The organism is Gordonia sp. NPDC058843 (genome assembly GCF_042743165.1).
Taxonomy (GTDB): Bacteria; Actinomycetota; Actinomycetes; order Mycobacteriales; family Mycobacteriaceae; genus Gordonia.
The window spans coordinates 113,637-170,418 of sequence record NZ_JBHYNC010000001.1 but is presented as its reverse complement, the minus strand read 5'-3'; the positions used below and the strand labels follow the sequence as shown (position 1 = coordinate 170,418).

The following is a 56,782-nucleotide window of genomic DNA, read 5'->3' as shown; positions in this document are numbered from 1 at the left end:
GCACGTCGTCCGTGGCGACGGCGAGGCGACGTTCGCCCCGGTCGTCACCGATCTGCCGCACGACTACCTCAGTGATCGGTACGCCATCCTGCGGCACGGCGGTGACGGACCCGACCGCTCGGTCCTGATCTGCGCGGTGGTGCGGTTCGACCATCCCTCGGCGCGGTCGTTGACCTCGATGCTGCCGCCGATCCTCGCCATCCGCGGCACCGAGTCACGATCGGGCGCGAACACGTCGTGGCTGCGGGACCTCATGCGGATCGTGATCGACGAAGCCGGCGAACTCCGACCCGGCGGGGAGGCGGTCATCACCCGGTTGTCCGACATCATCGTCATCCACGCGATCAGGTCGTGGTTGCAGGATGCGGAGGGCACCCGCACCGGTTGGCTGGGAGCCCTCGCCGATCCGCACCTCGGCCGTGCGGTCGCCGCGGTTCATCGCGATCCGGCCGCGTCCTGGAGCGTCGAACGGCTGGCCCGGGAGTGCGCCATGTCGCGGTCGACGTTCGCGGCGCGGTTCACCGCCGTCGTCGGCGAGCCGGCGATGCAGTACGTCACCCGCTGGCGGATGTACGTGGCGGCGGATCGTCTCCGTGACGCCGACGCATCCGTCGCGTCGGTGGCCGCCGGACTCGGCTACTCCTCCGAAGCGGCCTTCAGCCGGGCCTTCAAGAGGGTCAACGGGTCGTTGCCCGGCCGGGTTCGCCGGGAGGCGCGGGCCGGGTGATCAGTCCGCCTGGTCAACTGGGTCGGCGAGCGCTCTGCTGACCTCGAATTGCCGGACCAGGAACGCCTTCTCGTCGAGCTTCTTGCGCCGCATCCATGTCGTGACCTCGGAATTGCACTTGCTGGCGTTGCACGAGCCGCAGCAGGGCACGACATTGGCGACGGTGTACCGGCCGCCCCGCGATATGGCGAGCATGCAGTCGCGCTGCAGCGCGACGCCGACCGCGCCGCAGTACGCGCACCCACCCCACGCCTCCTGCAGCGCCAGCCATTGGGTGTCGGTGAGGTCGTTGTCGCGCGAGGCGACCCGCTTGCGGCGTCTCTTCGCGTAGCGATTGGCACGGGTGGTGCTGCGTGGGGCCACGGGAGGAGAGTACCGCCCAGATCACACGAGTCACAGCAGTCACACCGACGGGGCGTCGTGTCGTGCGCCCGGCGCGCTGCCGACGGCTTTGCCTAGACTGGCTCCCGTGAGCACGGCTACCCGCGACATCTCATCGACCGGGACCATCCCGACACCGTACGAGGACCTGTTGCACCTCGTCATGGAGACGGGCACGCCGAAGGCCGACCGCACCGGAACCGGGACGCGCAGCCTCTTCGGCCGACAACTGCGCTTCGACCTCGCCGAGGGCTTCCCGCTGATCACCACCAAGAAGGTGCATCTGAAGTCGATCGTCTACGAGTTGCTGTGGTTCCTGCGCGGCGATTCCAACGTGCGATGGCTGCAGGAGCGCGGGGTGAGCATCTGGGACGAGTGGGCCGACGAGAACGGCGAGCTCGGACCCGTCTACGGCGTGCAGTGGCGGAGCTGGCCGACCCCATCGGGTGAGCACATCGACCAGATCGCGGCCGCCCTCGAGTTGTTGAAGACCAACCCGGATTCGCGCCGAAACATCGTGTCCGCATGGAATGTGGGGGAGATCCCACAGATGGCGCTGCCGCCCTGCCACGCGTTCTTCCAGTTCTACGTCGCCGACGGCAAACTGTCGTGCCAGCTGTATCAGCGCAGCGCCGACCTGTTCCTCGGCGTGCCGTTCAACATCGCGTCGTATGCGCTGCTGACCCACATGATGGCCCAGCAGGCGGGCCTCGAGGTGGGTGAGTTCGTGTGGACAGGCGGTGACTGCCACATCTATGACAACCACGTCGACCAGGTGACGCTGCAGTTGTCGCGCGAGCCGTACCCGTATCCGAAACTCGAGCTGCGCAAGCGGGATTCGATCTTCGATTACGACTACGACGACATCGCCATCGTCGACTACCAGTCCCATCCCGGGATCAAGGCCCCGGTGGCGGTGTGACGTCCGACCGCTCTCGGGTCGTCATCCCGCCGGTCGTCCGGCTGGTCTGGGCGCAGGGACGCGGAGGGGCGATCGGCCGGGACAACACGATCCCGTGGCGGGTCCCCGAAGATGTGGCGCGGTTCAAGGAACTGACGGTCGGGCACCCCGTCGTCATGGGCCGCCGGACCTGGGATTCGCTGCCGCCGCGCTTTCGGCCGCTGCCCGGCCGCACCAACGTCGTCGTGACCCGCAACGCGGAATGGTCGGCCGACGGCGCGACCGTCGCGCGATCGGTGGACGAGGCGGTGGACCTGGCCGGCGGTGAGCGGATCGGGGTCATCGGCGGTGGCGAGATCTACCGGCTGGCAATGGACTTCGCCACCGAGCTGTGTGTCACGGAGATCGATGTCGAGGTCGACGATGCGGACGCGTTCGCGCCGGAGATCACCGACGAGTGGGCAGTGGCGCAGCGCGGTGAGTGGCAGACCTCGACGAGCGGTATCGAGTATCGCTTCGTCGACTACCGGCGCGCCCGGCAGGCCTGATGGCGCGCGATCGCCTCTCGGTCGCGCAGGCGCGTCGAACTGCGTTGGCCGCGCAGGGTTTCGCCGACCGACGACCGGCCGCAGCACCCTCCATGACACATCTGAAGCGGGTGATCGGCCGGACGAGGCTGCTGCAGATGGACTCGGTGAACATCGCCGCGCGAGCCCACTTCATGCCCCTCTACTCCCGACTCGGTCCCTACGACCCAGACCTGCTGCACCGCGCTGCCTGGCAACCCGGACGTGGTCGTCGGCTGCTCGTCGAGTACTGGGCGCACGAAGCCGCGCTGATCCCGGTGTCGGACTGGCCGCTCTTCCGTTGGCGGATGGACGAGTTCGCCGAAGGTCGGTATCGGCACACGCGAGAGGTGCTGCGTCGCAACCGGTCTCTGGTCGATGACGTCCGGTCGGTGATCGAGACGGTCGGCGCCACCACGCCCCGCGCCATCGAAGCCGAGCTGGGCATCGAACGCGAACCCGGGGCGGCGGGCAGCTGGTGGCAGCGTGGCGAGGTCAAGCACCTGTGCGAGGCCATGTTCGCCGCCGGTGACTTGTCCGCCGTGCGCAACGGCAACTTCGTGCGCCACTACGACCTCACCGAACGGGTCGTGGGTCGCGACACCGTCGCGCTGCGACCCGGCCGTGCCGAGGCACACCGCGAGCTCGTCAGCCGGGCCGCGCAGGCGCTCGGTGTCGCGACCGTTGCCGATCTTGCGGACTACTACCGGATCCGCCCGGCCGATGCGCGGCCGGCGGTGGCCGAACTCGTCGAGAGCGGTGTACTGCACGAGATCTCCGTGGACGGTTGGCGTGATCCCGCCTACCTGGCAGCGGATGCACCGATGCCGCGCCGCATCGACGCCGCGGCGATCCTGTCACCGTTCGATCCGCTGGTCTTCTTCCGGCCGCGCGCCGAGCGGCTCTTCGGCTTCCACTACCGCATCGAGATCTATGTGCCCGAACACAAACGCGTGCACGGTTATTACGTGCTGCCGTACCTGCTGGGCACCGACATCGTCGCGCGTGTCGACCTGAAGGCCGATCGCAAGAACGCGACGCTGCTGGTGCTCGGGGCGTACTGCGAGCCGGGCCATTCCCGAGACGTCGTCGCCGGCCGGTTGTCCGCCGATCTGCGGACCTTCGCCGGCTGGCTCGGCCTCGACGGCGTCGAGGTGGCCGGGCGCGGTGACCTCGCGCCCGACCTGCAACGGATGATGCACGGCGGGTGAGGCGCGCCGGTTGATGCAATGCTGAAGATCGAGAGTTCACGACAGCGATGGGAGACGAAGCGATGACCGTGTCGTATGAGGGCAACGACTACCGATTGGTGATGTTCGATCTCGATGACACGTTGGCGGCGTCGAAGAGCCCGCTCGACGACACGATGGTCGAGCTCCTACGACGCATGCTCGACGTGAGCCTGGGCTGCATCATCTCCGGCGGCAACTTCACCCAGTTCGAAAAGCAGGTGCTCGCGCGACTCGGCACCTTCGACAGTGTCGAGAACCTCCACCTGATGCCGACGTGCGGGACGCAATACGTGCGATGGTCCGGAGGCGAGTGGGAGACGGTCTACGCCGAGTTCCTCACCGACGACGAGAAACGGCGCACCCTCGACGTGCTGGAGACCGGTGCTCGAGAACTCGGTCTGTGGGAGAGCGAGACGTGGGGTGACATCCTCGAGGACCGCGGCAGTCAGATCACCTTCAGCGCGCTGGGGCAGAAGGCGCCCGTCGATGCTAAGGCGGCCTGGGATCCCGACGGAGCCAAGAAGGAGTCGCTGCGTGCGTACGCCGCCGAGCGACTGCCGGATCTCGAGGTGCGTAGTGGAGGCTCGACGTCGGTGGACGTCACCAAGAAGGGCATCGACAAGGCGTACGGCGCGCTGAGGCTGATGGACATCCTCGGACTCAGCACCGACGACATCTTGTTCTTCGGCGACCGCCTCGACGAGGGCGGCAACGACTACCCGGTCAAGGCCCTCGGCATCACCTCGATCGCGGTCCACGGCTGGCCCGACACCCACGCCAAGCTGTCGGAGCTGCTCGACGGATCTCCCGCGTCGGACTCCTAGTCGACCGGCCCGCCCGCCGGGACGGCCCGCTGGGTGCCGTTCGCGACCCGGAAGGACTTCGCGTAGTACTGGCCCGATCGCGGATTGGTCTTGTCGTGCACGAAGTACCAGTCCATCTGCGTCGCCGCCGGCGTGACGGTCAGGACCGAGTAGCCGTGCGCGTCGAACTCGCTCCACCGCACATGGTGGTTGGTGGCGGCGAAGGCCGACGACACCGCGACCCCGGCGGTGTTGGCGGGTACGTCGAGCATGTCGTCGATGTTGGTCGATGTGACCGAGGTGCCGACCAGCTCGGTGGCCACGCTGCCGCCACCGGGATAGTTCGCGGGGTCGGCCGGGATGTCACACGCCCACGACGAGTGGATGTCACCGGTGATGAAGACGACGTTGTCGACGCGATTGCGCCGGAGCGTCTCCAGGAGGCGTCGACGCTCGGCCGCGTAACCGTCCCACTGGTCGGCGTTGTACGGGATTCCCTCGCGCGGGATTCCGAGCAGCGCGGTGACCGCCCCGGTCGTCCGCGGGTCCAGCGGAGGGATCAACACCGGGGCGATCATCACCGGGTTTCCGACGATCTTCCAGCGGGTCTCCGACGAGGTGAGGCCGTTGGTCAGCCACGACATCTGCGCCCGGCCGAGGATGGAGCGGGCCGGATCGTCGATCGCTGCCGACCGCGCGCTGACCTGGAGGTCACGGTACGAGCGCAGATCGAGCATGGACAGCTCGAGGAGACGGCCGAAGCGGAGCCTGCGGAAGAGGTGGCGGCCCGCGGTGTCGACGGCGGGGCGGATGGGCATCCACTCGGCGTAGGCGCGCAACGCCGCAGTGCGACGCGCGGTCCAGGACCCCTCGCCCGGTTGGTGGTTCTCCGCGCCGCCCTGCCACGAGTCGTTCGACGACTCGTGGTCGTCCCAGATGCAGATGAACGGCAGGTCTCGGTGCAGCGCGGCCAGATCGGGGTCGGTCTTGTACTGCGCGTGGCGCGTGCGGTAGTCGCGCAGCGTGATGATCTCGTGGCGGGGGTCGTGAGCCCGGACCGTTCCGGTCTTGCCGGTGTACCGGCCGGTTTCGTACTCGTAGAAGTAGTCGCCGAGGTGGACCACCGCGTCGAGTGCGGGCTGCGCGGCCAGATGGCGGTAGGCCGAGAAGTACCCGGCCTCCCAGTTGGCGCACGACACGACACCGAAACGGATCTTCGCGACGTCGGCGCCCGTCGCGGGGGCGGTGCACGTGCGCCCGACGGGTGACACCGCGCCGGCCGCCGGACCGGATACCACGGTGAATCGGTAGTGATATCGGGTCCGCGGGCTCAGACCGGTCGCGTCGACCTTCACCGTGTGGTCGGAGTCGGCCGAGGTGCGGGTCTCGCCCGACGCCGCGACCGAGGAGAAACCGGCGTCACGGGCGATCTCCCACCGGACCAGACTCTCGGGGCCGATCCCGGACCCGGGCCCTGCCGCCGGGATCGGGGTGATGCGGGTCCAGAGGATGACGGCGTTCGGAAGTGGATCGCCCGATGCGACGCCGTGGCGGAAAACATGAGCGGGCCCGGACCGTGGGGGTCCGGATCCCGGCGACCGCGGGGCGCCATGGGCGACGGCCGCGGGAGCGGCGAGCGTCGTCCCGGTCACGACCGCGCCGGTACGCAGGAAATCGCGTCGCGTCGTCATCGTATCCAACCCCCGGTACTCGCCCACGCCTGCAGGGACTGTACCGCGGGGGCGGCCCGGGGCGCGCGGTACTGCACGCCGGGCGGAGCCCGGAGGTGCGGTATCGAAGCGGTGGGGGAGAATCGGAGACCGCAGGGCACGCGGACGTGTGGCCGGGACGTGAGGGACGACAGGAGACATGCGTGTCCGAATTGGTGCCGCTGAAGGTGCAGATGGTGGCGATGACCCAGTTCACCCCGCCGGAGGACGTGCCGTGGAGCACCGACGCCGAGGGCGGTGAGGCGCTGGTCGAGTTCGCCGGGCGGGCGTGCTATCAGAGCTGGGACAAGCCCAACCCCCGAACCGCCTCCAACGCCGGCTACCTGCGGCACATCCTCGAGGTCGGCCACCTGTCGCTGCTCGAGCACGCGTCGGTGACCTTCTACATCAGCGGCATCTCGCGCTCGTGCACTCACGAACTGATCCGGCACCGGCATTTCTCGTACTCACAACTGTCGCAGCGGTTCGTGCCCGAGCACGACTCCAATGTCGTCGCACCGCCGGCGATCGTGGGGGATCCCGAGCTCGAGGACCTGTTCACCGCGGCGACCGACGCGAGCCGGGCGGCCTACACCGAACTCCTCGCGGCGCTCGAGGCGAAGTTCGCCGATGTGCCCAACGCCATCCTGCGTCGGAAACAAGCACGTCAGGCTGCTCGTTCCGTTCTGCCGAACGCCACCGAGACCAAGATCGTCGTCACCGGGAACCACCGGGCCTGGCGACACTTCGTCGGCATGCGTGCCACGGAGCACGCCGATGTCGAGATCCGGCAGTTGGCGGTGGAATGCCTACGCCAGTTGATGCGAGTGGCGCCCACCGTCTTCGGAGATTTCGAGATCGGCACACTGGCCGACGGGACCGAGGTCGCGACCTCACCATTCGTGCTGGAAGGGTGAGGATCGTCACGGACAGGGAGGCGGTAGCCTTGAGCACCATGAACGCAGTCCAGGAACCGCTGCACGAGCATCCCTTCGGGACGAACGTGGTTGCGATGGTCACCCCCTTCCACCCGGACGGAAGCCTCGATCTGGACAAGGCCGCCGTCCTCGCCGACCACCTGGTGTCGAAAGGCTGTGACGGGCTGGTCGTGTCCGGTACCACCGGCGAGTCGCCGACCACCACCGTGCCCGAGAAGCTCGAGCTGCTGCGGGTCGTCCTCGACGCGGTCGGCGACCGGGCCCGGATCACCCAGGGCGCAGGCAGTTACGACACCGCCGAGAGCGTCCGGTTCGCGATCGAGTCCGAGAAGATCGGCGCGCACGCACTCCTCGTCGTGACCCCGTACTACTCGAAGCCGCCGCAGGCGGGCCTGCTCGCGCACTTCCGGACCGTCGCCGACGCCACCGCGTTGCCGGTCCTGCTCTACGACATCCCACCGCGATCGGTGGTCCCGATCGCCAACGAGACCATGCTGGCCCTCGCCGAGCACCCGAACATCCGCGGCGTCAAGGACGCGAAGGGTGATCTGCACTCGGCGGCCGGTCTGATAGCGACCACCAGTCTGGAATACCTGTCCGGCGAGGACGCACTCAACCTGCCCTGGCTGTCGATCGGTGCCACCGGGTACGTCAGCGTCATCGGGCACCTGGTCCCGGATCGTCTGCGGGACATGCAGATCGCCGTCGAGAAGGGTGACCTCCATGCGGCTCGGGCGATCAACACCTCCATGCTCCCGCTCGTGAACGCCATGGGGCGGCTCGGCGGGGTCACGATGGTCAAGGCCGCACTGCGCATCCTCGGGCTGGAGGTCGGCGATCCCCGCCTGCCGCAGGTCCCCGCGAATCCGGTGCAGATCGAACAACTGATCGTGGATCTCCGGGCGGCAGGTGTGCTGGTCTGATGACGGACAACGACAACACCGGCCCCGACGCCGGCAACGCCCGCCCCCGAACCCGACGCCGGGCGGCCGGCCGCAAGGCAGGCCCACCCAGTCCACCGCCCGTCGAGCCCACCCCGACCGCCGAGCCCACCCCGACCGCCGAGCCTGTCGAGGCGCAACCGGTCGCCCGGGAACGCCGCCGGGAGCGAGCCGAGCGGACCGGATCGGAGCAGAAGTCCGACGCGGCGTCGCCGAAGCACGCGGCCAAGCGTCCGGCGAACCCCGCGTCGAACACCCGCCGCCCTCGTCACGAGCGCGGGGATGCGCGCGGTGGCCGTCGCCCCGAGCCGGCGACCCCGGCGCCCGTCGATCGACTGGGCACGCCGCGACGATTGCCCAAGGGCGGTCTGCGTGTGGTGGCGCTCGGCGGCATCGGCGAGATCGGCCGCAACATGACCGTCTTCGAGTACAACGGTCGTCTGCTGATCGTCGACTGCGGTGTGCTGTTCCCGGAGGACGCCCAACCAGGCGTCGATCTGATCCTCCCGGACTTCCGCTACATCGAAGATCGCATGGACGACGTCGACGCGGTGATCCTGACCCACGGTCACGAAGACCACATCGGCGCCCTGCCGTTCCTGCTCCGGTTGCGCAGCGACATCCCGGTGATCGGCGCGAAGTTCACGCTCGCCCTCGTCGAGGCGAAATGTCGTGAGCACCGGCTGCGGCCGAACCTCGTCGAGGTGATCGAGGGCCAGAAGACCTCGCACGGACCGTTCGAGTGCGAGTACTTCGCGGTCAACCATTCGATCCCCGATGCGCTCGCCGTCGCGATCCGCACTCCGGCCGGCGTCGTGCTGCACACCGGCGACATCAAGCTCGATCAGCTCCCGCTCGACGGCCGTCTGACCGATCTCGCCGGTTTCAGCCGCCTCGGCGACGAGGGCGTCGACCTGTTCTTGGTGGACTCGACCAACGCCGAGGTGCCCGGCTTCGTGACCCCGGAGCGTCAGATCGGCGGGGTGCTCGATCAGGTCATCGGCAAGGCCAAGCAGCGGGTCATCGTGGCCTCGTTCGCCAGTCACGTGCACCGCATCCAGCAGATCATCGACGTCGCGCACACCCACAATCGTCGGGTCACCTTCGTCGGCCGTTCGATGGTGCGCAACATGCAGATCGCGCAGGACCTCGGCTACCTGTCGGTGCCCGACGGCGTCGTCGTCGATCTCGACACCGCGGCGAGCCTGCCGGACCATCGCGTCGTGCTGATCTCGACCGGGTCGCAGGGCGAGCCGCTGTCGGCGCTCTCGCGGATGGCCCGCGGGGAGCACCGGCAGATCAACATCCGGGCCGACGATCTCGTCGTGCTCGCATCGTCACTCATCCCCGGCAACGAGAACTCGGTGTTCGCCGTTGTCAACGGTCTGGCCAAGCGCGGCGCGACCGTCATCACCCAGCAGAGCGCGAAGGTGCACGTCTCGGGGCACGCCTCGGCCGGCGAGTTGCTCTACCTCTACAACGCGGTGCGCCCGTCGAATGCGATGCCGGTGCACGGCGAATGGCGGCACCTGCGCGCCAACGCGGCGCTCGCGGTCGCGACCGGCGTGCCCGAGGATCGGGTCGTCCTCGCCGAGGACGGCGTCGTCGTCGACCTCGTCGACGGTCGCGCCGACATCGTCGGGCGGGTTCCGGTGGGTCACGTCTACGTCGACGGCCTCTCGGTCGGCGACGTCGGAGAGTCGACCCTCTCCGAACGTCTGGTACTCGGTGAGGGCGGCTTCATCGCCATCACGGTGGCGGTCGACGTGACGACCGGCCGTGCGGTGAGCACTCCCGAGATCTCGGGTCGCGGATTCTCCGACGATCCCGACGCGCTCAAGGAGGCGGCGAACATCGTCAACCAGACGCTCGATTCGCTGGCTGCCGAGGGCGTCACCGACACGCACCGGATCGCTCAGGGGATCCGCCGTGCCGTGGGGCGCTGGGTCTCGGCCGCCTACCGCCGTCGTCCGATGATCGTGCCGACCGTGATGGCAGTGGGGGACTGACCGGTCTCAAGGAACGGATTCCCGGCGATGTCGCTACGGTGGTCGGGTGACCGGTGCGCAGAACGAACGAGCAGCTCTCGTCGAGACCCTGACGAAGGTGGGCCCCGACGCCCCCACCCTGTGTGAGGGCTGGACCACCCGAGATCTGCTGGCCCATCTCGTCGTCCGAGAGCGGCGACCCGACACGGGGCCGGGCATCCTCATCCCCGCCTTCGCCGGCCACACCGAGAAGGTGCGAGCCCAGGCGACGTCGAAGGACTGGGATTCCCAGCTCGCCCTGCTCGCCTCGGGACCGCCCGTCTTCTCACCGTTCAAGCTGGTCGACCGGTTCGCCAATCTGGCCGAGATGTTCGTCCACCACGAAGACGTGCTGCGTGGCGGCGCCGATCCCGACGGTCCATGGACCCCGCGGGCGCTCACCCCGGAACTCGAGGCAGAGCTCCGGACTCCGGCGAAGTCGATGGGCAGGATGACGCTCAAGAAGGTCCCGGCACGGGTGACCCTGCGTACCCCGGACGGCGAGGATCTCGTGACCGCGGGATCGGGTGAGGAGGTCGTCGTCACCGGTCGGGTCGGCGAGCTGGTCCTGTTCGCCTTCGGTCGGTCGCCCGTCGACGTCACGTTCTCCGGCGACGCGGCGGCCATCACCGGTGTCCGAGAGAGCTCGCGGGGCCTGTAGAGCGGTCACAACTTCGACACGCACCCCGTTGTCGGTGTTGCCCGTGTGACTGATGTGACCCCTGCCCACTAGTCTGTCGGTATGGCTTCGAAGGCAAGCACGGGTACACGCGCGTCCGCCTCGCGCGGCGCCGCTGGTTCCACACGCGGTGGTTCGGCGCGCAAAGGCTCCACCCAGGGGAATTCGGCCGGGAGCCGGCGCTCGACAAGCAGTGGTGCAAAGAGCAGTGGCGCCAAGAGCGGTGGTGCGAAGAGCGGTTCGGCGAAGTCCGGTGGGTCGACAAGAACCAAGGCCGGGGGAGCGCGGAGCGGTTCCCGATCCACCGCCCGGTCGGCGACCGCGTCACCCCGCGGTCGCGGCGCGTCGGCTCCCGCCGAGTCGGTGGACCTGCATCGTCGGTCCGTCGCCGCGGCCGGGGCGTCCGCGGTGGGCAAGGGCATCGGTGCCGGATGGTCGCTGTTCGCCCGCGGAGTCGGCAGTGCTGCCCGGGCGGGCTCGGGCGTCGGACGTGGACCACGCACAGAAGCGGTCGGGGAGTTCGACGATGTCGACGAGGCCGACCCGGACGACGACCTGTTCGACGACGAGTCCGGGTCAGGTGATCGCGGTGCTCCCCGCGCCGGTGGGCACAGCCATCGACGTGACGGGATCGCGCTCGGGCTCCTGGCCTTCGGTCTGCTCGTCGGCGCCAGCGTCTGGTTCGGTGCGGCGGGTCCGGTGGGCGCCTTCATCGAGGCCCTCATCCGTGCCGTCATCGGGGCCGCGGCCGTGCTCGTGCCCATCGGTCTCCTCGCACTCGCCGTCGTCCTGATGCGCAGGCCTGCCGCCCCCGAGCGACGTGGGCGTTACCTCGCGGGCGGGTTCCTGGTGGCGCTGCCGTTGCTCGGCCTGATGCACCTCGTCAGTGGTGCGCCGGTGGATCTTCCCGGCCGCTCCGATGCGGCCGGATTCGTCGGCTTCGCGGTCGGCACGCCGTTGACCGCTGGTGTCACGGCCTGGGTATCGGTGCCGATCCTGTTGCTGTGCATGGCATTCGGCGTGCTCATTCTCAGTGGTCGAACAGTCCGCGAGGTCGTCGACGCGGCCGCGGGCTACCTCGGTCTCGGCATCGGGCACGGCGGCGCCTACTCGGATGACGCCTCCTGGGACGACGAGGCGTGGGACACCGACGCCGAGAACTACGACGATCCCGACTTCGGCGATCCTGACTTCGGCGATCCTGCTGATGCCGAGGCACACGACGAGCCGGACCCATGGGATTCCGGCGCGTTCGATTCGCGGTCCCGCCGTCGGCCGTACTCGTCGAACCCGTACGACAACTACCCGCCGGACTCGGCACCCGCCCGAACCTCGGGGCGGACGTCGCGCCGCACACCCGCTGACGTCGCCGACCTCGCCCCGCTTGAGGAGGCCGTCACCGAGAACCTCGCAGATGCCCCCGGGTACGCCACCGACCAGGTCACCGAGGTGATCGCGCCGAGCCCGCGAACGCGTGCCACCCCCGCACGTCCGGCAGCCGCCCGGCCGACGCCGCGCCCCGAACCCGAACCGGCCTTCGACGACGACGAGGAGACGTTCGTCCCGTCGGATCCGGCCGCCGAGGGCGACTATCTGCTGCCGCCGCCCGATCTGCTCATCGAGGGCGATCCGCCCAAGATGGGCAGCAGCGCCAACGACGACATGATCGACCGGATGACCGGCGTGCTCGAGCAGTTCAAGATCGATGCCGCCGTCACCGGGTACACCCGCGGGCCGACCGTCACGAGGTACGAGATCGAGCTCGGCCCGGGAGTGAAGGTCGAGAAGATCACCGCGCTGCAGCGCAACATCGCCTACGCCGCGGCAACCGACAACGTTCGTCTGCTCGCACCGATCCCCGGCAAGTCCGCGGTCGGAATCGAGGTCCCCAACTCCGACCGGGAGATGGTCCGGCTGGCCGATGTGCTCAATTCACCGTCGACCCGTAAAGACAAGCACCCGTTGGTGATCGGCCTCGGCAAGGACATCGAGGGCGATTTCGTCAGCGCGAACCTGGCGAAGATGCCGCACCTGCTCGTCGCCGGTTCGACGGGGTCGGGCAAGTCGAGCTTCGTCAACTCGATGCTCGTGTCGCTGCTCAGCCGCGCGACCCCCGATCAGGTGCGGATGATCCTCATCGACCCGAAGATGGTCGAACTCACCCCGTACGAGGGAATCCCGCACCTGATCACGCCGATCATCACGCAGCCGAAGAAGGCCGCAGCGGCCCTCGCATGGCTCGTCGAGGAGATGGAACAGCGGTACCAGGACATGAAGGCGTCGCGGGTCCGTCACATCGACGACTTCAACTCGAAGGTCCGGTCGGGTGACATCACCACACCGCTGGGCAGCGAACGCGTCTACAAGCCGTATCCGTACATCCTCGCCATCGTCGACGAGCTCGCCGACCTCATGATGACCGCGCCCCGCGACGTCGAGGACGCGATCGTGCGGATCACCCAGAAGGCGCGTGCCGCCGGCATCCACCTGGTGCTCGCGACGCAGCGTCCGTCGGTCGACGTCGTCACCGGTCTGATCAAGACCAACGTGCCGTCGCGACTGGCGTTCGCGACCTCGTCGCTCACCGACTCCCGCGTCATCCTGGACCAGCCGGGCGCCGAGAAGCTGATCGGTATGGGCGACGGACTGTTCCTGCCCATGGGTGCCAACAAGCCGATCCGCATGCAGGGCGCCTACATCACCGACGAGGAGATCGCGGCGGTCGTCGACTTCTCCAAGGAGCAGGCCGAGCCGGAGTACACCGAGGGTGTCACCGCGGCGAAGGCGGGGGACAAGAAGGACATCGACAGCGACATCGGCAACGATCTCGACGATCTCCTGCAGGCCATCGAGCTGGTGGTGTCGAGCCAGTTCGGGTCGACCTCGATGCTGCAGCGCAAGCTGCGGGTCGGCTTCGCCAAGGCCGGGCGGCTGATGGACCTGATGGAGACCCGTGGGGTGGTGGGACCCAGCGAGGGTTCCAAGGCCCGCGAGGTGCTCGTCAAGCCGGACGATCTCGCAGGGGTGATCGCCTCGATCACCGGCGGTGGAGACGAAGCGGACGGTTCCGACAGTTGAGGTAGCCCTCTGAGCTGGGGTTTCTGCGGAATCCCGATTGTCTGTATTAGGGTGGCCGAAGATCCATGAGGGGAGTATCCCCAAAGCGGCGTCTCCGTCAATACGGTCACGACCCGCACGGTGCCTATCATCGTCGCGGCCGTGCCCCGGAGCGTCGGCCCCCGTTCGGTGGGAGAGACCTCTGGCTCGTCAGCTCATGCTGCCTGCTGGAGGTTTGTTGTGGATGTGTCCCTGTCCGTATGGCTGATCACCTGTGCGGTGATCGTCGGACTGTTCGTGTTCGACTTCTTCACCCACGTGCGCGTGCCCCACGCTCCGTCGCTCAAGGAGTCGGGAATCTGGTCGGCGATCTACATCGGATTCGCCATCATCTTCGGTCTCTTCGTCTGGTGGAACTGGGGTTCCACCTTCGGCGGTGAGTACTTCGCCGGTTACGTCACCGAGAAGGCGCTCTCGGTGGACAACCTGTTCGTCTTCGTCATCATCATGGCCAAGTTCGCGGTGCCCAAGGAGTACCAGCAGAAGGTCCTGCTGCTCGGCATCCTGATGGCACTGGTCATGCGCGGTCTCTTCATCGCTGTCGGCGCGGCCGCGATCAACGCCTACAGCTGGGTCTTCTACCTGTTCGGCGCGTTCCTGATCTTCACCGCCGTCAAGCTGCTCCGCGAGAGCGATGACCCGGTCGAGCACGAGGAAGACCGCGAGACCCGCCTCGAACGATTCGTCAAGCGCTACCTGCGCACGCACGACTCCTATGACCGCGACAAGCTGTTCACCCGCGTCAACGGCAAGCGCCTCGCGACACCGATGCTGATGGTCCTCATCGTGATCGGCTTCACCGACGTGCTGTTCGCGCTGGACTCGATCCCCGCGATCTACGGTCTCACCTCGGAGCCGTACCTGGTGTTCACCGCCAACGCGTTCGCCCTGATGGGTCTGCGTCAGCTCTTCTTCCTCATCGGTGGCCTGCTCGACCGCCTGGTGTACCTGTCCATCGGCCTGTCGATCATCCTGGCGTTCATCGGCGTCAAGCTGGTTCTCCACGCCCTGCACGAGAACACCCTGGGCTTCATCAACGGCGGCGAGCATGTCGCCGTCCCCGAGATCTCGACCGGGCTGTCGTTGTCGGTGATCCTGGGTGTCCTGGTGATAACGACGGTGGCCAGCCTCATCAAGAGTCGAGGGACCGCCAAGACGTCGGAGGTCGAGTCCGGCAAGGACTCGACCGACGCCCCCGCGCCGAAGTCGAAGGACGTCTGACCGTCCGAACCGACCGCGCCGGCGGGTGGACGTGGGGTCAGGCCGGGAACGGCCCGAACACCTGGGTCCACTCGTCGATGCGGATGGCGTCCACGGCCTGATGTGCCTGGAACGGATCATTGGCGAGGAACGCCTCCGCCGCCTCCAGATCGGCTGCGCGGATGACGATGAGCGCACCCGACCCGTCGGGGTACGGACCGGCGATCAGCACGTTGCCCGCCGAGTGCTCTTCGGCGAGCCACTCGCGGTGTAGGGGGCGATGCTCGTCCCGGAGAGCGGCCTTGGCGGGACGGTAGGTGTACTGCACGGCGAAGAACGGCATGATCACTCCTGCTCGATGGTTGCCAGCATCCGGGTGTTCCCCAAGGTGTTGGGTTTGACATAACTGAGGTCGAGGAATTCCGCCACGCCCGTGTCGTAGGACCGGCACATCTCCTCGAACACCTCGCGCGTGACGGGGGTGCCCTCGATCTCGGCGAAACCGTGCCGCGCGAAGAAGCTCGTCTCGAAGGTCAGCACGAAGACCCGGGAGAGCTGGAGCTCGCGTGCGACCGCCATGAGCCGGTCGACGAGGAGGTGGCCGATCCCGCGCCCGGCGTGGGCATTGTCGACCGCGACGGTGCGCACCTCGCCGAGGTCGGCCCAGAGTACGTGCAGCGCACCGCAACCGACGACCAGGCCGTCGGCGTCGGCCACCCAGAACTCCTGGACGGACTCGTAGAGCGTGACGAGATTCTTCTCCAGGAGGATCTTGCCGGCGTACTGGTCGATCAGTTCTTTGATCCGGGGGACGTCGGAGGTGCGCGCACGACGGATGACGACGTGGTCGGCGGGGGACATGGGAGATCAGCTTAGTCCTGTCCTCGCCGGGTGCTGTCCACACCGACGCGCCGGCGCGGAGCCGACCTGTCCACCACGCCCGCCCGGCCTGCCGATACCCTGATGGGCGTGTATATGAGAACCGCCCTGAACTGCGGCACGACGCCGCGATCGGGGGCGAGCTCATGACCGACCGCATCAGGCGGGCCGTCGACGAGAAGGGCATCGCCAACGTCGGCCGCGGGCCCGACCACATCACCGACCCGGTGGACCCGGTTCCGGTGGTCAACATCGCCAATGCGCTCACCGTGTTCCGGATCGTCCTGGTGCCGGTGTTCCTCGTGGCGCTGTTCATCGATTCGGGTGAATCGACGCTCTGGCGCACGGTCGCGACGATCGTGTTCGGTGTCGCGGCGCTGACCGATCGCTACGACGGGATGATCGCCCGTCAGCGCGGCCTGATCACCGACTTCGGGAAGCTCGCCGACCCGATCGCCGACAAGGCACTCATCGGTGGCGCACTCGTCGGGCTGTCGATCCTCGGCATCCTGCCGTGGTGGGTCACCGTCGTCATCGTCGCCCGCGAGGTGTGGGTGACCGCCCTGCGGTTCTGGGTGTTGCGGCACAAGGTCATCCCGGCCAGCCGCGGCGGCAAGCTGAAGACCCTGCTGCAGGCGCTCGCCATCGGTCTCTATCTGCTCCCGATGGGCGGTCCGTGGCAACTCGCCGCCGACATCCTGATGGGACTGGCGGTGGTGGTGACGATCTACACCGGGTTGGACTACACCTGGCAGGCGGTCAAGGTCCGGTCCGATCGCGACGAACCGCCATCTCGGTCGTCGACGTCGCACCGACCTGCTGTGGGAGGAACCGGCGGCGGTCGCTGACTTCGACTATCGTCGACCAGACGGTGCTGCGGAAGCCCATCGGTGCTGCGGGAACTCGCTGCAGCTGCGAAGCGTTGGGTAGGGCAGCAGGCGCGCCGCCGGTCAGGCGGACGCCCGGAATGTCGGCACGGCCGAGATGTTCAGTAGGGAGGAGACTCGATGGCGATGCTCTTACGCGAGGCGCTCGGCGACAGCCTGCGTCGGGTCCGCACACAGCAGGGCCGGACACTGCGTGAGGTGTCCACCGGTGCGCGGGTGAGTCTGGGGTACCTCTCGGAAGTCGAACGTGGTCAGAAGGAGGCGTCGAGCGAGTTGCTCGCCGCGATCTGCGACGCGCTCGACGTGGAGATCGCCGACCTGCTCCTCGAGGTCGGCAGCGCCATGCGCCCGGCCGGTGCCGAGCCGGTCGTGGTCGGGGCCCAGTCGATGGCCGACGGCGCAGACGCCGCCGAGGCCGGGCTGACCGCCACCAAGGTCGTCATCCCCGCACCCGGCCGGCGTGATGCGACGGCTCTCGCGGCTGCCTGATCCCTGTGCGTCCGCAAGGACGCCGAACACACCATCCGAACGACACCGATTCACCGGGGACTCGCAGACGCTAGATTGGTCACCAGAGTTCTCAGACCCCTGAATGGAGTACGACGAGCATGGCGAACCCGTTCGTGAAGTTGTGGCGCTACCTCTCAGCACTCGGCAACGCGAAGATCGACGAGCACGCTGACCCGAAGGTCCAGATCCAGCAGGCGATCGAGGACGCCCAGCGGCAGCATCAGGCACTGTCGCAGCAGGCGGCCTCGGTCATCGGTAACCAGCGTCAGCTCGAGATGAAGCTGAATCGGCAGCTCGAGGACATCGAGCGGTTGCAGGCCAACACGCGTCAGGCGCTGACCCTGGCCGACCAGGCCGCTGCCGCGGGCGACACCCAGAAGGCCACCGAGTACACCAACGCCGCAGAGGCGTTCGCGGCGCAGCTCGTGACCGCCGAGCAGAGTGTCGAAGACCTCAAGTCCCTGCACGACCAGTCGCTGCAGGCCGCCGATCAGGCCAAGAAGGCTGTCGAGCGCAACGCGATGATCCTGCAGCAGAAGCTGTCCGAGCGCTCCAAGCTGCTCAGCCAGCTCGAGCAGGCAAAGATGCAGGAGCAGGTCTCGGCTTCGCTGAACCAGATGAGCGAACTGTCGGTGCCCGGCAACACGCCGAGCCTGGACCAGGTCCGCGACAAGATCGAGCGGCGCTACGCGAATGCGCTCGGTTCGGCTGAGCTGGCCAAGAACTCGGTTCAGGGCCGCATGCAGGAAGTCGAGCAGGCCGGCGTCCAGATGGCCGGGCACTCTCGCCTCGAGCAGATCCGCGCCAGCATGCGCGGTGACGCGCTGCCCTCTGCCGGTGCCACCACGCCCGGCCTGCAGAAGCCTGCGACCCAGGCCGCGCCGCCGACCACCGAACCGCCCCAGCAGAATTGACGCGGCGGAACTGACGCCTCATGCACGCGTGCCCGTCGGCCCCGTGCGCGTCGCGATAGTCGCGGGTTCCGACGCCGGGCACGCGTTCCCGGCCTTTGCACTGGCCGAACGTCTTCGCGCGGCCGGTGACGAGCCGGTCGTGTTCACCTCGCTCGGATGGGCGGACGCCGCGCGCCGCCGGGGCATCGAGGTCGCCGATCTCCCGGGATTGCGCGCCGAGGACTCCGACGACGACACCGACGCGGGCGCCAAGCTCAGCGCACGCGCCGCGCGTATGGCGCAGCAACTCGCCGCGCCGCTGCGGGCTGCCGGGACCGAACTGGTGGTCTCTGACGTCATCACCGTGGGCGGTGGCTGGGCGGCCCAGCTGTGCGGCCTACCGTGGATCGAACTGTCTCCGCATCCGCTGTACCGGCCGTCCCGAGGGCTCCCGCCGATCGGCTCCGGGCTCGAACCGGGCCGCGGCCTCGGTGGTCGTCTCCGCGACACGCTGATGCGCGCCGCGACCGCGTCGTCCATCCGGCAGGGCGTGCGGCAGCGGGAGATCGCCCGACGTTCGATCGGGCTCGGCGGCCTCGACGCGGCACCGTCGGCGCGTCTGGTCGCCACCCTGCCCGGTCTCGAGGTCCCGCGTCCCGACTGGCCGGCGGATGCGCACCTCGTCGGACCGCTGGTGTGGGAACCGACCGACGAGGTCTTCTCCGTGCCACCCGGCGATCGTCCCCTCGTCGTCGTCGCACCGTCGACGGCGCAGACCGGCGCCGCCGACATGCTCGCGGTGGCCCTCGCTGCGTTGTCGCCCGCCTCGCTGGGCAGGACGGTACGGGTGGTGGTCTCGGGGCTCGACGACCCCGACGACGCCGATGTCGCACGGTTCGACGGTGAGCTGATCGCTGCCGGCCGGGGCAGGCAGGACGAGGTGCTCGCGCAGGCAGACCTGCTGATCTGTGGTTCCGGGCACGGAATCCTCGCCAAGGCGATGCTGGCGTCGGTGCCGGTCGTCGCGGTGCCCGGTGGCGGCGACCAGTGGGAGCTCGCCACTCGTATCCGGCGCGCAGGCGCGGGTCGGGTCGTGCGCCCGGTCACGACGGACGCCGTCGTCGAAGCCGTGTGCGCGGTCCTGGACGATCCGGCGTATTCACGTGCGGCCCGCGCGATCGGGGACTCGGTGACCGACGTCGTCGACCCGGTTGCCGTCGTGCGTCGTGTCCTGGCGGCGTCACCTAGGCTGGATTCGTGCGTCTGACCGAGTTCACCGAGCTGATGACCGCCGAATTCGGTGTGCCCTCGATGGATTCGATCCTGTCCGATCACATCCTGATCGAGGTCGGCGGACGCACCGGTGCACAGGCGATCGACGACGGGGTCGACCCGCGCGACGTCTGGGTCGCGATCTGTCGCGACTTCGATGTACCGCGCCACCGCTGGTGACACGCGTCCGCGTGTCACACTTGCCATCGAACAGGTGTTCGTTCATTCTGGTGGCCAGAGGCAACATCAGACGGAACCACACGGGCCGTGTCTGCGTCTGAAGAGATGTCGGACCCACCGGCTACCTTTTTCACATGAACGCCCGGACCGCACAGACCGCCCGCCGGAAATCCGGCCCACAACCGAGGAGAACTCCCATGGCACCTGCGCCCCAAGACCGCGAGAAGGCTCTCGACCTCGCCCTCGCGCAGATCGACAAGAACTTCGGCAAGGGCTCGGTGATGCGGCTCGGTGAAGAGACCCGGCAGCCGATCGAGGTCATCCCGACCGGTTCGATCGCGCTCGACGTCGCGCTCGGAATCGGCGGTCTGCCCCGTGGCCGCGTCGTCGAGATCTACGGTCCGGAGTCCTCGGGTAAGACCACGGTGGCACTGCACGCCGTCGCCAATGCCCAGGCCAACGGCGGCCTCGCCGCCTTCATCGATGCCGAGCACGCGCTCGACCCCGACTACGCCGCCAAGCTCGGTGTCGACACCGACGCGCTCTTGGTGTCCCAGCCCGACACCGGTGAGCAGGCTCTCGAGATCGCCGACATGCTGATCCGTTCGGGCGCTCTGGACATCCTGGTGATCGACTCGGTTGCCGCACTGGTGCCCAAGGCCGAGATCGAGGGCGAGATGGGCGACAGCCATGTCGGCCTGCAGGCCCGCCTGATGAGTCAGGCGCTCCGCAAGATGACCGGTGCGCTCAGCCAGTCCAAGACCACCGCGATCTTCATCAACCAGCTGCGCGAGAAAATCGGCGTCATGTTCGGTACGCCCGAGACCACCACGGGCGGTAAGGCTCTCAAGTTCTACTCGTCGGTGCGTCTCGACGTCCGGCGTATCGAGACCCTCAAGGACGGTACCGACGCGGTCGGTAACCGCACCCGTGTCAAGGTCGTCAAGAACAAGGTCGCGCCGCCGTTCAAGCAGGCCGAGTTCGACATCCTCTACGGCCACGGCATCAGCAAGGAAGGCTCGCTGATCGACATGGGCGTCGCGGAGGGCTTCATCCGCAAGTCCGGGTCGTGGTTCACCTACGAAGGTGATCAGCTCGGCCAGGGCAAGGAGAACGCCCGCAAGTTCCTGCTCGAGAACGTCGACATCCGCGACGAGGTCGAGAAGAAGATCAAAGAGAAGCTGGGCATCGGCGCGACCGTCGACGCCGACGACATCGCGCCCGCCCCAGTTGAGTTCTGAGCAGTCGGATTCTGAGGTAGAGGGCGAGTTCGGGTAGACAGTGAACGAGGCATCGGACCCCGAGCAGACGCGCAGACGTCGGGACAGTGATCCCGACCGCAAGGGACCCAGCGCATGGGACTCGGCGCTGCGACTGCTCGGGGTCCGTGCGCGTTCGTGTCAGGAGATGCGAGAACGGTTGACGCGCAAGGGTTTCGAGCCCGATGTGGTCGACGAGGTGATGGAGCGCCTCGAGCGGCACAACCTGCTCGACGACGAGGAGTTCGCCTCCGAGTGGGTGCGGTCCCGGCACCTCAATTCCGGCAAGGGCCGCGTCGCGTTACGGCACGAACTCCGCACCAAGGGTGTCGACGAATCGATCATCGCCGAGGCTCTCGCCGACATCGACCCCGATGACGAACGTGAGATCGCGTCGGGCCTGGTGGCCCGCAAACTCACGCCCTCGGTTGTCGACCGCATCGGCGACGACCGCGCCGAGCGCGACAAGGCGATGCGTCGGCTCGTCGGGATGCTGGTGCGGCGCGGCTATTCCCAGTCCCTGGCGTTCGACGTCGTCGGCGAGGCGCTCAGCGCGCTCCGCAGCGGCTGAGCGCCGGGCCGGCCTCACTTTCCGGTCGGCAGGTTCTCCGACGCGGCGAGCTCGGTCGCTTCCGGGTCCGCGTCCGGCGCGGACGACCGGCGCCCCTGCCGGAGACGGCGTTCGAGGGCGGTGGCGAAGGTCGAGAGCCCGAAGTTGATCAGGATCATGATGATGGCGACGACGATCAGTGCCGGGATGTAGTTGCCGTAGCGCGACGCCGAGAGCAACCCACTGCGCACCACCTCGGAGTAGCCGATGATGTAGCCCAGCGCACTGTCCTTCAACGCCACGACCATCTGCGAGATCAGCGCGGGCATCATCGCGGTGATCGCCTGCGGCAGAAGGACGATGCGCATCATCTGGCTCTTGCGCAGGCCCAGCGACATCGACGCCTCGGTCTGGCCTTTGGGGAGCGAGTTGATACCCGATCGCAGGATCTCGGCCATGACCGACCCGTTGTACAGGGTCAGGCCGGTGACGACGGCCGCGAAGGCCAGCGCCGACGACGGGAAGATGCCGTAGATGGCGAACAGGAACCAGGTGAACACCATCAGGATCAGCACCGGGATCGCCCGGAAGACCTCGACGAACAGACCCGCGAGCGAACGCACCCAGAGATGCTCGGACAGACGGCCGATGCCGAGCACTGCACCGAGCAGCAGCGACAGTACGATCGACACCGCCGCGGCCGCCAGGGTTCGCCACAGGCCGGGCAGGATGTAGCCGGTCCAGGTGCTCCACGTGACGAACGGCGACCACTTCTCGGCGGTGAACTGCTCGTTGGCGGCGAGGATGGCGATCACGTAGATCGCGACAGCACCCAGGATCGCGAGGAAGGCGATCGCCAGCAGGCGGTTCCGGGCCCGGGCGCGGGGTCCCGGCGCGTCGTACAGGACCGTCGAGTCGGCACTCATCGTTTCACCGCCAGTCGCTTGGCGAGGTAACCGAAGACGGCGCCCTCGCTGAGTGTGATGATCATGAACCCGACCGCGATGACGCCGAAGATGACGAACAGCTGATCGGAGTAGGTCTCGATCTCGGTCTTCATCAGGGCCGCCGCCTCGGCGACGCCGATCACCGAGGCGACCGTCGTGTTCTTGGTCAGCGCGATCAGCACGCTGCCCAGCGGACCGATCACCGACCGGATCGCCTGCGGCAGCACGATGAGTCCGAAGACCTGGACGAACGAGAGGCCGAGTGATCGAGCGGCCTCGGCCTGACCGAGCGGGACCGTGTTGAAGCCCGAGCGCAACGTCTCACAGACGAACGTCGAGGTGTACAGGACGAAGGCCAGGACGGCGAGCCAGAAGTTGTTCGACTCGATCGTCGGCGCGAACGTGAGCCCCAGGTTCTGGTACAGGCCGATCGCACAGAACAGCACCACCAGGGTCAGGGGAGTGTTGCGGACGATGTTCACGTAGACCTCGGCGAAGCCGCGCATCACCGGCACGGGGGAGACGCGCATGGCCGCGAGGATCGTGCCCCAGACGAGCGAGCCGATCGCCGAGTAGAAGGTCAGCTGGATGGTCACCCAGAAGGCGGGCCACAGCTCCGGGCCCATGCTCTCCCACAGAGAGACGTCATTCATCGGTTGCTCCGTCGCTCACTGGAGCCCGGGCGGGCACGGGGTGGACGGCGAATCGAGGAACTCGAGGTCGCCGGGATCGGGCAGGTAGGGGAACTTCGAGTCCGGCCGGTCCGCGCGAGCGATGATCTCGTCCACGTAGGAGTTGCCGAGTGCCTCACGCAGCGCGGCATTCCATGCGGACTCGTCGCCGACGGCGGGCGCGAGCATGGCGTCGAGTGCCTTGTTCACGGCGTCGCGCGACTCGGTGTCGTCGAGAGCCAGTCCCACGCCATAACGCTCGGTGGAGAACGGGCTGCCGGCGGTCTTCAGGGCGTCCTTCACGCAGGCGTCCTTGAGGTAGGTCATCTCGACGAGCTTGAACTCGCCTTCCCAGAAGTTGGAGTACCCGGCCAGGATCGCCTCGTCGGTGGTGACCGCGTCGACCTTGTCCCGGCGCAGGGCCTCCACGCAGGCCGAGTAGGAGTCGTACTCCTGCAGCTGGACCGCGGGCAACTGTGCCTTGACGTTCTGCGCCGGCGTCGAGCCGGTCACCGAACAGAGCTTCTTGCCCTTGTCGAGGTCGGCGAGCTGGTCGATCGAGTTGTCGTCGGCGCGCACCATCAGACCCTGGTAGGTGACGAGATACGGTCCGCCGAAGGACACCTTCTTCGAGCGTGCGGCGTTGATCGAGTAGGTGGCCGCGATCAGGTCGACCTCGCCGTTGTCGATCATCGCCTCGCGCCGCGCCGAGGGGGTCTCGCGCCAGGTGACCTCCGGATGCGGCACACCGAGGTCGTCGGCGATGTGGTTGACCACATAGCGCGACACCGATGCGTCGAATCCCTCGACGTTGCCGTCCGGCTCGTACAGACCGAGCCCCGGCTGGTCGAACTTGACGCCCAGGACGACCGAACCCTCGCGGATGGAGTCGAGGAGGTTGCGGGGTTCGGTGCTGCCACACGCCGACAGCACGGTGGCGAGAAGCGCGCCGACTGCCAGGATCAACCCGGCGGTGCGTACCCGTGCCATGTCAGTGCCCCAGGATCTTGCCGAGGAAGTCCCGGGCGCGATCGGTCGAGGGGTTGTTGAAGAACGTCTCGGGATCGGAGTCCTCGATGATCGCCCCGTCGGCCATGAAGATGATGCGGTCGGCGGCCTTGCGCGCAAACCCCATCTCGTGGGTCACCACGACCATCGTCATGCCCTCCTTCGCGAGGGAGACCATCACGTCGAGGACCTCGTTGACCATCTCCGGGTCGAGGGCCGAGGTCGGCTCGTCGAACAGCATGATCTTGGGGTCCATCGCCAGCGAGCGGGCGATCGCCACCCGCTGCTGCTGGCCGCCGGAGAGCTGGGCGGGATACTTGTCCTTCTGGCTGGCGATGCCGACGCGCTCGAGCAGTTCGAGTGCACGCTTGGCGGCCTCGTCCTTGCTCTTCTTGCGCACCTTGATCGGCGCGAGGGTGACGTTGTCGAGAATCGTCTTGTGCGAGAACAGGTTGAAGGACTGGAAGACCATGCCCACGTCGGCGCGGAGCCGGGCGAGATCCTTGCCCTCGGCCGGTAGGACCTGACCCTCGACGAGGATCTCACCGCCGTCGATCGGCTCGAGGCGGTTGATCGTCCGGCAGAGGGTGGACTTGCCCGAACCCGAGGGTCCGAGGACCACCACGACCTGACCGGCGGGGACCTCGATGTCGATGTCCTTGAGGACGTGCAACGACCCGAAGTGCTTCTGCACCCCGCGCATCGCGATCATCGGCTTGGACCCTGGGTCCGCGGACTTACTCGGCGAAACGGTCATTGGGGAACCCTATCCGCCGATGTGGACCCGGGTGTCCTGTGGGAGTCGATTTGCTTCCGCCCCGTACCCTCGTAGGCGTGAGTATCGAGTTGTCGGAGCGGCCTGAGCAGGCAGCACCTGCCGCGCGCAGCTATCAGGTCCGTACCTACGGCTGCCAGATGAACGTCCACGATTCCGAGCGGATCGCCGGTCTCCTGGAGGACGCCGGGTACGTGCGCGCCGCCGAGGACGACGCCGCCGACCTCGTCGTCTTCAACACCTGCGCGATCCGCGAGAACGCCGACAACAAGCTGTACGGCAACCTGTCTCATCTCGCACCGGTCAAGTCGGACCGGCCGGGCATGCAGATCGCCGTCGGCGGCTGCCTCGCCCAGAAGGACAAGGACACCGTGCTGTCGCGCGCGCCGTGGGTCGATGTCGTGTTCGGCACACACAACATCGGTTCGTTGCCCGCGCTGCTCGATCGTGCGCGCCACAACGACGCCGCCCAGGTGGAGATCCTCGACGCGCTCGAGCGGTTCCCGTCGACCCTCCCGGCCAAGCGCGACTCGGCCTACTCGGGCTGGGTGTCGGTGTCGGTGGGGTGCAACAACACCTGCACGTTCTGCATCGTGCCGTCGCTGCGCGGCAAAGAGGTCGACCGGCGACCGGGTGAAGTGCTCGCCGAGGTCCAGGCCCTCGTCGACCAGGGCGTCGTCGAGGTCACCCTGCTCGGCCAGAACGTCAACGCCTACGGCATGTCGTTCGCCGACCCCGACCAGCCCCGCAATCGAGGCGCCTTCGCCGAACTCCTGCGTGCCTGCGGCGACATCGAGGGGCTCGAACGCGTCCGGTTCACCTCCCCGCACCCCGCCGAGTTCACCGACGACGTGATCGAGGCGATGGCCCAGACGCCCAACGTGTGCCCGCAACTGCACATGCCGCTGCAGTCCGGGTCGGACCGCATCCTGCGCGCGATGCGCCGGAGCTACCGCCAGTCCAAGTTCCTCGGCATCCTCGACAAGGTCCGCGAGGCCATGCCGCATGCGGCGATCACCACCGACATCATCGTCGGGTTCCCCGGCGAGACCGAGGAGGACTTCCAGGCCACCCTCGACGTCGTCGAGCGGGCCCGCTTCTCCAGTGCATTCACCTTCCAGTACTCGCCGCGTCCCGGCACACCCGCCGCGACGATGGCCGACCAGGTGCCACCCGACGTGGTCGCCGATCGCTATCGTCGGCTCATCGCGCTCCAGGAGCGGATCTGCCTGACCGAGAACGAGGCCTTGATCGGTACCGAGGTGGAACTCCTCGTCGTCGCCGACGAGGGGCGCAAATCCGCGAAGACCCAGCGCATGACCGGCCGGGCCCGAGATGGGCGCCTGGTGCACTTCGCCCCCGGAACGGCGACGGGAATCCGCCCGGGAGACCTCGTGCACACCCAGCTCACCGCGGCCGCACCGCACCATCTGATCGCCGACTCCGGCGTCCTCGCGCATCGCCGGACCCGAGCCGGTGACGCGCACGAACAGAGTCGTACCCCCACCACCGCGCCGGTCGGCGTCGGGCTCGGACTGCCGGGGGTCGGTGCCCCCGCTCCCGTCCCGGCCGACGCCGGTTGCGGCAGTGGCTGCGGCAGCTGAACACCATCACGAAGTGAGGCGATGACCATGTCCGAGGAATCAGTGTCCGGGAATTCGGCGTCCGAGAATTCGGCGTTCGAGCAGTACGAGAACGACCTGCGCAAGGCCGAGCGCCGGGTCGCCGGCGAGATCGACCCGGGAGCCCGCGCGGTCGTCGTCGCCGTGGCCGTCGTCCTCGCCATGGTGTCGATGGTGTTGCCGCACACCGGATCGGTCACCGGCCTGGAGGTGCTCACCTTCACCCCCGAGGCGGACGCCGAGCGCGTCACCATCGTGTCGAAGATCTTCGTCTACCTCGTGACGATCTTCGGGATCGTCGTCTCGATGCTCGCGTTGCTCACCCGGCGCTGGTTCCTGGCGTGGATCGCCCTGTGCGGATGCGCCATCGCCTGCGTCGCCGGGATGTTGGCGTGGTGGTCACGCAACACCCCGGGAGTGGGCGGCGTCCAGCCGCCCTCGGGCGTCGGCATCGGTCTCGTACTGGGGTGGATCGCGGTCTTCGTGCTCACGTTCCACTGGTCGCGCGTCGTGTGGGCACGCAGCTCGTACCAACTCGCGCTCGAGGACGAGCGGCGCCGTCAGGCCGCCGAGCAGGAGGCCTACGCCGCTGCGCTGTATCACAAGAAGCCGCAGCAGCCCTGACCTGATCGGACTCAGCGGTCGGTGACGGCGTTCTCCGCGGCGTCGGCCCATTCGCGCCATTGCGCGGCCTGGTCGCGGAGCTTCGCGGCCTCGCGGTCCTTGCCACGTTCGGCGGCCTTGCGCGCCTGATCCTCGAGTTGCGCCACGCGGTCGGCGAACTGAGCCGCGCGCGCCAGCGCCTCGGGGTCGGTGCGCTGCCACTGCGCGTCCTCGGCGTCGCGGATGCGCTTCTCGATCGCTCGAGCGCGGGCCTCCAGGCTCTGCATCTGGTCGCGCGGGACCTTGCCGAGTTCATCCCACTGATCGCGGAACGACCGGAACTCGCGCCGGGCGGCGTCGAGGTCGGTTGCCGGGTCGATGGACTTCTCGGCGGAGTCGAGCAGGGCGATCTTCGCCGTCGCGTTCGCGCTGAACTCCGCGTCGCGTTCCGATGACGCCGCGTTGCGAGCCCCGAAGAACACGTCCTGGGCGGCCTTGAACCGCTGCCACAGGGCCTCGTCGGTGTCACGCGGGGCGCGACCGGCGGCCTTCCATTCACCGAGCAGTTCGCGGAACTTCGCCGAGGTCGGGCCCCAGTCGGTGGAGCCGGAGAGCTCTTCGGCACGGGCGATCAGCGCCTCTTTGCGCTCCTTCGCACCGGCGCGCTCGCGATCCAGTTCGGCGAAGTGCGCGCCCCGCCGGCGGTTGAAGGCGTCGCGCGCCTTCGCGTAGCGCTTCCAGAGTGTGTCGTCGGTCTTGCGGTCGACGCCCTTGATCGACTTCCATTCCTCGAGGATCTCGCGCAACCGGTCGCCCGCGCTCTTCCAGTTGGTCGCGTCGGCGCCGATCTGCTCGGCCTCGGTGGCCAGGACTTCTTTGCGGGCGATGGCGTCGGCCCGTGTCTTCTCGCGTTCGGCGCGGATCGTCTCGGCGACCTCGTCGGCGCTCCCGACGATGGCCTCGAGCCGGCGCTGCAGTGCGGCGACGTCGCCGATCACATGCGCGTTGGGCAGCTCGTCGAGCAGGTGCTTGGCGGCAGCCTGCGCCTTGCGAGGGTCGCCCGACCGGGCGGTGAGTCGTTCCTCGAGGATCTCGACCTCGGTCGCGAGATCATCGAAACGGCGTCCGAAGTGCGCCAGTCCTTCCTCGACCGTGCCTGCCTGCCACGAACCGATCTCGCGTTCCCCGTCGGCGGTCTTGAGCCAGACGACGCCCGACTCGTCGATCCGGCCGAAGCGGTGGGGATCGGCTGTGACGAGGTGCGTGACGACCGGTTCGGTGGCGACGCCCGGGCGCGGACCGGGCTTGGGGCGCGGGCCGGGTTTGGGAGTCGGCCTCGGTGCGCTCTCGCCCGCGGGTGCCTGCTGGGTCTCGGGTGACGATTCGATCGGGTTGGTCATGTGCACGTGTCCTGCCGCTCAGTGGTGCCGCGCGTCACGGCTGCCGGTCCCTGGAGTCGATTCTCGCGGGGCATCCTACGCCTCGCGATCGCCGACAGTACCGTTCCATTCAAGCAGTTCAGGCCCATCGATGTGGCGTCCGTGCCGAGTTGGTGGGTCGCGAGCCGGAGGATCCGGCGCCGGGAGCGGAGCGAGCGGGCCAGATGGTTTCGACTAGCGTCGTGGTGTGCTTGCGGCCGTCGTCTTCGTTCCGAGTGCTCCGCTGCTCGTTCCCGAACTGGCCGGACCGGCCGCCCCCGACACCGAACCGGTGCGTCGGGCCGCGCTCGATGCGGTGGCGGCCGCGAACGAGCTCGGCATCGACCGCTGGGTGGCCGTCGGAACCGCCGACGACGCGGGACCCGGCCCTGTGTGCGAGCCGGGCCGGGGGACCTTCGCGCGGTTCGGCGTCGACGTCGAGGTCGCGATCGACCCGGCAGTGGCAACGGACCCGGTGGTGGGGACAGGGGCGGCGGTGGCCGGTTCGGTCTCACGGATGAGCCTGTCGGCCCTGATAGCCGGATGGATCGCCGGACGGATGTCGCTGGGCCCGTTGCGCGTGTGCAGTGTCGGTTCGACGACACCGCCCGCGGAATGCGCCGCGACCGGTGCGGCGCTGGCCGCCGGGCTCGACGCGTCATCGGAGCGGGTCGCGGTCCTCGTGGTGGGGGACGGATCGACGGCCCTGACCGACAAGGCGCCCGGTGGGGGTCGTCGGGAATCTGCGGTGACCCTGACCGACACGATCGTCGCCGCGCTCGGTTCGGCGGACACGACGATACTGGCGGCGCTCGATCCGCAGACGTGTGACGCCGAGGGAGTCGGTGGTCGGGTCGCCTGGCAGGTGGCGGCCGGACTCGTCGGCGATCGACCTGCCCGGGCGGTGCTCGACTTCGCCGACGCGCCCTTCGGCGTGGGCTACGTGGTCTCGACCTGGATCGTCGACGACGGCGAGCACGACCGGTGACCGCGCCATCCACTCCGGTCGAGCCCGTCCCCGTCGCGGTCGTCGGGCCCACCGCCGGCGGTAAGTCCGACCTCGCCCTCGACCTCGCCGAGCGGCTCGGCGGCGAGATCGTCAACATCGACGCCATGCAGCAGTACCGCGGCATGGACGTCGGAACGGCGAAACTCCCGCCCGGCGAACGCCGCGGCATCCCGCACCACCAGCTCGACGTACTCGACGTGACCGAGGTGGCCACCGTCGCGCGCTATCAGGAAGCCGCGCGTGCCGACGTCGACCGGCTGCGCGCCGCGGGACGGGTTCCCGTGATCGTCGGCGGATCGATGATGTACGTCCAGGGACTCCTCGACGACTGGCAGTTCCCGGCCACCGACCCCGAGGTCCGGCGGCGTTACGAGGGCATGCTCGACGAGCGCGGGGTGGGCGAGATGCACCGGCTGCTCGCCTCGGTCGATCCGGCCGCGGCGTCGACCATCCTCGCCACCGACGGCCGCCGCATCGTGCGTGCGCTCGAAGTGGTCGAGCTGACCGGTGCGCCCTTCGCCGCGTCACAGCCCACGATCGGCGAGCCGCGCTGGGGCACGATCATCCTGGCCCTCGACCGCGACACCGAGGAACTCGATGATCGGATCCGTCGCCGCACGAGGGCGATGTTCGACCAGGGACTCGTCGACGAGGTGGAGGATCTCTGCTCGCGCGGCCTCCGGGAGGGACGGACCGCGTCGCAGGCCATCGGCTACAAGCAGGTCCTCGCGGCGCTCGACGGCGAGTACGACCTCGCGCAGGCGGAGGAACTGACGTTCATCGGCACCCGGCGGTACGTCCGCCGGCAGCGGTCGTGGTTCCGTCGCGATCACCGGGCCGTATGGCTGGACGCCGCGGCACCCGACCTCCTCGATCGAGCGCTGCGCGTCGTGGACGCGAACGCCCCGTAGGCTGTTGTCCGTGACTTCCGCCCCGCAGAGCAGTGCGAGCGACGGCCTGCACTTCGTCAAGGGTCATGGCACCCAGAACGACTTCGTGGTCCTCGCCGACCCCGACGCCGAGCTGTCTCTCGACGCCGAGATGGTCGCCGCCCTGTGTGATCGGCAACGCGGGATCGGGGCCGACGGATTGTTGCGCGTCGCGCGTTCGGGTGCGCTCGTGTCCGCCGGTGTCCTCGATGCCCTGCCCGCGGGCGTGTCCGACGACGACTGGTTCATGGATTACCGAAACGGTGACGGTTCGGTCGCCGAGATGTGCGGCAACGGCGTGCGCGTGTTCGCCCACTTCGTGCGCGCTTCGGGACTGGTCGACGCCGACACGTTCTCCGTCGGTTCCCGCGCGGGCGCCCGGGGAGTCACCATCCACTCCTTCGATGCGGTACACGCCGAGGTCACGGTGGAGATGGGCGTGGCGCGCCTGGACGGCTCGTCGGTGGTCCGCATCGGTGACGACATCTATCCCGGCGCGATGGTCGACGTCGGCAATCCGCACCTGGCCTGCGTCGTCGCCGACATGACCGCGGCCGACCTCGACGCGATCGACTTCGGCGCCGGCGTCACCATCGAGGCCGACGACTTCCCGCACGGCGCGAACGTCGAACTGCTGACCCCACCGGTCGAAGGGCCCGACGGCTGTCTGACCGCGCGGATGCGGGTCTTCGAACGGGGTGTAGGGGAGACGCGCAGTTGCGGGACCGGCCTGGTCGCAGCGGCGCGCGCCGCGCTCGACGGCCGGGGCGCGGACGCCGGGGAGCTGCGCATCGGGATCCCCGGTGGTGAGGTCACCGTGACGATCCGTCCGGACGGATCCACCCTGCGCGGGCCGTCGATGCTCGTGGCCGACGGGGCGCTCCGGCCCGGCTGGGAGCGCTGAGCTCGATATTCACGTGCTCGCATCCGGGCGGACATGAGACCATGGACCCCGTATGACCGAATCACGAGCACACATCATGTCCCTGGCCGATCTCGGTGTCCGAGACGCCGCAGAACCAGTCAGCGCGGATCCGACAACCGGCGAACTCCAGCTGTCCGAGCGCGCCTCCCTGCAACGCGTCGCAGGATTGTCCACCGAACTCACCGACGTCACCGAGGTCGAGTACCGACAGCTCCGGCTGGAGCGGGTGGTCCTGGTCGGCGTGTGGACCGAGGGCAGCGCGGCTGCCGCGAAGGCCAACATGACCGAGCTGGCCGCACTCGCCGAGACCGCGGGGTCGCAGATCCTCGACGCAGTGATCCAGCGTCGATCGAAACCCGACCCTGCCACCTACATCGGCAGTGGCAAGGCCGAGGAGCTCCGCGAGATCGTCCTCGCGACCGGGGCCGACACCGTCGTCTGCGACGGTGAGCTCACCCCCGCCCAGCTGAACGCGCTGGAGAAGGTGGTGAAGGTGAAGGTCATCGACCGCACCGCGCTGATCCTCGACATCTTCGCCCAGCATGCGACCTCGCGGGAGGGCAAGGCGCAGGTCTCCCTCGCACAGATGGAGTACATGCTCCCGCGGCTGCGCGGTTGGGGCGAGTCGATGTCCCGGCAGGCCGGTGGGCGGGCGGGCAGCAACGGCGGTGTGGGCCTACGTGGTCCCGGTGAGACCAAGATCGAGACCGACCGTCGCCGTATCCGGGAACGGATGGCCAAGCTGCGCCGCGAGATCCGCGGCATGAAGAAGGCGCGCACCACGAAACGAGCTGCACGCAAGGGCGGCTCGATCCCGACGATCACCGTCGCCGGGTACACCAACGCGGGCAAGTCCAGTCTGGTCAACGCGATGACAGGCGCCGGAGTCCTCGTGCAGGACGCGCTGTTCGCGACCCTGGACCCCACGACGAGACGTGCGACCCTCGACGACGGGCGCGCGGTCGTCTTCACCGACACCGTCGGTTTCGTCCGCCATCTGCCCACCCAGCTCGTCGAGGCGTTCCGCTCGACGCTCGAGGAGGTCGTCGACGCAGACCTGTTGCTCCACGTCGTCGATGGTGCGGACGCTTTTCCGATGGAACAGATCTCGGCCGTCCGCCAGGTCATCAACGACATCGTCGCCGAGGAGGGTGTCACCGCGCCGCCGGAGCTGCTCGTCATCAACAAGATCGACGCCATCGACGGCAACCGCCTCACCGAGTTGCGCGGTGCGCTCGGCTCGGATGCGGTGTTCATCTCCGCCCGAACCGGCGAGGGCCTGCCCGAACTCTTCGGGCGGGTACGCGAGTTCGTCGGTCGCGAGGACGTGGAGATGACCATCGAGGTGCCCTTCCACCGTGGTGAGGTCGTCTCGCGGATCCACAGCGAAGGCGAGGTCATCTCGTCCGAGCACACCGAGTCGGGCACGACGATGAAGGTCCGCGTCCCGGCCGCGTTCGCGGGCGAGATCGCGGACCTCCGGATCTGAACGGGTCTCTCGGGCGGACGGCTCCGCGGCCGACCTAGTCCGCGTCGAGGTCTTTCTCGACCAGCGTGACGATGGCGTCGAGGGTGGCCTGGTCGTCGGCCGTCACGACCACCCGGGTGCCCTTCTCGGCCCCCAGGGTCATGATCATCAGCGCCGATCCCGCGTCGACCGGGTCGCCGCCCTCGAGGCCCAGTGTCACCGGGTTGCCGGTCTCGGCGACCGCCTCGGCGATGATCGTGGCGGGGCGGGCGTGCAGGCCGACGGCGGAACCGACGGTGACGATGGTGCTGGGCATGAGAACTCCTTCGAGTGTTGTTCTGAGTTGAGTGTGCAAGTGTGTCGGGGGGTCGCGGCGTGTGGCGTCGTCAGGCGGCGACCGCCTCGAGTTCGTCGAAGGCGGCGGCGTCGCGACTGCGGTGGACCTGCTTGGCCGTGACCACGAGGACGGCGGACAAGACGGTACCGGCGACGAGCGCGACGAGGAAGAGCACCCAGCTGTTCATCGCGAAGAAGACGAAGATGCCGCCGTGCGGAGCGCGGAGCTCGACACCGAACGCCATGATGAGTGCGCCGCTGAGTGCGCCGCCGGCCATCATCGACGGGATGACGCGGAACGGGTCGACCGCCGCGAACGGGATGGCGCCCTCGGAGATGAACGACGCGCCGAGAAGCCATGCGGCCTTGCCGTTCTCGCGCTCGGGCTCGGTGAACAGGCCGGGCCGGACCACGGTGGCCAGGGCGAGCGCCAGCGGGGGCACCATGCCGGCGCACATGACGGCGGCCATGATCTGGTACTGCGCGGCGCCGGCGGTCGCGGCGTCGGCGATGCCGGCGGTGGCGAACAGATAAGCGGTCTTGTTGACCGGTCCGCCGAGGTCGAAGCACATCATCAGACCGAGCACGATGCCGAGGGCGATGGCCGATCCGCCGGACATGCTCTCGAGTCCGCTGTTCATCTGGTCGGCGAGCCAGGCGAGCGGCTTGCCGAGGACCATGTACAGCAGGCCACCGACGATTATGCTGCCGAACAGCGGGATCACGACCACCGGCATCAACCCGCGTGCCCACTGGGGCAATGGGATTCGGGCGATCCACAAGCACACCGCGCCGGCGATCAGGCCGCCGATCAGCGCGCCGATGAAGCTGGCTCCGACCGCGAGCGAGACGATGCCGGCCACGAAACCGGGTGCGATGCCGGGGCGATCGGCGATCGCGAATGCGATGTAGCCCGCGAGGACCGGTACCGCGAGTCCCATCACCCCCGAGCCGATCGCGAAGCTCACCGCGCCCAGATACTGCAGGAGCCCGCCTGACGGCAGATCCCAGAGACTGTTGTTCAGCGCGATGAAGGCGCCGTCGCTGAGGGTTCCGCCGTCGTCGAGGTTCGTGTTCGCGACCTCGTAGCCGGCGAGGAGGAAGCCGAGTGCGATGAGGAGACCGCCCGCGGCGACGAACGGGATCATGTAGCTGACACCGGTCATCAGGGCCTGGCGGGTGCGGCCGGCCAGACTCACCCCGGACTTCGACGGGTCTGCCGCGTCGGCGTCCGAGCCGTCGCCGGTGACACGCGCCGCGTCCGGGTTGCGTCCCGCCGCTACCGCTTCGGCGATCATCGCGTCGGGTTCGTTGATGGCTCGTTTGACCCCCGAGGCGATGACGGGTTTACCGGCGAACCGGTTGCGGCCCTTCACACCGACGTCGGTGGCGAAGATGACGGCGTCGGCCGAGGCGATGACGTCCGGCTCGAAGGCGGTCGTGGCCGAGGACCCCTGGGTCTCCACCGCGAACTCGACGCCGGCCCGCTCGGCGGCGTATTTCAGCGCGTCGGCGGCCATGTAGGTGTGGGCGATGCCGGTCGGGCACGCGGTGATCGCGACGATGCGCGGCGTCGCCGATGCCCGGTCGGCGGTCTCGTCCGCGGCCTCGGTGTCGCGGGGTGAGGTGTTCTCGGACTTCGTGGTCGACACGGCCGCGCTCGCTGAGGCCGGGGTTGCAGTGGCCGGTGTTGTGGGGGCGGCGGGTGCGGGGTCGATGGCCTCGTTGACCAGTTCGATCACGCGTTCCTCGTTCTCCGCCGCGCGGAGCGAGGCCACGAAGTCGGGGCGGACGAGCGAGCGGGCCAGCGAGCTGAGGAGTTTCATGTGCGCGCTGGCACCACCCTCGGGGGCGGCGATGAGGAAGACCAGATCGGCCGGTCCGTCCGGGGCGCCGAAATCGACCTTGCGGGACAGTCGCGCCATGGCGAGGCTGGCCGCGGTCACCGAGGCGGTGCGGGCGTGCGGGATGGCGATACCGCCGGGAAGTCCGGTCGCGGACTTGGCCTCCCGGTCCAGCGCGGCCCGCGCCAGATCGGCGGGGTCGGTGGTCCGGCCGGCCGCGGCGAGCGCGTCGGTGAGCGTGGTGATGACGGCGGCGGGATCGCCGCCGGCGTCGACGTCGAGACTCACCGTCTGTGCGGTGATGATCTGCTCGGTCATGGGATGTCCTTCGTCGGTGAAAGGGGTGAGCGGTCGGGGTGGGATGGGATTCGGGGTTCTGATGTGATTCGGGGTTCTACGGAGTGGGCTTCGGTGAGCCGCGGTGGCGCCGTCACGTCATGCGAGCGGCTCCCGACAGTTCGGTCACCCGGACGCCGGGGAGGTCGAGGTGGTCGGGAGTGGGCGCCTGGGTGCCCGCGAGTGAGGCGGCCGCCGCGCCGTATGCCACGGCCGACCGAAGGCACTCCGCGGGCGGGGCCCCGGTGCTCTGTGCGATGAGGAAGCCGGCCAGCGACGAGTCCCCGGCGCCGACGGTGCTGCGCGGGACGATCGGCGGCGGGGTCGCCGACCAGATGCCGGACGCGGTGACCAGGACGGCACCGACGGCGCCGAGTGTGGCGAGGACATTGCCCCCGATCTGCTCGGCGATCGTGGTCGCGGCATCGACGACCGGGCCGAGATCGTTGCGCGAGAGCGCTTCTCGGAGTGTGCTCGGGTCGGCGCCGGTCAGTTCGGCGAGCTCGTCCTCGTTGGGCTTGATCAGGTCGACACGACCGGCGACGGTGGCCCGGAGCGGAGCTCCCGAGGTGTCCACCGCGACCCGGCAGCCGGCGAGGACGAGGTCGTCGGCGAGCGAGCGGTACCAGTCGTCGGGAACGCCCGGTGGCAACGACCCGCACAGCGTGACCCACTGCGCGGAGTCGGCGTGACCGCGGATCAGTCCGACGAGTGCCTCGCGATCCTGCGTGGTCAGGGTGACGCCCGGCGCGTTGATCTTGGTCGTCGTGCCGTCCGACTCGGCGATCGTGATGTTGGTCCGGACCTCGCCGTCGACGGGCACCGCGTCGTAGGGGAGTCCGAGATCGTCGAGTGCGGTTCGCAGCGGGTCGCCCGACCGTGCGGGGAGCAGGGCCCGGGTGGTCAGTCCGGCCGCCGCGACGACGCGGGACACGTTGACGCCCTTGCCGCCGGGTTCGGTGCGGACCACGCCGGCGCGTTGCACCTCGCCGCGCGCGAGTGGGGCACCGAGTTCGAGGGTGCGGTCGAGGCTCGGATTGGCGGTGACGGTGACGATCATGCGATCACGACCTCGACGCCGCGCGCGGACAACGCTGCCGAGAACGCCGGGTCGATGCCGGCGTCCGTGATGAGAACGTCGACCGCGTCGAGGCCGGCGAAGGAGGACAGGTCCTCGCGATCCATCTTCGAGCTGTCGGCGAGGACCACCACCCGCTGTGCGGCAGCGACCATCGCCGCCTTCACCGCTGCCTCGTCGGGATCGGGTGTCGACAACCCGTGGGTCTCGCTCAGGCCGTTGGTCCCGATGAACGCGGTGGTCACGCGGATGCGGCGGAGTGCGTCCACCGTCTCGACGCCCACTGTCGCCTGGGTCAGACCACGGACGCGGCCGCCGAGGGCGTGCAGACCATCGGGATGGGTGCCCGCGAGCAGGCCGGCGATGGGCAGGCTGTTGGTGAACATGGTGAGCCGGCGGTCGGGTGCCGTCGCCTCGGCGGCGCGGTAGGTCGTGGTGCCGGCGTCGAAGAGCACGGAACCGCCGTCGGGCGGCAGGAACCGGATCGCCGCCCGGCCGATCGCGGTCTTCTGCTCGATCTGGCTCGACTCGCGCTCGTCGATCCCCAGTTCGCCGAGGGCACGCATGACCTCGGCGCGCACGGCGCCCCCGTGGACTCGCTGCAGATGTCCCGCGCGTTCCAGAACGGCGAGATCTCGACGCACGGTCTCGCTGGTGACGTCGAACTTCTCGGCGAGCGCGGTCACGGAGGCCCGCCCCGCGACGCGCACCTCGTCGACGATCGCCTGTTGTCTCTCCTCGGCGTACACACCGCTCCGATCTCCGGTTCCGGCCGCCCCGCTTGTTGAGGCGTGTGGGATTGCATGTTGTAGTAATTGTGTTTACGCCTGTTTGTGTTGACAAGTCAAGCACTATTTGTAACGGTGGTCACATCGGTAGTCGAGTGAGAGGCAAGACGATGGCGCAGATACTGACGGGAACCCCGGTGGTCGGCGGATTGGCCCACGGTCCCGCGCTGTGGCCGGGCGAGCGGCCCGATCACTCCCCGGAGAAGCTCGGCGTCGGTGTGGAGATCGCCGAGGAGCGCCGCGCCGACGAGGTGACGCGCTTCGCCGCCGCGGCCGGAGTGGTCGCCGCGCGACTGCGCGCCCGCGCATCGCAGAACACCGGGGTGGCTGCCGAGGTGCTCGCGGCCACAGCGGGCCTCGCCGAGGACCGGGGCTGGATCGGTGCCGCAACCGCCCTCATCACCAAGGGCGCCTCCGCCGAGGCCGCTGCCGTCGTGGCCACCGACCAGTTCGCGGCGGTGTTCACCAAACTCGGTGGGCTCATGGCCGAGCGGGTCACCGATCTGAACGATGTCCGGGACCGCGTCCTCGCCGAATTGCTCGGCCTACCCGAACCGGGCGTGCCGACACCGGAGGTGCCGTCGGTGCTGCTGGCCGACGACCTCGCACCCGCCGACACCGCGGGCCTCGACCCGACGAGCACGATCGCTCTCGTCACCCGCCTGGGCGGACCGACCAGTCACACCGCGATCATCGCGCGGCAACTGGGCATCCCGTGTGTGGTGGCAGTCGCCGATCTCGCCGAGATCGAATCCGGCACAACCATTCTCGTCGACGGGACGACCGGGCGGATCGAAGTGGAGCCCGACACGGAGACAGCCCGGACGCGCGTCGACGAGGACCGGCGGCACGCCGAAGTCGTCGCCGGCTGGACGGGCCCGGGCCACACCGCCGACGGTGCTCCGGTCTCGGTGCTCGCCAACGTCGCCGACGGATCGTCGGCAAGGGCCGCGGCCGGCCACCCCGTCGAGGGTGTCGGACTCTTCCGCACCGAACTCGCGTTCCTCGAACGCGCCGACGAACCGACGGTCGACGAGCAGGCTGCGATCTACCGTGAGGTCCTCGACGCGTTCGACGGACAGAAGGTGGTGATCCGCACCCTCGACGCCGGGTCCGACAAACCCCTCCGTTTCGTGACGCATCCCGACGAATCCAATCCCGCGCTCGGTGTCCGAGGGGATCGGATCGCGCTCGCACATCCCGAGATCCGTACGCATCAACTCGATGCGATCGCGCGGGCCGCAGAGGGTGTCGAGGTCGCGCCGTGGGTGATGGCGCCGATGATCGCCTCGCCGGCGGAGGCGCGCGTGTTCGCCGCGGAGGTCCGTGGCCGGGGTCTGGTGGCCGGGGTCATGATCGAGGTGCCCGCTGCGGCGATCCTGGCCGAGGCGGTCCTCGCCGAGGTGGACTTCGTGTCGATCGGCACCAACGACCTCACCCAGTACACGATGGCGGCCGACCGGATGTCGGCCGATCTCGCCGGGCTCACCGACCCGTGGCAACCCGCCGTGCTCAGCCTGATCGCCGGAGTCGCCGCCGCGGGAGTCCGTCAGGTCAAGCCGGTGGGGGTGTGCGGGGAGGCGGCCGCCGATCCGAATCTCGCCTGCGTGCTCGTCGGACTCGGGGTGACCTCGCTCTCCAGCGCGCCGGCCGCAGCGGCCGCGGTGGGAGCACGACTCGGCGAGGTGACCGCGCAGGACTGTCGCGCGGCCGCCGACGCCGCGTTGGCCACCTCCGACCCCGCCGCGGCGCGTGAGGCCGCCGCGGCAGTGCTCGACCGTTCGGTCGGTGGAGAGGTCAGACTCGCCGCATCACGGTGACGACCTTGCCGAGGATGACGGCGTCGTTACCGGGGATCGGATCGAACAGTTCGTTGTGCGGCATGAGCCAGACGTTGGCGCCCTGACGCTTGAAGGTCTTCACCGTGGCCTCGCCGTCGATCATGGCCGCGACGATGTCGCCGTTGTCGGCGACGTTCTGCTGGCGGACCACCACCCAGTCGCCGTCGCAGATGGCGGCGTCGATCATCGACTCGCCCACGACGCGCAACAGGAAGAGTGAGCCCTCGCCGACCAGTTCGCGGGGCAGCGGGAAGACGTCCTCGACGGCTTCTTCGGCGAGAATCGGACCGCCGGCCGCGATCCGTCCGAGGACCGGCACGAAGGTCGGCTCGGGCAACTGGCTCGCCGTCGGGTTCTCCGGAGTGGGCGGTTCGCTCGGGGCGATGTTGACCGCTCGGGGCCGATTCGCGTCGCGTTTGAGCAGTCCCTTGCGTTCCAGCGTCCGCAGCTGATGGGCCACCGACGACGTCGAGGCCAGGCCGACCTCGTCGCCGATCTCCCGGATGCTCGGCGGGTAGCCGCGCTCGCGTACCGAACGGCGGATCACCTCCAGGACCCCGAGTTGCCGCGGGGTGAGTGAGGCCTCGGCGGCGGCGACGTCGATCGGGGCCTCGGTGTCGGCGCCCCGCGCTCGGCCGCGCCTATCGCCGGTGTCACTCATGTTCGGTTCCTCTCGTCTTTCGGAACGTGCAGGTAGATGGCCCGTGGGATGTCTCAGCCGCGTCCGAGCCTAGCGGAGTGCGGGCATCACCTCAAACATTTGTTCGATGTGTCGCGAGACTTTGTCGGTGCGCCGTGCTACAAATTCGAACATCAGTGCATCGAACACCTGATCGAAGTTCGAACACCGAACAACCGCACACCCAGCACACCAGAACTCCCGGAGGGCACCATGCGCACCGCCACTCTCGTCGCTCCCGTCCACGCCGAACGCCCCGTCGTCACCCGGGCGAGCACCGATCGCGCCGATCGTGTCCGGACCCGGGCCCCGCTCTCCGACGGCACCAGGCCGGTGGACACCCGGCCCTCCGGCAACCGGCCGGCGGGTGGCTCATCGCCGCTCACCCCACGCCTGGGTGGCACGCACTGCGGTTCGCCGATGGGGGCGAGGGGCCGGGGCCCGGTCGCGCCGAATGCGGCGGTGTTCCGTCGCCGTCGCCGCACCGCGGTCGCCGTCCTCGCCGGCGTCGGGCTGGCGTTCGTCGTGTGGGTCTTCGGTGTCGTCGGGCAGAACTACTCGGACTCGATGACGCCTGCCGCGGTGAGCGCGGAGGTCGTCCACGTCCGCTCGGGGGATTCGCTCAGCACGATCGCCGGCCGGGTGGCGCCCGAGATGCCGCGTGAGGTCGTGATCGACGAGATCGTCGCGATGAACGATCTGCCTTCGAGCGCGCTGCAGGTGGGCCAGCCCCTGCTCACCCCCCGGTACCGCTGAGGCCGGGCGGTATCCTCGGTGTCACAGGGGCCGGCCGAGAAGCGGCGGGGCGCACGGTTTCACTGCGCTCCAGCGTCCCGAGACCTGCGTGAGGACACGATGCGCTGCCCCTTCTGCAAGAACGACGACACCAAGGTCATCGACTCGCGTGTCGCAGATGAAGGGCAGGCCATCCGACGCCGTCGCTCCTGCGTGGAGTGCGGGCGCAGATTCTCGACGGTGGAAAGTGCCGTACTGGCCGTGGTCAAACGCAACGGGGTCACCGAGCCGTTCAGTCGGGAGAAGGTGATGCGCGGTGTGCGGCGTGCATGCCAGGGCCGCCACGTCGCCGAGGACGCGCTCGCGCAGCTGGCCCAGCAGGTCGAGGACACGGTGCGCGCCAGCGGCTCGGCCGAGATCCCCAGCAACGAGGTCGGTCTGGCGATCCTGGGTCCGCTCCGCGATCTCGACGAAGTGGCGTATCTGCGTTTCGCCTCGGTGTACCGGTCGTTCGACTCCGTCGAGGACTTCCAGCGAGAGATCGACGACCTGAAGTCGGCATCGGCATCGACATCGGGTGATGCGCGCACCGAGACCGTCTCAGCCGAGCCCGTCCAGAGCTCGTAGGACCCGTTTCTCCGACACCGGAAACGCCGTACCGAGACGCTGGGCGAACAGGCCGACGCGTAGTTCCTCGACGAGCCATTGCGCCTCGTCGTCGACGATGGCCCGCCGGTGCTCGGGCACCTGCTCGAGGCGCTGCGCCCAGCGTTCGACGACCCGATCGACGACCCCCACCCCGGCCTGGTCTCGCGACGCCGACGCCGGCAGTGCTTCCAGTCGCGCCTGTGCACCTTCGAGGTAGCGCGGCACGTTCTCCAGATGTCGACGAGCGGTGGCCGCGACGAACCCGTCGAACACCAGGTGATCGATCTGTTCGGCGACGTCGTCGGCGGCCAGTGAACCGGCGTGCCGGTCGATGGCGGCCCGGACCGGCGCCATCCGTTCGAGCGCCGCGACGGCCAGCGTGAAGTAGTCCGGTGCGGCTTCGGTGACGCGCGGACGAATCCGCTCGAGGAATGCCGAGAACGCCTGTGGCGAGCGAACAGTCGTCAGCTCGGCGTCGTCGACGCCGGTGACGGTGTCTCGGATGGCCCGTCGCGTGCAGTCGGCGAGCAGCGCCTCGGTGTCCGCATACGGGCTCTGGCTCAGGGCGAGTCGAACAGCGGGAGTGAGCGATCCGGCGATCCGTTTGTGCAGCGGGGGTACCGCCAGATCGAGAAGTGCGATGATCCCGCGTCGATGTAGACGGTCGCGGGTGTCGGGGGTGGCCGCGTCGACGACGATGACGCCCCGCGCGTGGCCCTTGTCGTCGGACACCGCATCGATCGTCGGATACCGCGTCAGCCGCTGTCCCGCGACGTCGACCGTTCGCTCGTCGGCGAGCGTGCCGATCCCATCGGCGGTCCAGGTCCGGTACAGCGTGCGCGACACCGTCTTCGGTGCAGCGGGCGTGCCGGTCTGTTGCAGCTCGGGTAGCGAGTCGGCGCGGGCGACGATCTGTCCGGCGTCGTCGGCGACCGCGAAGTGCATGCGCAGGTGCGGCGGTATCCGGTCGGCGTCGAAATCGGCCGCGGAGATTCTCATCCCGGTGATCGCCGAGAGCTCACGGGCCAGCCCGACGGCCAGGGGCTCCTTGCGCGGGGTGAGCCGGCCGAGGGCGAGCTCGGCGAAGCGCTGTGCGGGGGACATGCTCTTGCGAAGTTGCTTCGGAAGTGACTTGACCAGCGCGGTGGCCAGTTCGGCGCGCATGCCGGGCACCGACCAGTCGAAGCCGGCCGGCCGCACGTGGGGGAGCAGGGCCTGTGGGATCACGACGGTGACCCCGTCGTCGGGTGTGCCGGGTTCGAAGCGATAGCGCAGTTCGAGTCGGGTGTCGCCCTGCTGCCAGGCGCCGGGATAGTCGGTGGGCGCCACCTCGGTGCCCCCCGTGACGTCCTCCGGCCGCAGATCCAGTAGCTCGGGTTCGGCGCGGCGGGCCTTCTTCCACCAGGTGTCGAAGTGACGGGCGGAGGTGACGTCCGACGGGAGTCGCCGGTCGTAGAACTCGAAGAGCTGGTCCTCGGTGATCACGAGTCCCCGAGTGCGCGTGCGGTTCTCGACGTCCGAGGCGGCGTCGAGAAGCCTGCGGTTGCGTTCGAAGAACGCGTGTTGCGTCCGCCAGTCGCCTTCGACGAGTGCGTGCCGGATGAACAGTTCGCGCGAGACCTCGGGGTCGATGGGGCCGTAGTCGACGCGCCGGCGGGCGACGAGGGGCACTCCATAGAGCGTCACGCGCTCGTAGGCCATCGCCGCCCCACGTCTGGCCGACCAGTGCGGCTCGCTGTGGGTGCGCTTGACCAGGTCGCCGGCGAGGCGCTCGGCCCACAGCGGGTCGATCCCGGCGACGGTGTGCGCGAAGAGCCGCGACGTCTCGAGGACCTCGGCGGCCATGATGAAGGCGGGCGGCTTCTTGGCCAGCGGCGAGGCGGGGAAGATGAGCAGCGTGGTGTTGCGTGCACCGGTGAACTCACGGCCCTCGGTGTTGCGGGCGGCGATGTTGCTCAACAGCCCGGACAGGATGGCCCGATGGACGGCGTCTGCGTCGAGTTCGGTCGCCGCAACCGACCAATCGAGGTCCTTGACGATCTCGGTCAGCTGCCGATGTAGGTCCTGCCACTCCCGGATGCGCAGGAAATGCAGGTATTCCCGCTCGCACATACGGCGAAAGCGGCTGCCGGACAGCTCTTTACGTTGTTCACCGAGATAGCGCCACAACTCCACATAGGAGAGGAAGTCCGACTGGGGGACGGCGAACCGCCGGTGCTGGGCGTCGGCGGCCTCCCGGTGTTCGGCCGGGCGTTCGCGGGGATCGGGGAGCGACATCGCGGCGGCGATCACGAGAAGGTGGTCGAGACAACCGAGCTCGTGCCCGGCGATGAGCATCCGGGCGACGCGGGGATCGACCGGGATCCTCGACATCGACCGGCCGATCGGGGTGAGCCGTGGGGCACCGCCCTCGCGCGGGAGGGTGATGGCGCCGAGTTCGGTCAGCACGCCCAACCCGTCGCGGATCGCGCGCTCGTCGGGCGGCTGGACGAACGGGAACTCGGCGATCTCCCCGAGCTTGAGGGAGGTCATCTGCAGGATGACGGCGGCGAGATTCGTGCGCAGGATCTCCGGATCGGTGAAGGCCGGCCGGGACTCGAAGTCGTTCTCGCTGTACAGGCGGATGCACACGCCCGGCGCGACACGACCGCAGCGTCCGGCCCGCTGCCGCGCGCTGGCCTGCGAGACCGGCTCGATGGGCAGGCGGTTCACCTTGGTCCGGGTCGAGTAGCGACTGATCCGGGCCGTCCCCGTGTCGATGACGTATCGGATGCCGGGCACGGTGACCGATGTCTCGGCGACGTTGGTCGCGAGCACGATCCGGCGCCCGTCGGAGGAGGCGAACACCCTCTGCTGTTCGGCGATCGACAGCCGCGCGTAGAGCGGCACGATCTCGGCGGTCGCTCCCTTGCCGCCGACGGTCCGGCGCCGCAGGGCATCCGCGGTCTCCCGGATGTCGCGTTCGGTCGGCAGGAACACCAGGATGTCGCCGCGGCCACCCGCCCACAGTTCGTCGATCGCCGCGTCGATGCCCTGGATCTGGTCGAGGTCGGCGTGCTCGCCACCGCCGGTGTCGTCGCCGTCGTCAGGGCGCTCCTGCAGGCTCAGCGGCCGGTAGCGGATCTCGACCGGATACGTGCGCCCCGACACCTCGATGACCGGCACCGACGACGAACGCGTACTGAAATGCCGTGCGAACCGGGCCGGTTCGATCGTCGCCGAGGTGATGATCACCTTGAGATCGGGCCGCCGCGGCAGCAGCCGGCGCAGGTACCCGAGGATGAAATCGATGTTGAGGCTGCGCTCGTGGGCCTCGTCGATGATGAGGGTGTCGTAGCGACGCAGCATGGGGTCGGTGGCGATCTCGCGCAGCAGGATGCCGTCGGTCATGACACGGACGAGGGTGTCGGCGCCCGACCGGTCGGTGAATCGGACGGAATAGCCGACTGCGTCGCCGAGTTCGGTGTCGGTCTCGTCGGCGATGCGCTTGGCGACCGAGCTCGCCGCGATGCGACGGGGCTGGGTGTGTCCGATCGCCCCGCGGATGCCGCGGCCGAGTTCGAGGCAGATCTTGGGCAGCTGGGTGGTCTTGCCCGACCCGGTCTCGCCGGCGATGACGACCACCTGGTGGTCGCGGATGGCCGCAGCGATCTCCTCCCGTGCCGCCGAGACGGGGAGTTCGTCGGGGAATCGCAGGATCGGGACGCTCGCCCGCCGCCTGTCGAGACGGGACCGCGCCTTGTCGACATCGGCCACGAGCTGCTGCCACTTCGTGTCATCCGGACGCGCCGACAGCCGGTCGATGCGGCGCCGTAAGCGGTCGGCGTCGACGAGACCGACACCGTCGAGTGCACCGATCAGGTCCGAGCGCGAGACGCTCGGTGCGCCCGGGGACGAGACACTTCCATCGGACGGGGAGGGTGGGGAAGACGGGGCGGGCATGATCTCTCCAGGATATGGGCAAGCGCGGACGGGACTTCACCCCAGTGGCCGCACACGGGGCGCGGAACGGCATCATTGGGGCCATGGCTGATGGTTCGAGCACAGGAAGTCCCGGATCGCTGTGGCACGGGTTCGCCGACATGGGTGCGGTGACCGCGAGCGGACCGTTCGTCGTCACCAGGGGAGAGGGCGCGCGGATCTTCGACCGCGACGGAAACTCCTACCTCGATGCGACCGCCGGGCTGTGGTTCACCAATGTGGGCCACGGACGGACCGAGATCGCCGACGCCGTCGCGCGCCAGCTCGGCACCATCGCGCACTATTCCAACTTCGGTGACATCGCGAGCGATGCGACCCTGCAACTGGCCGAGGAACTCGGCCGGATCGCGCCGGTGCCCGGTTCGAAGATCTTCTTCACCTCCGGCGGCAGCGACTCGATCGACACCGCGGTCAAGCTCGCCCGGCGCTACTGGGTGGAGCAGGGCCGCGAGTCCAAGCGGGTCGTCGTCAGCCGCACCAAGGCCTATCACGGCATGCATGCCGCCGGTACCTCACTGGCCGGGATCCCGCTGAACCACGACGGTTACGGCGAGCTCATGCACGACGTCCAGAACGTCGAGTGGGATGACGCCAAGAGCCTGCTCGGTTTGATCGAACGCGTGGGCGCCGACAACATCGCCGCGTTCTTCTGCGAGCCGATCATCGGCGCCGGGGGCATCTACCTCCCGCCGGAGGGGTACCTCGCCGAGGTGCGCGGCATCTGCCGGGACCACGACATCCTCTTCGTCGTCGACGAGGTCGTGACCGGTTTCGGCCGCATCGGGGGCGAATCCTGGTTCGCGTCGGCGCGATTCGGCCTGGAACCCGACATGATCACCACCGCCAAGGGCCTCACGTCGGGCTACGTCCCGATGGGCGCGGTGTTCATCGCCCCGTGGATCGCCGAGCCGTTCTTCGCCGGCGGGGTGTGGTGGCGGCACGGCTACACCTACGGCGGGCACGCGGGTGCGGCGGCGGCGGCGCTGGCCAACCTCGAGATCATCCGCCGCGAGAACCTCCTTGCCGAGGCGACTCGTCTGGAAGGTGACCTCGCCGCGGCGTTGTCACCGCTGGCCGACCTCGATTCGGTCGCCGAGGTCCGCACCGGTCTGGGCGCGGTCACCGCGGTCCAGCTGGCCGACGCCGCGACGGCCCCGGCGACGGTGCTCAAGCTGCGCGAGCACGGGGTCAGCACCCGCGCCGCGGGGCAAGGCGCACTCCAGGTCTCGCCCGCCTTCGTGATGACGACCGCCGAGGTCGGCGAACTCGCGGACCGGATGCGCGCGGCGTTGAGCTGACCCCGACGAGATCGAGACAGGTTCCGACGGACGGACGATTCCGGCCGTCACCGCCGGGCCGCGGAGATGGCCGCCATGTGTTCCTCACCCCAGTCGCCCAGGGGTGCGAGTGCTCTGTCGAGTGCCGCGCCCTTGGGCGTCAGGCTGTAGACGACTCGGGGCGGTACCTCTGTGAACACCTCACGATGCACGATGCCGTCCCGTTCCAGCTCGCGGAGCTGTTGGGTGAGAACCTTTTCCGAGACGCCGTCGAGTTCACGGCGAAGCTCGCCGGTGCGCCGCGGTGTCACACTGAGCGCCCACAGGATCAGCGGTTTCCACTTGCCGCCCACCACCGCGACGGCGGCGTCGAGGCCGCAGAGGAATTCGGCCATGGGTCCACACCTCTCGTCGGGTGGATGCACTCCACACCCACCTCCAGGTAAGTACCCCACAAAATAGTGGGTACTTGTCGCTGTCTGCTGTTCTGCCGACGATAGACCCATGACGGAGAACAGCGCAGCAGATGATCACGCCGGGGTCGCGATGATCGGTCTCGGACCGATGGGTACCGCACTCGCACAAGCATTCCTGGCGGCAGATGTGGAGACGACGGTGTGGAATCGCACCCGGTCGGCAGCCGACAGGGTGGGCGCGGATGGTGCAACCGTGGCGGACGATCTCGCGTCGGCCGCGACCGGTGCCCGCCTCGTCATCACCTGCTTGCGCGATCAGGAAACCACGCGCGAGGTGATCGGATCACTCCCCACCGAGGCGTTCCGCGGGCGGGTCGTCGTGGTCCTCGCCTCGTCGACACCGAACCAGGCCCGCGAGACCCAGCGGTGGGCGGATGAGCGCGGTATCGACGTCCTGATCGGCGCCATCATGGTCCCGACCGCGGTGATCGGGACGCCCCGGAGCACTCATCCTCTACAGCGGACGAGAGGACCTTCTCGAGCGGCATCGGCGCCAGCTGGAGGTGCTCGCACCGAGATCGCTGTTCGTCGGGGACGACCCCGGAGTGGCCGCCGTACTCGACACCGGCATGCTGGAGATCTTCTTCAGCGGGATGACCGCCTTCCTGCACGCGGCCGCGCTGGTCACCTCCGCCGGTCACACCGCGTCGAGTTTCGTCCCGATGGCCGTCGAGATGGTGGACATCCTGCCCGCGACCTTCCGGGGACTCGCGGCCGATGTCGACGCAGGGGAGTACCCGGGAACCGAGGACAGCATCGGCATGGAGGCGGCGGCACTGGGGCACATGGTCTCCTCCACCGAGGAGGCCGGAGTCGATGCCCGGCTGCCACGCTTGCTGCACGACCTCGCCACGCGCGCGGTGGACGAGGGATACGGCGCCGACGGGTGGTCCCGGGTGTTTGATCTGCTCCGCGCAGGCGCAGCGTCGAGCTGACGTACCACGACCTACGACAGGGCCCGGCTGATCGCAGCCGGGCCCTGTCGTCGTCGTGCGGTGGATCAGGCGTTCGCGAGCACCTCGGTGGTGGCGATCGCCTGGGCGACGCCGCTGACGATCGAGGCGACCTTGAGCGCCTCGAGAATCGCCTCACGGTCGACCCCGGCCTCGCGCAGGGTGTTCTCGTGCGCCGCAACGCAATGGCCGCAACCGTTGATCGAGGACACCGCGAATGACCACAGCTCGAAGGCGGCCTTGTCGACGCCGGGATTGCCGATGATGTTCATCCGCAGGCCCGGACGCAGGTCGTCGTACTTGCCGTCGAGGAAGCCGCGACCCCGGTAGAACACGTTGTTCATACCCATGATCGACGCGGCGCCGAGCGCGGCGTTGTAGGCCTCGGCCGAGAGAGTGTCGGCGGCCTCGTCGGCGATCTCGCTGAGCACCTTCGCATTTCGCGTGGTTGCAGCGGTCGACAGTAGGGTTCCCCAGAGCTGTTCCTCGGTCAGCGCGGTGGTGCGGCTGATCGAGGAGAGATTGAGCTTGAGGTCCTTGGCGTACTCGGGCAGCGCTTCCTTCAGATTGTCGATGCTCATCTGTTCTCCTCTCAGACGCCGGCTGTCATGAGCTCGCCGGCGTCGATCGTCGGGTCGCCCTTCTTCCAGTTACATGCGCACAGTTCGTCGGACTGCAGCGCGTCGAGCACGCGCAGGACCTCGTCGACGTTGCGGCCCACCGAGCCGGCGGTGACCGAGACGAACTGGATCTCGTTGTTCGGGTCGATGATGAAGGTGGCGCGGTCGGCGACACCGTCGGCGTTGAGAACTCCTGCTGCGGTTGCCAGTTCGCGCTTGAGGTCACTCAGCATCGGGAACGGGAGGGTCTTGAGGTCCTCGTGCTGGGCGCGCCACTGGAAGTGGACGAACTCGTTGTCCACCGAAGCGCCGAGCACCTGGGTGTCACGGTCGGCGAACTCGTCGTTCAGCTTGCCGAACGCGGCGATCTCGGTCGGGCACACGAAGGTGAAGTCCTTCGGCCAGAAGAACACGATGCGCCACTGGCCGGGGTGATCGTCCGACGACACCGTGGTGAAGTAGTCGTCGGGCTGCTGGGCATTGACCTTGCTGAGGTCGCCACCGATGACGGCGGTGAGGTTGTAGGCGGGGAACTGGTCACCGATGGTGAGCAGGGCCATGTATTGCTCCTTCAGCTGGTGAATGTACGGAAATCTGCGCGCGAAAGAGTTTCGCGACGTACGAGTACCATCGTGCCGGATTCTGGCCAAAAGCGAAACGTGATGATTAGCACTACACTGATAGGTATGCCCGATAGAACTTATCAGCCGACCGTCGCCGGTCTGCGTGCCTTCGTCGCCCTCGCGCACCGACGCCATTTCGGAACCGCCGCAGCTGATCTCGGCGTCAGCCAGCCGTCGTTGTCGCAAGCCCTGTCCGCTCTGGAGGCAGGTCTCGGGGTGACCCTCGTCGAACGCACCACACGGCGTGTCCTGTTGACGGCCGACGGTGTCGAACTGCTGCCGCGGGCGATCGCGGTGACCGAGGCGGTCGACGAGTTCACCGCGGCGGCGGCCGGGGCCGGACAGCCTCTGCGCGGGCCGCTCCGGCTGGGGGTCATCCCGACGGTGGCCCCCTACATCTTGCCCACCATGCTGCGCGGGCTCGGGACCGCTCTGCCGGAGCTCGCACCCCGGGTGGTGGAGGAACAGACCGCCCGACTCGTCGAACAGCTGCGCACCGGCACGCTCGACGTGGCGTTGCTCGCGCTACCCGTCGAGATGCCCGGGATCGTCGAAATCCCGGTCTATCGTGAGGATTTCGTGCTCGCACTCCCGTCCGGACATGCGCTCGCCGGACGCCGCCGCGTCGACCCCACCGCGCTGGCAGATCTCCCGCTCCTGCTTCTCGACGAGGGGCACTGCCTGCGCGACCAGGCTCTCGAGGTGTGCCGGCTCGCGGGTGTCCGGCCCGATCTCGGGCAGACCAGGGCCGCCTCGCTGACCACGGCGGTGCACTGCGTCGTCGGCGGTCTCGGTGTGACGCTCATCCCGCAGACGGCGGTCGCCTCGGAGACGGCGTCGGGTGATCTGGCCACCGCGACCTTCGCGTCCCCGCGTCCGGGCCGGCGGATCGGACTGGTCTTCCGGGCATCCGCGCGCCACGAGGACGCCTACCGCGAACTGGCCACCGTCATCGGCGATCTCGTCGGTGCGACCGGGGCCGTGACCCGGCTCTAGGCCGGCCCGCCGGCCGGCTCGAGCGACTCGCTGGCGGCCGCCTGCGCGGCGAGTGCCTCCCATTCGTCGACCAGACTCGAGTCGACCTCGCGGACCATGGTGCCCAGATCCTCGACGATCTGCTCGATCTCGGGAGTCACCACACTCGTCGGAACACCCTGTCGCAATACGCGATAGCAGTCCGAGAGGTATCGCAGCAGCACGCCCTCGCTGCGGGCCAGTCCGTACGCGGAGATCAGCTCGGTGAAGGTCATGGCCTTCTCGAGCATCTCGCGCAGCACCGACTTCGGCGCCGGCGGGAACGACGACACCCAGGGGTGGCCCCGGCGATAGATGTCGAAGGCGGCGAAGATCTCCTCGGCCAGCGGTTGCGGCCAGGTGATCTCCTCCAGCCGCGACATCCGTTCCTCGTATTCGATGCCGTCGGCCTTCATCTCCGCGATGGCGGCGTCGCGCGCTACCTTGCGCTGCGCGAGCAGCAGCGGCCGCGGGTTCTCGAGGGTCGATTCGAGAACGGAGACCACATCGAGTGCGTGGGTGGACGACTCGGGGTCGAGGATCTCGAAGGTCGCCAGGGCGAAGGCGGACAGCGGATTGGTCAACGCGAAGTTCTCCGGCATGTCCACGCTGAGCGCGATGTGCCGGCCGGTCTCGTCGGGCTCGTCGAGTTGCACGACGATCCCCGCGTCCCGCAGCCCGCGGTAGAGCTCGATCGTGTGCTTGATGGTGCGCAGCTGCCGGTCACGCGGTTCGTGATTGTCCTCGAGGAGGTGGCGGACCGCGACGAAGCAGTCACCCGGACGGCCGAGCACTTCGAGCAGCATGGCGGTCGTCATCTGGAAGTGGCTGCGCAGCGGCTCGTCGGGGGCATCGATGAGCTGGGTGAACGTCTTCTCGCCCCACGAGACGAAACCCTCGGGGGGCTTCTTGCGCACCAACTTCCGGAGCTTCTTGGGATCATCGCCGGCCTTGGTCACAGCGCGGGCGTTCTCCACGTCGTGATCGGGGGCCTGGGCGACGACATAGCCGATCGTGTCGAAACCGGCCCTGCCCGCGCGACCGGCGATCTGGTGGAACTCGCGCGCCCGCAGGCGCCGCACCCGCCGCCCGTCGTATTTGCTCAGGCCCGCGAACAGCACGGTACGGATCGGCACGTTGATGCCGACGCCGAGGGTGTCGGTGCCGGCGATCACCTTCAGCAGACCCTGCTGCGCCAGACGTTCCACCAGACGCCGATACCGCGGAAGCATCCCGGCGTGGTGTACGCCGACGCCGGCGCGCAGCAGTTTGGACAGCGTGTTCCCGAAGCCGGTGGAGAAGCGGAAGTCACCGATCGCCTCCGCGATGGCCGCTTTCTCGGCCTTGTCACAGATCCGGACGCTCAGCAGTGCCTGCGCGCGCTCGACCGCCGCGGCCTGGGTGAAGTGCACCACGTAGATCGGTGCCCGGCCACGATCGACGAGCTCGGCGATCGTCTCGTGGATCGGGGTCATCGCGTACGTGTGCTCGAGGGGAACCGGCCGCTGCGCATTGGTGACCTCGACGGTCGCGCGACCGGTGCGGCGAGTCAGATCGTCGACGAAGAACGAGACGTCGCCCAGCGTCGCTGACATCAGCAGGAACTGCGTCGACGGCAATTCGATGAGCGGCACCTGCCACGCCCAGCCGCGGTCCGGTTCGCCGTAGTAGTGGAACTCGTCGGCGACGAGGACACCGATGTCGCCGGCGCCGCCGGCCGCCAGCGCGAGGTTGGCGACGATCTCGGCGGTCGCGCACACGATGGGCGCGTCCGCGTTGACCGCTGCGTCCCCGGTGAGCAAGCCGACCTGGTCCGCGCCGAACATCGCGCACAACTCGAAGAACTTCTCACTGACCAGGGCCTTGATCGGGGCCGTGTAGAACGCGCGCTCGCCGCGGCAACGCGCGAAGTAGAGCGCGCCTGCCGCGACGAGTGACTTGCCCGAGCCCGTCGGCGTCGCCAGGATGACGTGGCTGCCGGCGAGGAGTTCGAGGAGCGACTCCTCCTGGTGGTCGTAGAGGTCCAGGCCCCGCCCGGTCCACCATTCGGTGTACCGCTCGAGGGCGGTGTCCTCGTCGTCGGTGGGTACCAGGACGGTGGGTATCAGGACGTCGGGCGCGGGGCTCGGTGCGGGGTCCGGGATCAGATCGGTGATCGTGGACCCTCGTCCCCGGGGCCCGCCTCACCGTTGCCGGTCTGCTCGGCCAGGAACCGTTCGAGTTCGGCACCGAGTTCGTCGCCACTGGGTAGCGACTCCTCGGCGGCGAGCAGGGACGCGCGCTCCTGTGCGGCCTGGGTGAACGTGTCGTACTGGGTCTCCAGCGCGGCCACCACCGACTCGATCTCGGTGTTGCCCTCGACCTCGGTGTCGACCTGCGCGCGCACCTTCTCCGCGGCGCTGTCGAGCGCGGCGAGGGGGAGGTCGAGGCCGGCGAGTTCGGCGACAGCGGCCAGCAGGCGCGCGGACGCCGCCGGATAGTTGGTCTGTGCGAGGTAGTGCGGGACGTGCACGGACAGGCCCGAGGCGCGGTAGTCGTGTTCACCCATCCGCAGTTCGAGCAGCATCGACGCACTGGCGGGCAGCTTCATCGCCGATCCCCACCGGGGCAGGTCGCCCAGCGCGTCGGGATCGCTGCCGTGGGCCGTGATCGACGACGGGCGGGTGTGCGGCACGGCCATCGGGATCGCGTTCAGACCGATGACGTCGGTGACGCCGAGGCCGTCGCTGAGGCGACGGACGGCATCGACGAACTGCTCCCACCGGAGGTCGGGTTCGGAACCGGCGAGGAGGAGGAAGCCCTTACCCGCGTTGTCGCGGATCGCGTGCAGCTCCAGAGATGGCATCTCCACGTCGGTGAAGGTCTCGCCGCTGAACGAGATGGTCGGCCGGCGTGAGCGGTAGTCCATCAGTTCGTCGGAGGAGAAGGTCGCGACCAACTCGGACTCGAGGCTGTCGCGCAGATGCGCAGCGGCCAGCGCGACCGCGTGCCCGGCGTCGGCGAAGCCCTCGAGGGCGTGGATCAACACCGGACCCGTGCCATCGGGCCGGGTCACCTGCGGAGCGGGAAAGGCGAGTTCATACAGCGCGTCGTTGCGCGCAGGCTGCTCGTCCACGTCGTCCCTCCTTCTGCTGGCAGCTGTCCGAAGAGACAGCTGAACGTTCATTGTCTCGCACCACACCCGGCGGTGGCCACTCGCATGGATGCAACCACTCCGACACGACGGTGATTCCCCGTGGGTGTGTCCCGGACGCGTACCGAGGACACCGATGGCACAGTAGACCGTTGTGACCGAGCCGCGTGCGCCCCGACTGCGCCTGTCCGTCCCCGGCCGTCCGCTGCCAACCGTGGCGGCGGCCTACCTGGTGGCCGCGGCGCTGATGGTGTCCGCCTGCTCGATCTCCGGGGAGCCTGCGGCGTCGAGCCCGGACCTGTCCGCGCGATCGGTGACGGCCGCGGACTTCCCGGCCGGCGCCGCGAGCCGGATACCGCCCCCGGCGGTCGCGAACGCCCTGGCCGACGTGACCGGAGCGCCGATGCCCGGGCAGGCGGCCACCGAGGTGTCCCCGCCGGACTGCGCACCCGTTCCGGTCTCGGCGGAGGGTGCGGTCGCCTTTCTGGGTCCCGGACCGGGGGAGCGGTCCACCCTGACCTCGATCGTGGCCGGTGTCGACACACCGCTCGACGACGTCGTCGGCCTGGCGGAGCGGTGTCCGCAGACCACCACGACGACCTACGGGGCGTCGTCGACGATCACCACCGAGGTCCTGCCCCCTCCGCCGGCGCCGGACGGGGTCGACACCGCGACCATCCGTCGCACGACCGTCACCGGCGGTGGTGTCGCGTCCACCACGAGTGCCCTGTCGCTCCTCGGCGAACGCGACGGCGTCCGGGTCTACACCGAATATCGTTGGCCTGCAGCCGGTTCCGTACCCCAGGAGGCCTCCGCCGCGCTCGACGAGCTCTTCGTCAAGGCGATCGCGGCCGCGTTCGGCTGATCGGTGCCACCCTGTGGATGACCCGGTCGGGGTTGTCCACAGCATGCGTTCGACGGCGTTCGGGCGGCGCGAGCGCACCGAAGCTGGTGCGCATGCAGATCCTGGAATCGACTCCGCACAGACCCCACGACCCGTCGACCCTGCTCACCTCGATCCCCGCACGTCTCGGGTTCGTCCCGGAGCGGTCGATCATCGTGATCGCCTTCGCCGCCGATCGCACCGTGAACGCGACCATGCGACACGACCTCGCCCTCGAGGCCGACGGCAGCCCGTCGCGGGAACTGGTCGTCGTCCTCGCCGGGCTCGGGGAAATCACGTCCACCTACGGGATCGAGGAGATCGCGGTCGTGATCGCCGACGACCGGTATCCGACGGACGACCGCCGATATCGGCGGATCATGGCCATGAGCGACCGGTACTTCGGCGAGGTCGGTGGCGTCGCGGCCGGGTTCGGGCTGGCGACGTTCGAGACCGGTGCGCCATGGTCGACCATCTGGTGCCCGGAGGATCGGGCCTGGTCGGTCGAGGTGTCCCCGGAGGCGGCCGGACGGCTCGGGGATCCGCACACCTGCCCGACGGCCGTCGCCGAGGCGGTGCGGTCAGGCCGGCGGATTCTCTCCCGGCGCTCGGAGATGCGGTCCATGCTCGAACCGCTCGACGGCGAGTGTGGTCCGGCGCGTCCGCTACCGGGCTGTCGCCGGTGTCCTGGCGCCGATCTCGACCGGACCGATCTCGACCGGCTCGATTCGGACGGGCGTGACCTCGACGTGGAGGACATCGAGGACTCGGCGCGGGCGCTCGACCTCGTCATCAGCGCGGTCATCGGTGCGAATCGATCGCTGGACTGCGAAGAGCTGGACCGGCTGGAACGGGCGATCCTCCGGCCCGATGTCCGCGACGCGGTGCTGGCCCTGGCCGTCACCGAGCTCCGGGGCGCAGCCGAACGCCTCTGGCGAGAACTCGCCCGGCGACTGACCGGGCGCGGACGGGCAACCGCCGCAACACTTCTGGCGCACCTGCACTACATCGGCGGGGACGGGGCCTACGCAGGTGTGGCCCTCGACGTCGCGCTCGCTTGCAAGAACGTCGGCAAACTGGCCGCACTGCTCGACTCAGCCCTGCGTGCGGGGGTACGCCCGGCACAGCTGTGGGGCACGATCGACAAATCCTACGACGCCGCGGCACGACTCGGCGTCGTGATCCCGGCGGTGACACTGCGCACCGCCGGGTGACCAGACGTCCGCCGGCGTCAGACCTTTTCGACCACCTTCTCGACGAACAGCGAGTGCGCCATCTCGGGCGAGAGCTCGAGGCCGTCGTGACCGGGAGTGTCGATCGTGATCGTGCCCGCCGTGTTCGAGACGGTCACACGGGCGTTGGGGACCACGCCCGCCTCACGCAACGCACCGATGAGTTCGGTGTCGGACTGCGCGTGTTCAGACAACCGGCGCACGATGACGGGCACCGTCTCACCCGGGGGGAGGTCGGCGAGGCGGGTGGCGCCGTCGTCGGAACTCGACACCTCCACGCCCAGCAGCTCCAGGCCCGGGATCGGGTTGCCGTAGGGCGACGTCGTCGGGTACTCCAGGACCGCGAGCAGGCGACGTTCGACGTTCTCGCTCATCACGTGCTCCCAGCGGCAGGCCTCCTCGTGGACCTGGTCCCAGGGCATCCCGATGACGTCGACCAGGAGTCGCTCGGCCAAGCGATGCTTGCGCATCACCGCGACGGCGAGCGAGCGTCCGCGGTCGGTCAGTTCGAGGTGCCGGTCGCCGGCAACGCGGAGAAGCCCGTCGCGCTCCATGCGGGCGACGGTCTGCGACACGGTGGGACCGGATTGGTCCAGACGCTCGGCGATGCGTGCCCGCAGCGGCACGATGCCCTCTTCTTCGAGATCGTAGATCGTTCGCAAGTACATCTCTGTGGTGTCAACCAGGTCGTTCACTGTGCGCAATCCCTTTCGTCCCCGCCAAGATTACCCTCTGTGCGGGTGGTGACCGCGATCTCACCGCGGCGGGGGAGTCCGCGGGTGACGATGTGGCGGTGCCCACCGTGTCCGACGCGACATCCGTGGCCGCTGCGCGAGGTCTACCACTAGCCTGAGGTCGTGATCAACACAACGAGCGCCCGATGACGACGGCTGTCATCTGGAGCGAGGACTTCCTGTCCTATCGCTGGGCCCACACCCACCCGATGAACCCGGTCCGACTCGCCCTCACGATGACCCTCGCGCAGAGCCTCGGAGTGCTCGACGGCGTCGAGACCGTCCCGCCGCAGGCCATCGACGACGACGCCCTGACCGTCGTCCACAGCCGCGACTACATCGACGCGGTCCGTGCGGTCGGATCGGGAACCGCCTCGCTGTCGGGTCCGCTGCTCGAGCGGCTGTTCGGTCTCGGCGACGCCGACAACCCGGTCTTCACGGGGATGCACGAGGCCGCGCGGTTGCTCGTGGGCGGCACCCTGGCCGCCGCCCAGACGGTCGTTTCGGGTGCGGCGACGCGGGCGGTCAACATCGGCGGCGGCATG

54 protein-coding genes and 1 pseudogene (2 of these 55 only partly in view) are annotated in these 56,782 nt (G+C 68.8%); 34 read left to right on the top strand and 21 right to left on the bottom strand.

Annotation, left to right across the window (positions count from 1 at the left end; all coding sequences use genetic code 11):
• On the top strand, positions 1-727 hold the 3' portion of the coding sequence (locus tag ACFW3F_RS00810) for an AraC family transcriptional regulator (protein WP_388053334.1). It extends 353 nt beyond the left edge of the window; only the last 727 of its 1,080 coding nucleotides appear in the window; the start codon falls outside the window, past its left edge; the stop codon is at positions 725-727.
• Here the strand turns inward: ACFW3F_RS00810 and ACFW3F_RS00805 are convergent, their stop codons facing one another.
• Positions 728-1,090 (bottom strand): HNH endonuclease, encoded by a 363-nt coding sequence (locus ACFW3F_RS00805; RefSeq protein WP_388053332.1) that lies wholly within the window; start codon positions 1,088-1,090, stop codon positions 728-730.
• Positions 1,091-1,196: 106 nt separating this feature from the next.
• Here ACFW3F_RS00805 and ACFW3F_RS00800 point away from each other — a divergent pair, with 106 nt between their 5' ends.
• The 4 genes from ACFW3F_RS00800 (at position 1,197) to ACFW3F_RS00785 (ending at position 4,631) form a co-directional block, all read left to right on the top strand.
• Positions 1,197-2,030, top strand: a complete 834-nt coding sequence (locus ACFW3F_RS00800) for a thymidylate synthase (protein ID WP_388053330.1) — start codon at positions 1,197-1,199, stop codon at positions 2,028-2,030.
• Positions 2,027-2,557, top strand: coding sequence for a dihydrofolate reductase (locus ACFW3F_RS00795; RefSeq protein ID WP_388053328.1), 531 nt, complete (start codon positions 2,027-2,029; stop codon positions 2,555-2,557). The genes ACFW3F_RS00800 and ACFW3F_RS00795 overlap by 4 nt, the downstream gene beginning before the upstream one ends.
• Entirely contained in the window at positions 2,557-3,786 is a 1,230-nt protein-coding gene (locus ACFW3F_RS00790; RefSeq protein ID WP_388053326.1) for a winged helix-turn-helix domain-containing protein, read from the top strand. Before ACFW3F_RS00795 ends, ACFW3F_RS00790 begins: the two co-directional genes overlap by 1 nt.
• A 62-nt stretch (positions 3,787-3,848) precedes the next feature.
• Positions 3,849-4,631 (top strand): HAD-IIB family hydrolase, encoded by a 783-nt coding sequence (locus ACFW3F_RS00785; RefSeq protein WP_388053325.1) that lies wholly within the window; start codon positions 3,849-3,851, stop codon positions 4,629-4,631.
• Here the strand turns inward: ACFW3F_RS00785 and ACFW3F_RS00780 are convergent.
• Entirely contained in the window at positions 4,628-6,301 is a 1,674-nt protein-coding gene (locus tag ACFW3F_RS00780; RefSeq protein ID WP_388053323.1) for an alkaline phosphatase D family protein, read from the bottom strand. The genes ACFW3F_RS00785 and ACFW3F_RS00780 overlap by 4 nt on opposite strands.
• Positions 6,302-6,483: 182 nt before the next feature.
• Between ACFW3F_RS00780 and thyX the strand changes: the two genes are divergently transcribed.
• The 6 genes from thyX (at position 6,484) to ACFW3F_RS00750 (ending at position 15,242) form a co-directional block, all read left to right on the top strand.
• Positions 6,484-7,236 carry an FAD-dependent thymidylate synthase gene (gene thyX / locus ACFW3F_RS00775; RefSeq protein ID WP_388053321.1) on the top strand — a complete coding sequence of 251 codons (753 nt, stop codon included), beginning with the start codon at positions 6,484-6,486 and terminating at the stop codon, positions 7,234-7,236.
• A 38-nt stretch (positions 7,237-7,274) separates the two neighbouring features.
• Positions 7,275-8,180, top strand: a complete 906-nt coding sequence (dapA, locus tag ACFW3F_RS00770; protein WP_388053319.1) for a 4-hydroxy-tetrahydrodipicolinate synthase — start codon at positions 7,275-7,277, stop codon at positions 8,178-8,180.
• Positions 8,180-10,207: a ribonuclease J gene (locus tag ACFW3F_RS00765; protein WP_388053317.1), complete on the top strand. Its 2,028-nt coding sequence runs from the start codon at positions 8,180-8,182 to the stop codon at positions 10,205-10,207. Before dapA ends, ACFW3F_RS00765 begins: the two co-directional genes overlap by 1 nt.
• 46 nt (positions 10,208-10,253) lie before the next feature.
• Entirely contained in the window at positions 10,254-10,886 is a 633-nt protein-coding gene (locus ACFW3F_RS00760; RefSeq protein ID WP_388053315.1) for a TIGR03085 family metal-binding protein, read from the top strand.
• A gap of 81 nt (positions 10,887-10,967) precedes the next feature.
• The gene (locus ACFW3F_RS00755; RefSeq protein ID WP_388053313.1) at positions 10,968-13,982 is read left to right on the top strand and encodes a DNA translocase FtsK 4TM domain-containing protein; all 3,015 of its coding nucleotides are present in this window, start codon (positions 10,968-10,970) and stop codon (positions 13,980-13,982) included.
• A 219-nt stretch (positions 13,983-14,201) separates the two neighbouring features.
• Positions 14,202-15,242 (top strand): TerC family protein, encoded by a 1,041-nt coding sequence (locus ACFW3F_RS00750; RefSeq protein ID WP_388053311.1) that lies wholly within the window; start codon positions 14,202-14,204, stop codon positions 15,240-15,242.
• A gap of 37 nt (positions 15,243-15,279) precedes the next feature.
• Here the strand turns inward: ACFW3F_RS00750 and ACFW3F_RS00745 are convergent, their stop codons facing one another.
• Together ACFW3F_RS00745 and ACFW3F_RS00740 are read right to left on the bottom strand one after the other, a co-directional pair.
• A complete protein-coding gene (locus ACFW3F_RS00745; protein WP_388053309.1) occupies positions 15,280-15,564 on the bottom strand; it encodes a YciI family protein in 285 nt (94 codons plus the stop codon).
• A 2-nt stretch (positions 15,565-15,566) separates the two neighbouring features.
• Positions 15,567-16,082 (bottom strand): amino-acid N-acetyltransferase, encoded by a 516-nt coding sequence (locus ACFW3F_RS00740; protein WP_388053307.1) that lies wholly within the window; start codon positions 16,080-16,082, stop codon positions 15,567-15,569.
• Between the two features lie 164 nt (positions 16,083-16,246).
• Between ACFW3F_RS00740 and pgsA the strand changes: the two genes are divergently transcribed.
• The 7 genes from pgsA (at position 16,247) to ACFW3F_RS00705 (ending at position 21,672) form a co-directional block, all read left to right on the top strand.
• Positions 16,247-16,948: a CDP-diacylglycerol--glycerol-3-phosphate 3-phosphatidyltransferase gene (pgsA, locus tag ACFW3F_RS00735; RefSeq protein WP_388053305.1), complete on the top strand. Its 702-nt coding sequence runs from the start codon at positions 16,247-16,249 to the stop codon at positions 16,946-16,948.
• Positions 16,949-17,107: 159 nt separating this feature from the next.
• Positions 17,108-17,476 (top strand): helix-turn-helix domain-containing protein, encoded by a 369-nt coding sequence (locus ACFW3F_RS00730; protein ID WP_388053303.1) that lies wholly within the window; start codon positions 17,108-17,110, stop codon positions 17,474-17,476.
• A 119-nt stretch (positions 17,477-17,595) separates the two neighbouring features.
• Entirely contained in the window at positions 17,596-18,411 is an 816-nt protein-coding gene (pspA, locus tag ACFW3F_RS00725; protein WP_086536765.1) for a phage shock protein PspA, read from the top strand.
• Positions 18,412-18,454: 43 nt separating this feature from the next.
• Positions 18,455-19,657 carry a glycosyltransferase gene (locus tag ACFW3F_RS00720; protein ID WP_388053678.1) on the top strand — a complete coding sequence of 401 codons (1,203 nt, stop codon included), beginning with the start codon at positions 18,455-18,457 and terminating at the stop codon, positions 19,655-19,657.
• Positions 19,648-19,842, top strand: coding sequence for a DUF3046 domain-containing protein (locus tag ACFW3F_RS00715; RefSeq protein ID WP_388053300.1), 195 nt, complete (start codon positions 19,648-19,650; stop codon positions 19,840-19,842). Before ACFW3F_RS00720 ends, ACFW3F_RS00715 begins: the two co-directional genes overlap by 10 nt.
• 197 nt (positions 19,843-20,039) lie before the next feature.
• On the top strand, positions 20,040-21,083 hold the full coding sequence (gene recA / locus ACFW3F_RS00710) for a recombinase RecA (RefSeq protein ID WP_388053298.1): 1,044 nt from the start codon (positions 20,040-20,042) through the stop codon (positions 21,081-21,083).
• A gap of 40 nt (positions 21,084-21,123) precedes the next feature.
• Positions 21,124-21,672 (top strand): regulatory protein RecX, encoded by a 549-nt coding sequence (locus ACFW3F_RS00705; protein ID WP_388053296.1) that lies wholly within the window; start codon positions 21,124-21,126, stop codon positions 21,670-21,672.
• Between the two features lie 14 nt (positions 21,673-21,686).
• On the opposite strand, the gene ACFW3F_RS00700 is transcribed toward ACFW3F_RS00705, so the two are convergent.
• The 4 genes from ACFW3F_RS00700 to ACFW3F_RS00685 are packed head-to-tail and all read right to left on the bottom strand — an operon-like array spanning position 21,687 to position 24,989.
• Positions 21,687-22,577 carry an amino acid ABC transporter permease gene (locus tag ACFW3F_RS00700; RefSeq protein ID WP_388053294.1) on the bottom strand — a complete coding sequence of 297 codons (891 nt, stop codon included), beginning with the start codon at positions 22,575-22,577 and terminating at the stop codon, positions 21,687-21,689.
• Positions 22,574-23,251, bottom strand: coding sequence for an amino acid ABC transporter permease (locus tag ACFW3F_RS00695; protein WP_388053292.1), 678 nt, complete (start codon positions 23,249-23,251; stop codon positions 22,574-22,576). Before ACFW3F_RS00695 ends, ACFW3F_RS00700 begins: the two co-directional genes overlap by 4 nt.
• Positions 23,252-23,266: 15 nt before the next feature.
• Positions 23,267-24,259, bottom strand: a complete 993-nt coding sequence (locus tag ACFW3F_RS00690; RefSeq protein WP_388053290.1) for a glutamate ABC transporter substrate-binding protein — start codon at positions 24,257-24,259, stop codon at positions 23,267-23,269.
• Between the two features lies 1 nt (position 24,260).
• A complete protein-coding gene (locus ACFW3F_RS00685) occupies positions 24,261-24,989 on the bottom strand; it encodes an amino acid ABC transporter ATP-binding protein (protein ID WP_388053676.1) in 729 nt (242 codons plus the stop codon).
• 134 nt (positions 24,990-25,123) lie between these two features.
• On the opposite strand from ACFW3F_RS00685, the gene miaB reads away from it, so the two are divergent.
• Together miaB and ACFW3F_RS00675 are read left to right on the top strand one after the other, a co-directional pair.
• Positions 25,124-26,656 (top strand): tRNA (N6-isopentenyl adenosine(37)-C2)-methylthiotransferase MiaB, encoded by a 1,533-nt coding sequence (miaB, locus tag ACFW3F_RS00680; protein ID WP_388053674.1) that lies wholly within the window; start codon positions 25,124-25,126, stop codon positions 26,654-26,656.
• Positions 26,657-26,677: 21 nt separating this feature from the next.
• Positions 26,678-27,298, top strand: coding sequence for a hypothetical protein (locus ACFW3F_RS00675; RefSeq protein WP_388053288.1), 621 nt, complete (start codon positions 26,678-26,680; stop codon positions 27,296-27,298).
• Between the two features lie 11 nt (positions 27,299-27,309).
• Here the strand turns inward: ACFW3F_RS00675 and ACFW3F_RS00670 are convergent, their stop codons facing one another.
• Positions 27,310-28,677, bottom strand: coding sequence for a DUF349 domain-containing protein (locus ACFW3F_RS00670; RefSeq protein WP_388053286.1), 1,368 nt, complete (start codon positions 28,675-28,677; stop codon positions 27,310-27,312).
• 226 nt (positions 28,678-28,903) lie between these two features.
• Here ACFW3F_RS00670 and ACFW3F_RS00665 point away from each other — a divergent pair, with 226 nt between their 5' ends.
• From ACFW3F_RS00665 to hflX, 4 genes are read left to right on the top strand one after another with little or no spacing between them, the layout of a single operon-like run.
• The gene (locus ACFW3F_RS00665) at positions 28,904-29,683 is read left to right on the top strand and encodes a hypothetical protein (RefSeq protein WP_388053284.1); all 780 of its coding nucleotides are present in this window, start codon (positions 28,904-28,906) and stop codon (positions 29,681-29,683) included.
• Positions 29,680-30,615 carry a tRNA (adenosine(37)-N6)-dimethylallyltransferase MiaA gene (miaA, locus tag ACFW3F_RS00660; RefSeq protein WP_388053282.1) on the top strand — a complete coding sequence of 312 codons (936 nt, stop codon included), beginning with the start codon at positions 29,680-29,682 and terminating at the stop codon, positions 30,613-30,615. Before ACFW3F_RS00665 ends, miaA begins: the two co-directional genes overlap by 4 nt.
• 10 nt (positions 30,616-30,625) lie before the next feature.
• Positions 30,626-31,537, top strand: a complete 912-nt coding sequence (dapF, locus tag ACFW3F_RS00655; RefSeq protein WP_388053280.1) for a diaminopimelate epimerase — start codon at positions 30,626-30,628, stop codon at positions 31,535-31,537.
• A gap of 52 nt (positions 31,538-31,589) precedes the next feature.
• Entirely contained in the window at positions 31,590-33,047 is a 1,458-nt protein-coding gene (gene hflX / locus ACFW3F_RS00650) for a GTPase HflX (RefSeq protein ID WP_388053278.1), read from the top strand.
• A gap of 34 nt (positions 33,048-33,081) precedes the next feature.
• Here the strand turns inward: hflX and ACFW3F_RS00645 are convergent, their stop codons facing one another.
• The 4 genes from ACFW3F_RS00645 to ACFW3F_RS00630 form a co-directional block, all read right to left on the bottom strand.
• Positions 33,082-33,342, bottom strand: coding sequence for an HPr family phosphocarrier protein (locus ACFW3F_RS00645; RefSeq protein WP_388053276.1), 261 nt, complete (start codon positions 33,340-33,342; stop codon positions 33,082-33,084).
• A 70-nt stretch (positions 33,343-33,412) separates the two neighbouring features.
• Positions 33,413-35,524: a fructose-specific PTS transporter subunit EIIC gene (locus tag ACFW3F_RS00640; RefSeq protein ID WP_388053274.1), complete on the bottom strand. Its 2,112-nt coding sequence runs from the start codon at positions 35,522-35,524 to the stop codon at positions 33,413-33,415.
• Positions 35,525-35,636: 112 nt separating this feature from the next.
• The gene (gene pfkB / locus ACFW3F_RS00635; RefSeq protein ID WP_388053272.1) at positions 35,637-36,602 is read right to left on the bottom strand and encodes a 1-phosphofructokinase; all 966 of its coding nucleotides are present in this window, start codon (positions 36,600-36,602) and stop codon (positions 35,637-35,639) included.
• Positions 36,599-37,369 carry a DeoR/GlpR family DNA-binding transcription regulator gene (locus tag ACFW3F_RS00630; RefSeq protein ID WP_388053270.1) on the bottom strand — a complete coding sequence of 257 codons (771 nt, stop codon included), beginning with the start codon at positions 37,367-37,369 and terminating at the stop codon, positions 36,599-36,601. Before ACFW3F_RS00630 ends, pfkB begins: the two co-directional genes overlap by 4 nt.
• Before the next feature lie 149 nt (positions 37,370-37,518).
• Between ACFW3F_RS00630 and ACFW3F_RS00625 the strand changes: the two genes are divergently transcribed.
• The gene (locus ACFW3F_RS00625) at positions 37,519-39,228 is read left to right on the top strand and encodes a phosphoenolpyruvate--protein phosphotransferase (protein WP_388053268.1); all 1,710 of its coding nucleotides are present in this window, start codon (positions 37,519-37,521) and stop codon (positions 39,226-39,228) included.
• Here ACFW3F_RS00625 and lexA read toward each other — a convergent pair.
• Entirely contained in the window at positions 39,206-39,910 is a 705-nt protein-coding gene (gene lexA / locus ACFW3F_RS00620; RefSeq protein ID WP_388053266.1) for a transcriptional repressor LexA, read from the bottom strand. The genes ACFW3F_RS00625 and lexA overlap by 23 nt on opposite strands.
• A gap of 231 nt (positions 39,911-40,141) precedes the next feature.
• On the opposite strand from lexA, the gene ACFW3F_RS00615 reads away from it, so the two are divergent.
• A complete protein-coding gene (locus tag ACFW3F_RS00615; protein WP_388053265.1) occupies positions 40,142-40,684 on the top strand; it encodes a LysM peptidoglycan-binding domain-containing protein in 543 nt (180 codons plus the stop codon).
• A gap of 99 nt (positions 40,685-40,783) precedes the next feature.
• Positions 40,784-41,290: a transcriptional regulator NrdR gene (gene nrdR, locus ACFW3F_RS00610; protein WP_388053263.1), complete on the top strand. Its 507-nt coding sequence runs from the start codon at positions 40,784-40,786 to the stop codon at positions 41,288-41,290.
• Here the strand turns inward: nrdR and hrpA are convergent.
• The gene (hrpA, locus tag ACFW3F_RS00605; protein WP_388053261.1) at positions 41,264-45,253 is read right to left on the bottom strand and encodes an ATP-dependent RNA helicase HrpA; all 3,990 of its coding nucleotides are present in this window, start codon (positions 45,251-45,253) and stop codon (positions 41,264-41,266) included. The genes nrdR and hrpA overlap by 27 nt on opposite strands.
• 83 nt (positions 45,254-45,336) lie before the next feature.
• Between hrpA and ACFW3F_RS00600 the strand changes: the two genes are divergently transcribed.
• Positions 45,337-46,590 carry an aspartate aminotransferase family protein gene (locus ACFW3F_RS00600; protein ID WP_388053259.1) on the top strand — a complete coding sequence of 418 codons (1,254 nt, stop codon included), beginning with the start codon at positions 45,337-45,339 and terminating at the stop codon, positions 46,588-46,590.
• A gap of 47 nt (positions 46,591-46,637) precedes the next feature.
• Here the strand turns inward: ACFW3F_RS00600 and ACFW3F_RS00595 are convergent, their stop codons facing one another.
• A complete protein-coding gene (locus tag ACFW3F_RS00595) occupies positions 46,638-46,964 on the bottom strand; it encodes a winged helix-turn-helix transcriptional regulator (protein WP_388053257.1) in 327 nt (108 codons plus the stop codon).
• A gap of 109 nt (positions 46,965-47,073) precedes the next feature.
• On the opposite strand from ACFW3F_RS00595, the pseudogene ACFW3F_RS00590 reads away from it, so the two are divergent.
• Both ACFW3F_RS00590 and ACFW3F_RS00585 read left to right on the top strand, forming a co-directional pair.
• Positions 47,074-47,430 (top strand): annotated as a pseudogene (locus ACFW3F_RS00590) (NAD(P)-binding domain-containing protein); the annotation flags it as partial.
• Positions 47,431-47,548: 118 nt separating this feature from the next.
• Positions 47,549-47,980, top strand: coding sequence for a hypothetical protein (locus ACFW3F_RS00585; protein ID WP_388053255.1), 432 nt, complete (start codon positions 47,549-47,551; stop codon positions 47,978-47,980).
• Between the two features lie 65 nt (positions 47,981-48,045).
• On the opposite strand, the gene ACFW3F_RS00580 is transcribed toward ACFW3F_RS00585, so the two are convergent.
• Both ACFW3F_RS00580 and ACFW3F_RS00575 read right to left on the bottom strand, forming a co-directional pair.
• Positions 48,046-48,579, bottom strand: a complete 534-nt coding sequence (locus ACFW3F_RS00580) for an alkyl hydroperoxide reductase (RefSeq protein WP_388053253.1) — start codon at positions 48,577-48,579, stop codon at positions 48,046-48,048.
• Positions 48,580-48,590: 11 nt separating this feature from the next.
• Entirely contained in the window at positions 48,591-49,178 is a 588-nt protein-coding gene (locus ACFW3F_RS00575) for a peroxiredoxin (RefSeq protein ID WP_004019399.1), read from the bottom strand.
• A gap of 126 nt (positions 49,179-49,304) precedes the next feature.
• Here ACFW3F_RS00575 and ACFW3F_RS00570 point away from each other — a divergent pair, with 126 nt between their 5' ends.
• Positions 49,305-50,237, top strand: coding sequence for a hydrogen peroxide-inducible genes activator (locus ACFW3F_RS00570; protein WP_388053251.1), 933 nt, complete (start codon positions 49,305-49,307; stop codon positions 50,235-50,237).
• Here ACFW3F_RS00570 and ACFW3F_RS00565 read toward each other — a convergent pair.
• Entirely contained in the window at positions 50,234-52,363 is a 2,130-nt protein-coding gene (locus ACFW3F_RS00565; RefSeq protein ID WP_388053672.1) for a DEAD/DEAH box helicase, read from the bottom strand. The two genes, ACFW3F_RS00570 and ACFW3F_RS00565, sit on opposite strands and share 4 nt — an antisense overlap.
• A 35-nt stretch (positions 52,364-52,398) precedes the next feature.
• A complete protein-coding gene (locus tag ACFW3F_RS00560; protein ID WP_388053249.1) occupies positions 52,399-53,370 on the bottom strand; it encodes a PAC2 family protein in 972 nt (323 codons plus the stop codon).
• A 172-nt stretch (positions 53,371-53,542) separates the two neighbouring features.
• Here ACFW3F_RS00560 and ACFW3F_RS00555 point away from each other — a divergent pair, with 172 nt between their 5' ends.
• Together ACFW3F_RS00555 and ACFW3F_RS00550 are read left to right on the top strand one after the other, a co-directional pair.
• Complete coding sequence (locus ACFW3F_RS00555) at positions 53,543-54,253, top strand: hypothetical protein (RefSeq protein ID WP_388053247.1); 711 nt, start codon at positions 53,543-53,545, stop codon at positions 54,251-54,253.
• 92 nt (positions 54,254-54,345) lie between these two features.
• Entirely contained in the window at positions 54,346-55,485 is a 1,140-nt protein-coding gene (locus ACFW3F_RS00550; protein WP_388053245.1) for a DUF4192 domain-containing protein, read from the top strand.
• A 17-nt stretch (positions 55,486-55,502) separates the two neighbouring features.
• Here the strand turns inward: ACFW3F_RS00550 and ACFW3F_RS00545 are convergent, their stop codons facing one another.
• Positions 55,503-56,198, bottom strand: a complete 696-nt coding sequence (locus tag ACFW3F_RS00545) for an iron dependent repressor, metal binding and dimerization domain protein (RefSeq protein ID WP_388053243.1) — start codon at positions 56,196-56,198, stop codon at positions 55,503-55,505.
• A gap of 185 nt (positions 56,199-56,383) precedes the next feature.
• On the opposite strand from ACFW3F_RS00545, the gene ACFW3F_RS00540 reads away from it, so the two are divergent.
• Positions 56,384-56,782, top strand: partial view of an acetoin utilization protein AcuC gene (locus ACFW3F_RS00540; RefSeq protein ID WP_388053241.1) — the start only. 846 nt of this gene lie beyond the right edge of the window; 399 of the gene's 1,245 nt are visible here — the first part of the coding sequence; it begins with the start codon at positions 56,384-56,386; its stop codon lies off the right edge, out of view.

Coding starts and splice junctions, on each gene's coding strand:
- ACFW3F_RS00580 (WP_388053253.1), bottom strand. CDS start 48,579: ATGAGCATCGACAATCTGAAGGAAGCGCTGCCCGAGTACGCCAAGGAC.
- ACFW3F_RS00685 (WP_388053676.1), bottom strand. CDS start 24,989: ATGATCGCGATGCGCGGGGTGCAGAAGCACTTCGGGTCGTTGCACGTC.
- ACFW3F_RS00690 (WP_388053290.1), bottom strand. CDS start 24,259: ATGGCACGGGTACGCACCGCCGGGTTGATCCTGGCAGTCGGCGCGCTT.
- ACFW3F_RS00670 (WP_388053286.1), bottom strand. CDS start 28,677: ATGACCAACCCGATCGAATCGTCACCCGAGACCCAGCAGGCACCCGCG.
- ACFW3F_RS00745 (WP_388053309.1), bottom strand. CDS start 15,564: ATGCCGTTCTTCGCCGTGCAGTACACCTACCGTCCCGCCAAGGCCGCT.
- ACFW3F_RS00615 (WP_388053265.1), top strand. CDS start 40,142: ATGCGCACCGCCACTCTCGTCGCTCCCGTCCACGCCGAACGCCCCGTC.
- ACFW3F_RS00740 (WP_388053307.1), bottom strand. CDS start 16,082: ATGTCCCCCGCCGACCACGTCGTCATCCGTCGTGCGCGCACCTCCGAC.
- ACFW3F_RS00790 (WP_388053326.1), top strand. CDS start 2,557: ATGGCGCGCGATCGCCTCTCGGTCGCGCAGGCGCGTCGAACTGCGTTG.
- pgsA (WP_388053305.1), top strand. CDS start 16,247: ATGACCGACCGCATCAGGCGGGCCGTCGACGAGAAGGGCATCGCCAAC.
- ACFW3F_RS00755 (WP_388053313.1), top strand. CDS start 10,968: ATGGCTTCGAAGGCAAGCACGGGTACACGCGCGTCCGCCTCGCGCGGC.
- ACFW3F_RS00570 (WP_388053251.1), top strand. CDS start 49,305: ATGCCCGATAGAACTTATCAGCCGACCGTCGCCGGTCTGCGTGCCTTC.
- hflX (WP_388053278.1), top strand. CDS start 31,590: ATGACCGAATCACGAGCACACATCATGTCCCTGGCCGATCTCGGTGTC.
- nrdR (WP_388053263.1), top strand. CDS start 40,784: ATGCGCTGCCCCTTCTGCAAGAACGACGACACCAAGGTCATCGACTCG.
- ACFW3F_RS00600 (WP_388053259.1), top strand. CDS start 45,337: ATGGCTGATGGTTCGAGCACAGGAAGTCCCGGATCGCTGTGGCACGGG.
- pspA (WP_086536765.1), top strand. CDS start 17,596: ATGGCGAACCCGTTCGTGAAGTTGTGGCGCTACCTCTCAGCACTCGGC.
- ACFW3F_RS00640 (WP_388053274.1), bottom strand. CDS start 35,524: ATGACCGAGCAGATCATCACCGCACAGACGGTGAGTCTCGACGTCGAC.
- ACFW3F_RS00575 (WP_004019399.1), bottom strand. CDS start 49,178: ATGGCCCTGCTCACCATCGGTGACCAGTTCCCCGCCTACAACCTCACC.
- ACFW3F_RS00675 (WP_388053288.1), top strand. CDS start 26,678: ATGACCATGTCCGAGGAATCAGTGTCCGGGAATTCGGCGTCCGAGAAT.
- ACFW3F_RS00695 (WP_388053292.1), bottom strand. CDS start 23,251: ATGAATGACGTCTCTCTGTGGGAGAGCATGGGCCCGGAGCTGTGGCCC.
- ACFW3F_RS00550 (WP_388053245.1), top strand. CDS start 54,346: ATGCAGATCCTGGAATCGACTCCGCACAGACCCCACGACCCGTCGACC.
- ACFW3F_RS00595 (WP_388053257.1), bottom strand. CDS start 46,964: ATGGCCGAATTCCTCTGCGGCCTCGACGCCGCCGTCGCGGTGGTGGGC.
- ACFW3F_RS00765 (WP_388053317.1), top strand. CDS start 8,180: ATGACGGACAACGACAACACCGGCCCCGACGCCGGCAACGCCCGCCCC.
- lexA (WP_388053266.1), bottom strand. CDS start 39,910: ATGAGTGACACCGGCGATAGGCGCGGCCGAGCGCGGGGCGCCGACACC.
- ACFW3F_RS00625 (WP_388053268.1), top strand. CDS start 37,519: ATGGCGCAGATACTGACGGGAACCCCGGTGGTCGGCGGATTGGCCCAC.
- dapA (WP_388053319.1), top strand. CDS start 7,275: ATGAACGCAGTCCAGGAACCGCTGCACGAGCATCCCTTCGGGACGAAC.
- ACFW3F_RS00730 (WP_388053303.1), top strand. CDS start 17,108: ATGGCGATGCTCTTACGCGAGGCGCTCGGCGACAGCCTGCGTCGGGTC.
- ACFW3F_RS00700 (WP_388053294.1), bottom strand. CDS start 22,577: ATGAGTGCCGACTCGACGGTCCTGTACGACGCGCCGGGACCCCGCGCC.
- ACFW3F_RS00645 (WP_388053276.1), bottom strand. CDS start 33,342: ATGCCCAGCACCATCGTCACCGTCGGTTCCGCCGTCGGCCTGCACGCC.
- recA (WP_388053298.1), top strand. CDS start 20,040: ATGGCACCTGCGCCCCAAGACCGCGAGAAGGCTCTCGACCTCGCCCTC.
- ACFW3F_RS00780 (WP_388053323.1), bottom strand. CDS start 6,301: ATGACGACGCGACGCGATTTCCTGCGTACCGGCGCGGTCGTGACCGGG.
- hrpA (WP_388053261.1), bottom strand. CDS start 45,253: ATGCCCGCCCCGTCTTCCCCACCCTCCCCGTCCGATGGAAGTGTCTCG.
- pfkB (WP_388053272.1), bottom strand. CDS start 36,602: ATGATCGTCACCGTCACCGCCAATCCGAGCCTCGACCGCACCCTCGAA.
- ACFW3F_RS00785 (WP_388053325.1), top strand. CDS start 3,849: ATGACCGTGTCGTATGAGGGCAACGACTACCGATTGGTGATGTTCGAT.